Source organism: Metabacillus sp. 113a (assembly GCF_050107635.1).
In the GTDB taxonomy this organism is placed as follows: Bacteria; Bacillota; Bacilli; order Bacillales; family Bacillaceae; genus Metabacillus_B.
Window position 1 is genome coordinate 1 of record NZ_JBNILJ010000020.1, and the last position, 44,617, is coordinate 44,617.

General features: G+C 43.6%; 38 protein-coding genes and 1 riboswitch. Of the genes, 24 read left to right on the forward strand and 14 right to left on the reverse strand.

Annotated elements, in window-relative coordinates; genetic code table 11:
* Positions 1-587: 587 nt before the first annotated feature.
* From ACQCVE_RS18055 to ACQCVE_RS18075, 5 genes are all read left to right on the forward strand, one after another.
* Positions 588-1,052: a divergent PAP2 family protein gene (locus ACQCVE_RS18055; protein WP_426846997.1), complete on the forward strand. Its 465-nt coding sequence runs from the start codon at positions 588-590 to the stop codon at positions 1,050-1,052.
* A 128-nt stretch (positions 1,053-1,180) separates the two neighbouring features.
* Positions 1,181-1,510, forward strand: coding sequence for a DUF3889 domain-containing protein (locus ACQCVE_RS18060; RefSeq protein ID WP_426846996.1), 330 nt, complete (start codon positions 1,181-1,183; stop codon positions 1,508-1,510).
* Between the two features lie 60 nt (positions 1,511-1,570).
* Positions 1,571-2,239 carry a GNAT family N-acetyltransferase gene (locus ACQCVE_RS18065; RefSeq protein WP_426863577.1) on the forward strand — a complete coding sequence of 223 codons (669 nt, stop codon included), beginning with the start codon at positions 1,571-1,573 and terminating at the stop codon, positions 2,237-2,239.
* A 196-nt stretch (positions 2,240-2,435) separates the two neighbouring features.
* Positions 2,436-2,540: riboswitch (SAM riboswitch) on the forward strand.
* Positions 2,541-2,627: 87 nt separating this feature from the next.
* Complete coding sequence (locus tag ACQCVE_RS18070) at positions 2,628-3,971, forward strand: Na+/H+ antiporter NhaC family protein (RefSeq protein ID WP_426846994.1); 1,344 nt, start codon at positions 2,628-2,630, stop codon at positions 3,969-3,971.
* Between the two features lie 448 nt (positions 3,972-4,419).
* On the forward strand, positions 4,420-5,532 hold the full coding sequence (locus ACQCVE_RS18075) for an acyltransferase (protein WP_426846993.1): 1,113 nt from the start codon (positions 4,420-4,422) through the stop codon (positions 5,530-5,532).
* Between the two features lie 78 nt (positions 5,533-5,610).
* On the opposite strand, the gene ACQCVE_RS18080 is transcribed toward ACQCVE_RS18075, so the two are convergent.
* Genes ACQCVE_RS18080 through ACQCVE_RS18095 form a run of 4 tightly spaced genes read right to left on the reverse strand, consistent with a single transcriptional unit; the run spans position 5,611 to position 9,543 of the window.
* Entirely contained in the window at positions 5,611-5,880 is a 270-nt protein-coding gene (locus ACQCVE_RS18080) for a hypothetical protein (protein WP_426846992.1), read from the reverse strand.
* Entirely contained in the window at positions 5,852-6,967 is a 1,116-nt protein-coding gene (locus tag ACQCVE_RS18085) for a GerAB/ArcD/ProY family transporter (protein ID WP_426846991.1), read from the reverse strand. The genes ACQCVE_RS18080 and ACQCVE_RS18085 overlap by 29 nt, the downstream gene beginning before the upstream one ends.
* Before the next feature lie 12 nt (positions 6,968-6,979).
* Positions 6,980-8,155 (reverse strand): Ger(x)C family spore germination protein, encoded by a 1,176-nt coding sequence (locus ACQCVE_RS18090; protein WP_426863578.1) that lies wholly within the window; start codon positions 8,153-8,155, stop codon positions 6,980-6,982.
* Complete coding sequence (locus tag ACQCVE_RS18095) at positions 8,152-9,543, reverse strand: spore germination protein (RefSeq protein ID WP_426846989.1); 1,392 nt, start codon at positions 9,541-9,543, stop codon at positions 8,152-8,154. The genes ACQCVE_RS18090 and ACQCVE_RS18095 overlap by 4 nt, the downstream gene beginning before the upstream one ends.
* Before the next feature lie 535 nt (positions 9,544-10,078).
* Between ACQCVE_RS18095 and ACQCVE_RS18100 the strand changes: the two genes are divergently transcribed.
* The 4 genes from ACQCVE_RS18100 (at position 10,079) to abc-f (ending at position 14,145) form a co-directional block, all read left to right on the forward strand.
* Positions 10,079-10,747: a cobalamin B12-binding domain-containing protein gene (locus ACQCVE_RS18100; RefSeq protein ID WP_426863579.1), complete on the forward strand. Its 669-nt coding sequence runs from the start codon at positions 10,079-10,081 to the stop codon at positions 10,745-10,747.
* The gene (locus ACQCVE_RS18105; protein ID WP_426863580.1) at positions 10,725-11,831 is read left to right on the forward strand and encodes an ATP-binding protein; all 1,107 of its coding nucleotides are present in this window, start codon (positions 10,725-10,727) and stop codon (positions 11,829-11,831) included. Before ACQCVE_RS18100 ends, ACQCVE_RS18105 begins: the two co-directional genes overlap by 23 nt.
* Positions 11,832-11,988: 157 nt before the next feature.
* On the forward strand, positions 11,989-12,105 hold the full coding sequence (locus tag ACQCVE_RS18110; protein ID WP_426846986.1) for an RAxF-45 family protein: 117 nt from the start codon (positions 11,989-11,991) through the stop codon (positions 12,103-12,105).
* A gap of 216 nt (positions 12,106-12,321) precedes the next feature.
* Positions 12,322-14,145, forward strand: a complete 1,824-nt coding sequence (abc-f, locus tag ACQCVE_RS18115; protein WP_426863581.1) for a ribosomal protection-like ABC-F family protein — start codon at positions 12,322-12,324, stop codon at positions 14,143-14,145.
* Positions 14,146-14,188: 43 nt separating this feature from the next.
* Here abc-f and ACQCVE_RS18120 read toward each other — a convergent pair whose 3' ends face one another.
* The 3 genes from ACQCVE_RS18120 to ACQCVE_RS18130 form a co-directional block, all read right to left on the reverse strand.
* The gene (locus ACQCVE_RS18120; protein ID WP_426863582.1) at positions 14,189-14,884 is read right to left on the reverse strand and encodes an LrgB family protein; all 696 of its coding nucleotides are present in this window, start codon (positions 14,882-14,884) and stop codon (positions 14,189-14,191) included.
* Positions 14,874-15,248: a CidA/LrgA family protein gene (locus ACQCVE_RS18125; protein WP_426846983.1), complete on the reverse strand. Its 375-nt coding sequence runs from the start codon at positions 15,246-15,248 to the stop codon at positions 14,874-14,876. Before ACQCVE_RS18125 ends, ACQCVE_RS18120 begins: the two co-directional genes overlap by 11 nt.
* Before the next feature lie 566 nt (positions 15,249-15,814).
* Positions 15,815-16,714, reverse strand: a complete 900-nt coding sequence (locus ACQCVE_RS18130; RefSeq protein WP_426846982.1) for a LysR family transcriptional regulator — start codon at positions 16,712-16,714, stop codon at positions 15,815-15,817.
* Positions 16,715-17,192: 478 nt separating this feature from the next.
* On the opposite strand from ACQCVE_RS18130, the gene ACQCVE_RS18135 reads away from it, so the two are divergent.
* Positions 17,193-17,804: a flavin reductase family protein gene (locus tag ACQCVE_RS18135; protein ID WP_426847014.1), complete on the forward strand. Its 612-nt coding sequence runs from the start codon at positions 17,193-17,195 to the stop codon at positions 17,802-17,804.
* Between the two features lie 54 nt (positions 17,805-17,858).
* Here ACQCVE_RS18135 and ACQCVE_RS18140 read toward each other — a convergent pair whose 3' ends face one another.
* Positions 17,859-19,088 (reverse strand): M14 family metallopeptidase, encoded by a 1,230-nt coding sequence (locus tag ACQCVE_RS18140; RefSeq protein WP_426863583.1) that lies wholly within the window; start codon positions 19,086-19,088, stop codon positions 17,859-17,861.
* 150 nt (positions 19,089-19,238) lie between these two features.
* On the opposite strand from ACQCVE_RS18140, the gene ACQCVE_RS18145 reads away from it, so the two are divergent.
* Together ACQCVE_RS18145 and ACQCVE_RS18150 are read left to right on the forward strand one after the other, a co-directional pair.
* Complete coding sequence (locus ACQCVE_RS18145; RefSeq protein ID WP_426863584.1) at positions 19,239-20,732, forward strand: methyl-accepting chemotaxis protein; 1,494 nt, start codon at positions 19,239-19,241, stop codon at positions 20,730-20,732.
* An 83-nt stretch (positions 20,733-20,815) separates the two neighbouring features.
* On the forward strand, positions 20,816-21,394 hold the full coding sequence (locus ACQCVE_RS18150; protein ID WP_426846979.1) for an NAD(P)H-dependent oxidoreductase: 579 nt from the start codon (positions 20,816-20,818) through the stop codon (positions 21,392-21,394).
* 178 nt (positions 21,395-21,572) lie between these two features.
* Here ACQCVE_RS18150 and ACQCVE_RS18155 read toward each other — a convergent pair whose 3' ends face one another.
* Positions 21,573-23,333 carry a glycoside hydrolase family 66 protein gene (locus tag ACQCVE_RS18155; protein WP_426863585.1) on the reverse strand — a complete coding sequence of 587 codons (1,761 nt, stop codon included), beginning with the start codon at positions 23,331-23,333 and terminating at the stop codon, positions 21,573-21,575.
* A 69-nt stretch (positions 23,334-23,402) separates the two neighbouring features.
* The gene (locus tag ACQCVE_RS18160) at positions 23,403-25,946 is read right to left on the reverse strand and encodes a TIM-barrel domain-containing protein (RefSeq protein WP_426846977.1); all 2,544 of its coding nucleotides are present in this window, start codon (positions 25,944-25,946) and stop codon (positions 23,403-23,405) included.
* Positions 25,947-26,401: 455 nt separating this feature from the next.
* On the opposite strand from ACQCVE_RS18160, the gene ACQCVE_RS18165 reads away from it, so the two are divergent.
* Positions 26,402-27,232, forward strand: coding sequence for an aldo/keto reductase (locus ACQCVE_RS18165; protein WP_426846976.1), 831 nt, complete (start codon positions 26,402-26,404; stop codon positions 27,230-27,232).
* 46 nt (positions 27,233-27,278) lie between these two features.
* Here ACQCVE_RS18165 and ACQCVE_RS18170 read toward each other — a convergent pair whose 3' ends face one another.
* The gene (locus tag ACQCVE_RS18170) at positions 27,279-28,169 is read right to left on the reverse strand and encodes an RluA family pseudouridine synthase (RefSeq protein ID WP_426846975.1); all 891 of its coding nucleotides are present in this window, start codon (positions 28,167-28,169) and stop codon (positions 27,279-27,281) included.
* A gap of 149 nt (positions 28,170-28,318) precedes the next feature.
* Here ACQCVE_RS18170 and ACQCVE_RS18175 point away from each other — a divergent pair, with 149 nt between their 5' ends.
* Positions 28,319-28,708: a DUF5365 family protein gene (locus tag ACQCVE_RS18175; RefSeq protein WP_426846974.1), complete on the forward strand. Its 390-nt coding sequence runs from the start codon at positions 28,319-28,321 to the stop codon at positions 28,706-28,708.
* A 199-nt stretch (positions 28,709-28,907) separates the two neighbouring features.
* On the opposite strand, the gene ACQCVE_RS18180 is transcribed toward ACQCVE_RS18175, so the two are convergent.
* Together ACQCVE_RS18180 and ACQCVE_RS18185 are read right to left on the reverse strand one after the other, a co-directional pair.
* Positions 28,908-29,378 (reverse strand): thioredoxin family protein, encoded by a 471-nt coding sequence (locus ACQCVE_RS18180; protein ID WP_426846973.1) that lies wholly within the window; start codon positions 29,376-29,378, stop codon positions 28,908-28,910.
* A 1-nt stretch (position 29,379) separates the two neighbouring features.
* Positions 29,380-29,811, reverse strand: coding sequence for a disulfide oxidoreductase (locus ACQCVE_RS18185; RefSeq protein WP_426846972.1), 432 nt, complete (start codon positions 29,809-29,811; stop codon positions 29,380-29,382).
* Positions 29,812-29,971: 160 nt separating this feature from the next.
* Here ACQCVE_RS18185 and ACQCVE_RS18190 point away from each other — a divergent pair, with 160 nt between their 5' ends.
* Positions 29,972-30,973 carry a LacI family DNA-binding transcriptional regulator gene (locus ACQCVE_RS18190; RefSeq protein WP_426846971.1) on the forward strand — a complete coding sequence of 334 codons (1,002 nt, stop codon included), beginning with the start codon at positions 29,972-29,974 and terminating at the stop codon, positions 30,971-30,973.
* 12 nt (positions 30,974-30,985) lie between these two features.
* A complete protein-coding gene (locus ACQCVE_RS18195; protein ID WP_426863586.1) occupies positions 30,986-32,665 on the forward strand; it encodes a glycoside hydrolase family 13 protein in 1,680 nt (559 codons plus the stop codon).
* Between the two features lie 40 nt (positions 32,666-32,705).
* On the opposite strand, the gene ACQCVE_RS18200 is transcribed toward ACQCVE_RS18195, so the two are convergent.
* The gene (locus tag ACQCVE_RS18200; protein ID WP_426846969.1) at positions 32,706-33,299 is read right to left on the reverse strand and encodes a TetR/AcrR family transcriptional regulator; all 594 of its coding nucleotides are present in this window, start codon (positions 33,297-33,299) and stop codon (positions 32,706-32,708) included.
* Positions 33,300-33,439: 140 nt separating this feature from the next.
* Here ACQCVE_RS18200 and ACQCVE_RS18205 point away from each other — a divergent pair, with 140 nt between their 5' ends.
* From ACQCVE_RS18205 to ACQCVE_RS18240, 8 genes are all read left to right on the forward strand, one after another.
* Complete coding sequence (locus ACQCVE_RS18205) at positions 33,440-33,868, forward strand: CBS domain-containing protein (RefSeq protein ID WP_426846968.1); 429 nt, start codon at positions 33,440-33,442, stop codon at positions 33,866-33,868.
* An 89-nt stretch (positions 33,869-33,957) separates the two neighbouring features.
* Complete coding sequence (locus ACQCVE_RS18210) at positions 33,958-34,650, forward strand: HAD family hydrolase (protein WP_426846967.1); 693 nt, start codon at positions 33,958-33,960, stop codon at positions 34,648-34,650.
* A gap of 25 nt (positions 34,651-34,675) precedes the next feature.
* Positions 34,676-36,220: a GNAT family N-acetyltransferase gene (locus ACQCVE_RS18215; RefSeq protein ID WP_426846966.1), complete on the forward strand. Its 1,545-nt coding sequence runs from the start codon at positions 34,676-34,678 to the stop codon at positions 36,218-36,220.
* 361 nt (positions 36,221-36,581) lie between these two features.
* Positions 36,582-37,148, forward strand: coding sequence for a glycerol-3-phosphate responsive antiterminator (locus tag ACQCVE_RS18220; RefSeq protein WP_426846965.1), 567 nt, complete (start codon positions 36,582-36,584; stop codon positions 37,146-37,148).
* A 314-nt stretch (positions 37,149-37,462) separates the two neighbouring features.
* On the forward strand, positions 37,463-38,278 hold the full coding sequence (locus ACQCVE_RS18225) for an MIP/aquaporin family protein (protein WP_426863587.1): 816 nt from the start codon (positions 37,463-37,465) through the stop codon (positions 38,276-38,278).
* Positions 38,279-38,302: 24 nt separating this feature from the next.
* Positions 38,303-39,799, forward strand: a complete 1,497-nt coding sequence (gene glpK, locus ACQCVE_RS18230; protein ID WP_426863588.1) for a glycerol kinase GlpK — start codon at positions 38,303-38,305, stop codon at positions 39,797-39,799.
* A gap of 155 nt (positions 39,800-39,954) precedes the next feature.
* Positions 39,955-41,613 (forward strand): glycerol-3-phosphate dehydrogenase/oxidase, encoded by a 1,659-nt coding sequence (locus ACQCVE_RS18235; protein WP_426846962.1) that lies wholly within the window; start codon positions 39,955-39,957, stop codon positions 41,611-41,613.
* A gap of 325 nt (positions 41,614-41,938) precedes the next feature.
* Entirely contained in the window at positions 41,939-43,687 is a 1,749-nt protein-coding gene (locus ACQCVE_RS18240; protein ID WP_426863589.1) for a phospho-sugar mutase, read from the forward strand.
* Positions 43,688-44,617: the final 930 nt, after the last annotated feature.

Consider the following 44,617-nt stretch of genomic DNA (forward strand, 5'->3'; position numbering starts at 1 on the left):
CCACATTTAGGGTAAGATTAATCTGGGTCATATTCATCCTCCATTACATTTTTTCTTGGTCGAAAACATTGTAACATGAGGGTGATATGACCCTTTTTCTATTTACACAATTATATGGACTTTACCCGTATTCTGATTTTATTGTCCATACTTCCAGTTTTATTGTCCATACTTCCAGTTTTATTGTCCGTACTTTTCATATAAAGACTTTTCGACAAAATCCGAGCGTGTTTGTGCTGTACTGAGTTGAGAAATCCGCCCTTGGGTTGTCATATATAAGCATATATGGTCCGTATTTTGATTTTATTGTCCGTACTTGAGATTTAATGTCCGTATTCTGATTTTATTGTCCATACTTCCAGTTTTATTGTCCGTACTTTTCATATAAAGACTTTTCGACAAAATCTGAGCGTGTTTGAGCTGTACTGAGTGCAGAAATCCGCCCTTGGTTTCTCAAACATACTCATATATGGTCCGTATAATCCCAGCGTGATTTTATAAACTGCCAAAGTAGGGTATGTACCAACTGAAAACGTGTATAGTCCCGTTGGAACAGTCCAAAACTAATCTCACGAGAGGTGAAGGAATTGATAAGAAACCGAGGAATTTTGACAGCTTTAGCAGGAATAGGGATTGCACAGGGACTTAAGATTTTTGGTCATAAACGGCTGACAGGCAAGTGGGATTGGCGTCCTATGTTCCAGACAGGCGGCATGCCTAGTTCACACTCTGCAGGTGTGGCGTCATTGGCTACATATGTGGCTGCCAAAAATGGGAGTACATCGGTTGAAACAGCATTGGCCGTCGTATTCGGAATCATCGTTATGTATGATGCGCAGGGAATTCGCCGTCATACTGGAGAGATTGCCAAGCTTGTTAATGATATTGATGCGGATATCGAATTGCTCTCCGGACATTTCCCAGGTCTGGGCCATGTGAAACAGAAGGAAGAGCTGAATGAACTTTTGGGACATCAGCCGGAAGAGGTGGCCTATGGAGCACTTCTCGGGATTGTAATTGGACTGATTAGTGCAAAAACGGACTCTGATTAAAAATTGGCTAATTCAGTTAGATCAGACCTGGAAGGATCAAATTGAAATTGGATAAAAAAGGCGTGCCGGGTGCACGTCTTTTTTTTACGCCTTTGCGTAACCCTAAAAGAAAAAAGGATGTGTCTATTATGAAAAAATGGTTGTCTGTTTTGTTTGCCGCACTGATGCTGTCTGCCGGTGCTGAACCTCAGGAAGTTTATGCAAGGGAACATCAGCAGGAGCCTGCTTATGCTAAATGGTCGCGCATTGCCATTCAGGAGGCAAAAAAGAAATACCCGGACGCTAAGCTCCTGGATTATTTATATATAGGACGTGAAGATTCAGGAAGGACCGCCAAAGAGAAATTCAAACTATGGGTGCGCAGGGACAGCCGGGAGTTTGGATTATTCGTCACCGTGGAGTTCGAGAAAGACACACAGAAAGTAAAAGCGGTCACATTCACTGAATCCGACCGGTAAACACAGGTTTTCCCTCCTGCTGATCGCGGTATAAATAAGTAACTATGGGGGGGAAAGCAAATGTATAAAAAAGAATTTTACGTTTTTGATGATCAAGGTCCGAAGCCTGCTGTTATCCGCAACTATCATGAGTCTGACTTTGATGGATTGATCCGGATTCAGAGGGAGAGCTTTCCTCCTCCTTTTCCAAGCGAGCTCCTGTGGAGCAAAGAGCAGCTTCAAAGCCACATCCGCTTGTTTCAGGAAGGAGCTCTATGCATTGAAGTGGATGGAGTGCTCGCAGGATCCCTGACGAGCCTTTTAGTTGATTATGACGAGAAAGGTCCGGACCATACGTGGGATGATATGACGGACCGGGGTTATATCGGCAGCCATGTTTCAGAGGGCAGAACGCTGTATGTTGTGGATATAGGGGTAAGACCTCAATACCGGAAGGCAGGGCTTGGGAGCTGGCTTATGTTTTCTGCCTATGAATTGGTTGTACATAAAAAGCTTGATCGTTTGCTCGGAGGCGGAAGAATGCCGGGCTACTATAAAAAGTCAGATGAACTGAAACCTGAAGAGTATTTAGAGGGTGTTGTAAACGGGGAGTTAAAGGATCCGGTCCTTACCTTTTTGCTCAGGTGCGGCCGCACCCCTTTGAAGGTCATGGGGAACTATTTAGAGGATGAAGAATCATGCCATTATGCTGCATTGATGGAATGGAAGAATCCTTTTGCTGGAAAGTAAATAGCAATTATTGCTGTTTTCTATTCATCTTTTTTAACATATATCCTTGCTGTTGCTGCAGCAGGCTTGGTAAGGCTTTCATGAATGACAGCATGTAAATATTTTTTTAAGAAAATAAAATTATGGTTTGACATTTTTTTGTGCAGCCCTTAAGGTAGTAAAAGATTGTTTATGAAATGCCCATAAATTTACGAACTTCTTATCACGAGAGGCGGAGGGACTGGCCCTGCGATGCCTCGGCAGCGGACTTTTTTAAGAGTGCTGTGCCAAATCCAGCAAGCAAATGCTTGAAAGATGAGAAGAGTGTCCTGATTATTGTGTATTAAGGCCTCTTCTTAAGGATAAGAAGGGGTCTTTTTTATGAACAGAATTGATGCGAGGTGGGAAAATGAACGTGAATCGTGAAGTAAAAGCAAATCCGCTGGCGCTGCTGCCGCTGCTGATTTTTATCGCCCTTTTTATTACGGCAGGTGTGATCACCGGGGACTTTTATAAACTGCCGATGGTTGTATCCATTTTGGTCGCAGTAGCCGCAGCGCTGTTTATGAATAGAAAAGAAACGCTGAATTCGAAGGTTGAGCGCTTTGCAAAGGGTGCCGGCCATCCGGATATTATGATTATGGTCTTTATTTACATCCTGGCAGGTGCTTTTTCGGAATCGGCCAAAGCTATGGGAGCAGTTGAATCGACAGTAAACCTGGCTCTGACCTACTTTCCACAGAGCTTTCTTGTAGCAGGATTGTTCATTATTGCAGCGTTTGTTTCCCTTTCAATGGGAACATCAATGGGGACGATCGCAGCTCTTGGCCCTATAGCAGCAGGAATCAGCGGGGAAACTGAAATCCCTGTAGCACTTGCTGTGGCTGCCGTTATCGGAGGAGCAATGTTCGGAGATAATCTCTCCTTCATATCCGACACTACGATTGCGGCGGTCAGAACCCAGAAGACAGAAATGCTGGATAAGTTCAAAACGAATTTCTTTATTGTTTTGCCGGCAGCAGTCGTCACAGCGATCATTTTGATTGTGATCTCTGCAGGAATGGATTCCACAGTGGAAACGAAGGAATTCAATTTCATTAAAATGCTCCCATACCTTGGAGTATTGATTGGAGCTCTGGCAGGACTGAACGTTGTTGCCGTGCTTGGGGGGGGAATAGTATTGACCGCGATCATCGGACTCTCCGATGGCAGCTTCAATATCCTTTCTTTTTCCCAATCGCTAATGGACGGAGTATCAGGAATGGCTGAACTTATTATCCTCTCTGTTTTGATTGGCGGAATGGTTGAGCTGATCAAGCACAATGGAGGAATTCAGTTTATTCTAAATGCCATGACGAAAAATATCCGATCAAAAAGAGGCGCAGAACTTGGAATTGCCGGTCTGGTGGGTGCAACAAATCTATCAACGGCAAATAATACCATTTCTATCATTACTGCAGGCCCGCTTGCCAAAAACATTGCGGATCAGTACGGGATTGATAACAGAAAATCTGCAAGTATTCTCGATATCTTTTCGTGCAGCGTACAGGGGCTGATTCCTTATGGGGCTCAGATGCTTGCGGGGGCTCAGCTTGTTAAAGCCTCACCGCTCAGCATCATCCCGTACACGTTCTACCCGATGCTGACACTTGTTTGCGGACTTCTGGCTATTGCGTTTGGCTTTCCGAAGCTGAAGCCTAAATCAAATAAGCAGGATTCCGATGCAGCTGATGTAAGAGAAAATTACAGTTGATTTTTCAGGGGCGATACGAGGCAGGAGTATCGCCCATTTTTTTGACAAAAATCAATTTGTGATGCAAAATAGGCTCGGGGACGAGAGGGAAAGTCAGGATGGAGAGCCTATAGAAATTTTTCAGCCAGTCATGGGTACCTTGTTCCGGACGACAGGTTTCGACAAAATGCGTGATTTTTTGTAAATATCTGTTCCTATAAAAATTTTTGATGATTTTTATCGCTGGAACAATTAATGACTAACACATCATTTTTAGTTTTTAAAAAAAGCTGATGACTTTGTGCTCATGCTTAATCAGGGCTTGGTTGCGCTTACAGCCCCATCACTCCATCTTAAGACCTCTATGGGGTTCCCGTACGAAAGCATGCTTTTCAAATTTGTCTTACACACATAGACAGATATCGTTTAGAATGGGAAAGTACTAACTCAGTAAAGGAGCGATATGAGAATGTCAACTGAGGCTATTAAGAAAAGCGGCAAAGCTTATTTATTTGAAATCCATTTCCTTCGTGCCCTCGCTTGCCTGGGGGTGCTGGCAGTGCATGTATCTGCTACCTACTACGGCATGAATGGAGAAAAGTTTGATGCGTTTTCCCACTTTTTAAATCAGGTAGGACGATTTGGAACACCTATATTTGCAGTAATCAGCGGATTTTTGCTGTTTTTACAGGTGCGTAATAAAGGATTTCAATTTGGAAAATATATTAAGTCAAGATTTGCAAAGGTTATCATTCCGTTTATTTTATGGAGTGTAGCCTACCGCTATATGATGTATTTGTACACAGGCAAGGGCATTGCAGATCCAGCTACAGAAATCATTACGTTTTTGGAAGGCGAGTCCTTTTACCATCTCTATTTCATCTCTATTGTATTACAGTTTTATTTAATCTTTCCGCTGCTGGCAAAGCTTTTTAACTCTCAATCCTTGATAATTGTTTTTGCATTCGTATCTCTTATTATCAGTTATAACCTTTATGGAATACAGCCTCCGTTCGACGGGGCGCTTGGAGAGTTTATCGCAAGCAAAGCGTTTATGCCTGTCTGGATTTTCTACTTTGCTTTCGGAGGATTAATGGCCTATTACTGGGAAGGCATCCGCGATTTCGCAGTTAAAAGACCGATTACAATGCTGCTCGTTACAATTGCCGTTACTATTGGATGCGTCATTGAGTACAAAACAGTCGGCTACGTTTCAAACCGCAGATTAACCAATCTGGTAAACATCCCGCTGCTGTGTGTGTCCATTGTGGGCATGTACCCGCTGCTTTCAAAGTTTGCAGCAGTGCGGCAGCCGCTTGTACTCCTTGGGAAGTATTCAATGGGAATTTATTTGATTCATCCAATGATCCTGTATCTGCTTGCAAGACATCTGCCTGAACAGTACTGGAGCTTCGCTTATGTAGCACCAATGTTTATCGTTGTCACGGTCCTGTGTGCAGCAGCGATTAGACTTATTACGTTCCTGCCGCTTTCCACTTATCTTCTGCCTGTACCGAAGATTAAAAAATCAGGTTCCGGTAAGCACTCGAAAGCGCAAGATGGCGTAAAACAGCCAGCCTAAAAAAAGGATAAATCCTTAAGAAAAAGCTCAGTGCATTAAGCACTGGGCTTTTTCTCCGCTGTATTCGGCGGTCAATCTTCAAGATTTCTTTTTGTCCGACTTTACCGAGGTCACATAAAGATAGATGATAATGAGAATGAGGAAAATGGACATTGAGAAAAGATCGTTCATGGAGGACGTTTTCAACTCATGCGTAAACGTTTTCATGATCATGTTCCACGAATAGCCCTGATACAAATCAATACAGGCAATCCCGATAAAAAGGACGATTATGATCGTAAGTGAATAGGCTATCGTTTTCATTTCTGTTAATGCTCTTTTAAATTTCTTTATAATGGTCAACTGCATCACCTTTTTTCCTTTTTTTCAGCCAAAGAACGAAAAGCAGGACAGCTGGAATGATCATCTGAAAGGGAACGTGGAGAAAAAATGGAACAAAATTGAGACCTTCCTGGAAATGTTCATATTGAGTGTTGGCAACAGAGAGTGAGGCAAAGGTGATTCCGATTCCATAAATCAGGGCGGGAGGCACCGGGTTATTTGTGCCGGTTAACTCGACCGTACTTCTAAGTGCGGCATAGAAAAACATAAACACTTTCACAAAACCCACGATAATCATTAAAATGACAACGATGGAGTCTAGCCTCTGGATAAAGTCTGAAATGTTGATGAGAGAGACCGTGGCAAGAATCGGAAAGACAAAGTTTTTCGTCATTTCTGCTCCGAGGATGGAAACATGAAGCAGGGCAGTTGTGCACAGGACCAGTGTGGCCAAAAAAATTGAGGTCAGTGTTGTTTTGATCAGCTTCGCGCCTTCTTGAACAAGAGGATAAAACATCGTAAATACAATCATTTCCCCAAATGGGAAGGTCATGACTGTTGGAAACACCGTTTTTAAAAGAGGAAGCGGTCCATCCTGAAGTACGGGAAGCAGCTCGTTTACATCCACAATTCTGGAAATGACTTCAAAAGAGACAACAACTAAAAATGGGATTGTAATAGCAAAAAACAGGGGCTTTGAAACACCTGCAATCACTTGGACCCGTTTGATTGCAAAATACATGACTGCCAGCATCATAAAGCTGCTGATCACGATTAAAAACGTTTCATCATAGGCTGTAATGATAAGCAGCTCCCCAAAATCCCTCAGCACCCGGGTACAGATATAGAGAAAATAAAGAATGTAAAGGGAAGAAACGGCGATTCCAGCTTTTTTCCCGAGAAGCATGATCAGTATTCCGATAATTGTTTTTCGTCCTGAAAGCCTGGATAAATAAATATAGACAAGGAGATTCGGAATGCTGGCGGCAAACCCGATCAGCATGGCCAGCCATGCATCCTTCATAGCTTCTTTAGCGGGATCAAGAAGGATGGCACTGCCGATTTCAAATATAAAAATTAAATAAAACAGCTGCCTTGATGAAATTTTCCCCATAAGAATCCCTCTTTACATATGACTTTCGACTACTCCGCCCCTAAGCAATTCGGTTGACACCTGAACGCGAACTTCCGCATCTTCATACAGCTGTTTCCAACGGTCTTTAACCTCCTTCCATTTCTTCGGTTCACGCTGGGCAAACTTCATTCCGAAGCCGAAAATATCTGATTGTTTATCCTGAGATGCTTGAACTGCCCGAAAGATACCATCTTTAAGCTCGGCTGTCATCAGATTCTCCAGCTTTCTGATCATTTTTTCCGTGAGCTGTTTTTCCTTCATGCACCCCAGGGAATAAAGCTCGCTTCTTGTGAAGATTTTTATATCAATATAAATTTTTCCGGCCTTTTCTCTAACATTCAAATTTGATTTTGAATAGGGAAGCTCATACGATATATGTTCTCCATCGCAGGCTACATTAATAAATGTCCGGCGTGCCTGATTCTTAAGAATGAGCATCGCTTTTGTTTCTTCTGGACCAATCCAGTATTTCAGCTTTGAATCTTTTCCAAAAATAGCCGTATACCCGACGGCTGTAGAAAATGGTTCGCTTTGTTCAAGATTTTCCTGCTTTTTAAATACTTCTGGGTCTCCGCGGTTATAAATGCCTGGCATGACGGCATCCGAACCCTCAAAGCCGGTCATTTTCGCCCAGTCTACAATATTGACTTTCGTAACGGTTCCGTAGTTTTCAAGGTTGTTTTCCACTTTCCCTTGAGCGGATAAGGCAGGAACCTTCGTTAAAGGAGGAAGGGCGGATAGCACTTCAAGAGCGGTCTGGCCTTTGGCCGTAAAAAGCAGCAAGCTGCTCCGGATATCCGATCCGCGTTCCATATGTTCAATGATTTCATTTATTCCCCGTTTTGCGAGCTCTTCTCCTATGACGACGACAGACAAATGACTGTAAAAGGTTCTTCTGGATATTTTGGATACCGCCTCCTGAAAGGCTTCATTTACGGACGCTCCTTCACCGACCATGTTGATGACCGGGACAGCTTTTCCGCCGGGGGACATTCCCGCTCCGGTTGAAATTTCACTTGGGTCTACAAGCTGCAGGGTAACCTGGTATCCTTGATCTGCTGTATCTACCCCGATTCCGATAACAATCGAAAGATCGTTTAATTCCTGCTGGGTACCGCATGAGGCTAAAATGGGAAGCATGCAGAGAAGAATCATCCACTTTATCACGTTTTGCTGCCTCCCTTGCCGGCCTGCATTCCTTTTGACATATAAGGTGTTCCAAGCGTGGTTATCTGGTAAAGATGACCGGCAAACATAATAGCTGCCAGCATCAGTCCGTAATAGCCCAGGAAGTAAGTTACGAACATCAGGATGAATCGAACCATGCGTGCTGTGATGGCCAGGCTGTAATTTGGCAAAGTAAAGCTTGAAATGGCGGTAATTGAGACAACGATCACAACTGCTGTAGATACCAGTCCTGCCTGTACCGTTGTCTGTCCGATAACGAGCGCTCCTACAATAGAGATGGCTTGGCCAATTGCCCTTGGAAGCCTGACGCCTGCTTCGCGCAGAATTTCAAATGTTACTTCCATAATCAATACTTCAATCAGGGCCGGAAAAGGCACCCCTTCGCGCTGTGAGTACAAACTAATCAGTAAAGAAGTTGGAATAAGGGCCTGATGATGGGTAATCATTCCGATATATATGGAGGGTGCGAAAACAGACAGGAAAAAAGAAAGGTATCTAAGCAGTAAAATCAGCTTTCCTGCAGCGTTGGACTGATAGAGATCCTCTGGTGAGTAGAAATAGTGCTTAAAGCTTGTCGGGCACAATAAAACAAACGGTGTTCCGTCGATTAAAAGGGCGATTCTTCCGGCAATCAGACTGCTTACCACTTCATCCGGCCGTTCTGTATGATTTATTGTGGGGAAAAGAGTAACCTGGTGATCCTCAAGCACTCTTTCAATATAGCCGGATTCTAATACGAGCTTCGTTTCATTATCCTTCAATCGTTTTCTTATCAGCTTCAGTGTAGCCGGACTGGCTTTGCTTTCCAAATACATCAAATTGACCTTAGTAGCAGAAATTTCTCCGATTTTTAATTGCTCCAGTTTAAGGTCATGAGTTTTTAACCTTCGCCTGATCAGAGCTGTGTTGGTCCGGATTGTCTCATTGAAGCTCTCTTTAGGGCCGCGGATGACCATTTGAGAAGACGCTTCCTCTACCGGTCTGTGTTCTCCTCCAGATGTTTCGAGGTCGATAAATCCTTTGTAGCCATCAATAAGCAGGACGGTGTGACCCTCGAGTACAGCTTCCGCCGCCTCCATAGGGGAGGTTCCAATAGACAAATCGCTTGCCAGGACCCTTCGCGTAAGCTTTTTAAGGAAATCCTTTTTTAAAGGAATCTCGTTTGAATTCAGGATGGGCTGGAGAATTTTCTCTGTTACTTTCGTATCATCTGAAATCCCTTTTAAGCGGATAAGACAACCTTCGACTGCAGGCTGGGATGGAAGCAAAATAGGATGGAAGGACAAATCCTGCATGGGATGAAGGATCGCTGTTATAGCATGTTTATTTTCCTTAAGGCTCCCGTTGAATCCCTCTTTTAGATCCATTGCTTATCCCCCCCTGTGCTGCCGAAGCTTCGATTTATTGTTTGTGAAATCGTTAAATTTATGTAACAAAGCCGGAAAAAGGGGTTTTGTATTAAAAGAATGTGTTACGATTGTATTAGATAATATTACTGAACATAGAAGACATCATTATTTTTCACAAACTTAGAAGGTTTTATTGAATGCTCCCAGAAATATATATAATCTTCATTCTTCCTTCAGTTGATCGACTTTCATCATGCCATCTCCGCTTTAATTAAATAACCTCTAAAAAGCAATTCCGGCTGCTGACTCCATCCAAGGGAGATAGAGCCTTTGCTTAGCCGCTGCGAGCCTTTCCCGGACCTGGCGTCAAAAAAATTCATTCTTACGGTTTATAGTATTTTCTACTGGGTATATATTAAGTTAATTATTTTTCTCTAAAAACCATCCTATAATGATGACTGGGCATAACCATACCTTATTTGCCTAACTTATGTTAGGCTTTGTTTACTGGCATTTTTAAGCGTGAGAACTTAATAAAGGCAGGTGAGGAAAAATGAATATTCAAGTGGAAGAGCTAAGTAAGCTTCTGCTGGATGGAAAAGTAATGAAAGCCTGGACCTTTCTCCAATCTTCAGCCTCCGGCAAGAACACCATGGAGTTTTACGATATGATAAAAGAAGCGATGTACCACATCGGTGAGCTTTGGGAAGAAAATAGGATAACCGTTGCCGAAGAGCATGTAGCTTCCCACGTATGCAAAAACCTTCTTTCATATAAGTACTATCACTCTCTAAAGCAAACCTATCATGTCATTCCTTTGAAAAAGAAAAAAGCAATGTTCTTTTGTGTTGAAGGGGAAGAGCACGATTTGGGAGTGCATATAGTTTCAAACTATTTTCACGAAAACGGATGGGATACACAGTGTCTCGGCAGAAATCTAAAGCTTGAACATGCACTGCAATTTGCAGAGAAATTTAAGCCTGAAGTTATTGGGATTTCAGTGAATATCGTCTACAATCTGCCGCTCGTTAATAAATATATTGAAGTGTTGGAGGAATTGCCGTTCGGACCGGTTATCATGGTAGGTGGGAAGCTTGCAGCCAGCCACGATCTGGAGTTTCATTGTCCTCCCGGCACGATGATTATCCGCAGCCTTACAGAGATTGAGGATCTAATTAACTATACAGGGACTGTTCAACATGGAAATGCAATTAATGTCTAATAAATACGAGAAGGTACCTTTCTCTTATTTTATGGTAAATCGGCGGCTTAACATTCTCGCTGTTTCAAAGAGAACCCATAATGAATTTGATGAAGCCTTCAACTTCATTGATATAGTAGGAATTGGAAGCAAAAAGAAGGCGGCATCGTTTATCCTTGATACACCGTCTATTTCAAGGATTGAGCTTAACATGAAAACGAAAAGCAAACCGCTATGCCTGTTTGACATATACATTCAGTATGAAAACAAAGATACCATTCATATTTTTTGCGTCAATAAAGAAGAATCGCTGGAGCCTGTTTATCAGGCGATGAAAAACCTTGAACTGGATTTAATGAAAGCCAATCAGTCGCTGCTGGAGAAAAATGCCCAGCTTGAGAAGTCTCTTAAGGAAATGAAGGAGCTGGCTGTACAAAACCATCATGTACGGTCCTTTAAGGAGATTGCTGCCAGTATTTCAAGCGATATTTCCAGCCCGCTCACCAGCATAAAGGGATTCTTTAACCAGGTGAAACCGCATCTCATCGACCCGGGTGAAAAAACGCTGTCCTTTGAAGCGCTGAATCGGGCGAATGATGAACTGTATGAATACTTATTTGACGAGCGTCCTCCAATCATGGCGAAGAGGAAGGTATTGCTTTCCCAGCTGCTTGACGAAACGGCGATGATTGCGAAAAGGGAAGCCTTGAATTTTGGCTGTGAAGTTCATTATCAGGCCAATTTAAAAAACCCGGTGCTGTTTGTGGATAATCGGAAAATTACACAGGTTCTTCTAAACATTGTCAGGAATGCGATGGAATCATTTATGGGAACCGTCGGTTGTAAGGGGAAAATTGAAATTTTCACAACCCTGAAAAGGGAATCCATAGAAATCATCGTTGACGACAATGGCTGCGGTATTGAAGAAGAGATAATGGAAAAGCTATTCATTCCATTTTCAACTAACAAAACTTCAGGAAAAGGGCTTGGCCTGGCCGTCAGTATGGAGATTCTGAAAAATCACGAAGGAAAGATTGAAGTGACCAGCAAAAGCCGTTTAGGGACGAGAGTTAAGCTGGTCCTGCCTTATGTAGAGCTATATTAAACCCGGCACTCATGATGAGTGCTCTTTTTAATGATGTGAATCATAATCCTTCTTAGGAAGATGTGTGTGAAGACTAGTAAGAGAAAATAAAAAATTGTCAGTAAACAATTTTTCGGCTATACTATGAGTACAATTTGCCGAAGGAGGTGGAGAAGAGATGAAACGTTCTGCAATTGCACAGGCTGACCGACTGACATTCCTATATTTATGCCGTGCAATTTTTCATGCAGCAGCTGCCAACGGGACACGTCTGTCCTTTTTCGCAACTGCATAGCATGACAGAATGTTAAGAAGAATCTCTAATCTGCTTATAAAGTGCGCTATGGGAGAGCTTGTTAGCTCTCCTTTTTTGTGCTTTTTTGGCCGGGATGAGCAAATTCTGCTTATTCCGGCTTTTTTTGCATCGTTTGATTCGAGTGTAAAGCATAGCAGCGGGTGTGAGGAGACCACGATTAATCCATAAAAAAATAAATTTGGAGGTGTTTAGCCAATGATTATTTGTTCTGTACAAAATGTTTCAAAATCCTTTGGGTCGCATTTGCTGTTTGAAAACTTATCATTAGAAATTCACGATAATGACCGGGTAGGTTTGGTTGGCCGGAATGGAACCGGGAAAACAACCATATTTAACATCATTAAGGGCAAGGAGCTACCTGATGCAGGAGTTGTGTCTGTTAGAAAAGATACGAAAATAGGTTATCTTGCACAAATTCCAACGGCTGCAGCGGGAGAGACAGCAGAAGGAATCCTTAGGAGAGCTTTTGAGGATTTACGTTCAATACAAAGGAAAATGAATGATCTTGAAGCTGTAATGGCAGGAGCGGACCGTGCAGAATTGGAAAGGGTTCTAATCCGTTACGGCAGCCTGCAGGATCAATTTGAGCGTCTTGGAGGATATGAAATGGACTCAAAGCTAAGCAAGGTAGCTGACGGTCTGCAGATTTCAGGCCTGTTGGACCAGCCCTTCTGCTCTCTAAGCGGCGGTGAGAAAACGAAAGTCGGGTTAGGAATGATTTTACTTCAGGAGCCTGATTTGCTCCTTTTAGATGAACCTACGAACCATCTGGATATTCGGGCAGTGGAATGGCTGGAGCAATTTCTTGGGGAGTATAAAGGAACCGTCATCATGATTTCACATGACCGGCATTTTCTGGATGAAACCGCAACAAAAATTCTGGATTTAGACGATGGAGAAATAACCGTCTACCACAGCAACTACACTGGATTTACAGAAGAGAAGCAAAATCGGCTCCTTCTTGAATTCCAGGCTTACCAAGAACAGCAGAAGAAAATCAAGAAAATGAAGGAAGCCATTAAGCGTTTGAAAGAATGGGCAAACCAGGCAAACCCTCCTAATGAAGGACTTCATAAGCGGGCTCGAAATATAGAAAGAGCGATGGAGCGCATGGAAAAGCTGAAGAAGCCGGTGCTTGACCATAAAAAAATGGATCTTACCTTCAATGGAAGTGACAGGAGCGGCAAAAGAACTGTGGTAATCGATGGAGTGACGAAGCGCTTTGGAGATAAACTTTTGTTTAACAATACGAATCTGGAGGTGCTGTATAAGGATCGGCTGGCCATTGTGGGAGAAAATGGATCAGGAAAGTCAACGCTTATCCGTATGATTTTAAATCAGGAATATCCGGATTATGGATCTGCAAGGCTTGGCAGCAGTGTAAAGACAGGATATCTTGCCCAGCAAATGATCTCACAAAATAAAGAAAATGAAACCATTATCCAATGTTTCCGCAGCGGAATTTCAATAACAGAAGATGAGGCCCGGCATGTACTGGCAAAATTTTTATTTTACGGCGCGTCCGTATTTAAGAAAATGGAAACCACCAGTGGTGGAGAGAAAATGAGAATTCAGCTTGCTAAGCTGATGCACCAGGATATTAACCTTCTTATTCTTGATGAACCTACAAACCATTTGGACATTGAGTCAAGAGAGGTGCTGGAGGACGCGATTGAACATTTTGACGGGACGGTGCTCGCGGTGTCGCATGACCGGTACTTTTTAGAAAAGCTCTTTACCAAAACCGCCTGGATCTATAATCAGAAATTGCATAAATTCACAGGCGGTTATCGCTATGCCAGGAGCAAAATGGAGGATTTATTCCTCCAGACTGAACTCCAGAATGAGCGGAAGCCGTCTGCAGAAAGACCAAGAAGTGCCCATGAAATTGAAGTGGAATTAGAAGTGCTTGAGCAGGAAATTGCACTTCTGGAAGAAATACCGAAAGCTGCAGAAAAACTCCGGCAGCTTCAGAGCAAGCGGGAAAAACTGTATGAACAGCTTCTATTGGCAGAATAGCAGCTGCATAAAAAACGCTCAAAGCGGATGCTTTTAGCGTTTGCTATAAGATAAAACCAGCTAATAGCGGAATGAGTGAATATCCGAGAAAGATGGTAAGAAAGCCTGCGAGAATCATGGATAGGCTGGAAAAGGTTCCTTCCAATTCTCCATATTCCATTGCTTTCGATGTACCTACACCGTGAGCGGCCATCCCAAGCATCAACCCTTTTGCAACGGGCGTTTTAATGGACATCCACTTTATGATAGAAGGGCCAATCATTCCGCCGATAATTCCTGTGACAATGACGAATGCGGTGGTGAGGGCAGGAAGACCGCCAATTTCTCTTGAGACTTCGATTGCGATCGGGGTTGTAATGGATCGTGGAAGAATGCTTAAAATCCATTCTCCGTTTAAATGGACCCAAATGGCCAGAATAAAAGAAGTCACGATTGCTGCGACAGAGCCCGTTGCTACACTTAAAAAAATCTCAGCCATGTATTTTTTTAAAAGATGGGCATGCTTATAGATTGGCACGGCAAAAGCAACGGTAGCCGGGCCCAGCATATGTGTAAGGAGAACTGACAGGTCAGTATACTCGGATGCTGAGACCTCCAGCAACCGGATCAGGCCAATCAGAATAACCGGACTGATCAGCAAAGGGTGCAGCAAAGGAAATTTCACTTTTTTATAAAACCACTGGCTAAGTTTGTAGACGATGAATGTGATGAAAGTGGCAGCCATGATGTCAATCAGCATCTGCTATCGCCTCCCGTCTTTTATGAATCCTTTCAGCTGTAAGAGCAGTCGCACCCATTACAATAAAAGTGCTCACTAAAATAATGCCAAGCAATTGAATCCCAACCCAGCCGAATAATTCCCGGTAGTCGACGATTCCAACAGCAGAAGGGATAAAGAACAGCAGCAGCTCAGCTAAAAGCCACGCAGCTCCTTTCTCAACCCATTCAAGTCGAATGGCTTTGAAATAGAGGGCTGCAAGAAGAAAAGTCATGCCGATTATTCCAGAAGGAATGGGAAGAGTTAAAATGTGGTTTACGAAGACTCCGAGAAGATAAAAGCAATGGATGAAACCGATTTGCGTAATGACTCTGATCCACTTCAAAAGCGACCCTCCTTTTCAAAACATACAATCGTTTAAAAAAAAGCCTGAGTCAGACCCTTAGTAAAGATGACGCTTTCGTCTCTTTTTTCGCTGATTGTCTGCTATCTTTGCAGCGGTTAAGGCATTCATAACTCTCGGGAAGCTGGTATAGGGAGTTATGAATGATTGACTCTTTTATATTTCTTTAGGTGTGAGACCTGCGGTAAGCTCTGTATTTATTTGGAGTTCCAGTGCGGCTTGTGTAACTAGAGAGCCTGCCTGTTTATCAGGCCTTCGCGCGAAAGCACTGCGCTGTATGCAAAAGCGAGGATCATATCGCAAGCCTCAGGAGCGATTTCTTTCAGCTCTTCCACAATCCTTATATCTAACCGTTCGATGAAAGAAATCCTTTATTAACGCAACTAACCCGGTCTGATGGCCGGATGCAGCAACTATACTGGATTCTCTTTATTGTTTGCCTGCATTCTACAATAGCACGAAGGCAATAATTCGTGAAATATATAATTATTATCAAAAACATAACTTTTAGTTATGGATAGATCAGAAACCGGCTCTTTCCAGCTCCGTCAATCTCCGGTTCTTAAACGGTCCTTCATACCAAGGATAAATTCAATAAACGCATTGCCGGCAAATGTAGTATAAGAATCTCTTACAGTAATAATCGCAAGCCTCCACGGTATTGCAGGATTCCGGATTGGAATTTTCCGCAGACGGCTGCTCGTTATCCGGCTGCAGATGGACTGCGGAAGGATTGTGACCCCGAGCCCTGCAGCCGCCATTTCAGACATAAAATCCCACTGGGAGCTTTGGAATAGAATATTTGGTTCAAACCCCTCATTTATACAGTACTCTCTGACCTGTTCATATAAAGCGAAATCCTCACTGTAAAAAATAAAATCTTCACGGCTAAGCTGGGCCAGCCTTACTTCTCTGCTGGATGCAAGCGGGTGACTTTCGTTAACAAGAAGGACCATTTCTTCATCCACAATTGGAAAGACATCAAATCGCTCTTCGTCCACAGGCAGTACGGCTACGCCCATTTCAATTTCTCCTGCGAGAACACTCTCTACAACTTTTTTCGCTCCGAATTCTGTAATTTGAATGTTTATTTTCGGATAGGCGGTATGAAAAGAAGAGAGAACTTTCGGAAAAAAAAGGCTCCCGATAATAGGGGGGATGCCAATTTTAATCGTCCCTTTGCTAAGCCCCTTCACATCAATGACCGAAGACAGCAATTCTTTTTCAATGCTGATCATCCGCACGGCATGAGTGTATACCGAATGTCCTGCATCAGTCAGCTCAGGTCCTTTATGATTACGGATAATAAGAGGAACACCAAGTTCATCCTCCAGGGATTTTATCATTTTACTGAGAGCAGGCTGGGAGACATGCATTTTTTCAGCAGCTCTTGTGAAGTTTTTCTGCCTGACTGCTTCTACGAAGTATTTCAGCTGTCTTAATTCCATAAAGTCACCTCTGGTAAATGGATAAATTGAATCGATTAAAGCTTGCTGCTGAAGGAATAAAAGGATTTTCAGTCAAATTGTTTGAGTTCTGAGCAATCATCCGGTAAAGGGCCGGAATATATAAGCTTGGGCGGAAAACGATCATCCGTCCAGACATCTGCAGTATCTTCAATGGGATGGTTGGAAATCCGGAAACGCTATTGTTCTTATACTTTAGCCGTCTTTGTTTATGCTGTCAAAACAGATGGAAAGGTAATTCAATTATTCAATTATTCAATTATTCAACTAGTAACCAATATTTAGATTATTGCTTTTGAAAAACGGGTATCTGCCAACATAGGCAGACGGACCTGTATGACGAAAGAACCCAGCATGAATGGCTGGATGCTGGAAGGAGACGCTTTCTTCCGGGATGTATGGCAGCCTGAACAGATATAAGCCTGCACGGTGGCAGTTTATGATCGAGAGGATGGTATGGATGATTTCAATTTGTCCGAAGGATTTATCAGTATTGGAGAATTATAAACTGCTGACAGGCAGTGTAATCCCGAGACCAATAGCCTTTGTCACATCAATTTCCGATGATGATGTGGTAAATGGAGCTCCGTTTAGTTTTTTTAATGTAGCTTCTTCAAATCCCCCTCTGTTAACCATTGCTGTACAGCGGGGAGAGGGGAAAATGAAAGATACAGCAAGAAATATTATTAACGGAAAAGAATTTGTCATTCATGTAACAGACGAGGAAAATGTAAAAAGTATAAATGAAACATCTGCTCCGCTTCCGCCTGACCAAAGTGAAATTGACTTTAGCGGATTAACCCTTACTCAAAGCCAGCAGGTTCAAGTCCCGGGTATAGAGGAAGCAAAGGTCCGGTTTGAATGTGTGCTCGAAAACCATTTAGAGCTTGGAGGCCGGGATGGAGAACCTGCAGTGGACTTTATTATCGGGCGGGTCGTCCAGTATCATTTTAAGCAAAGTGTTTATAAAGAAGGGAAGATCATGGAAAGAGAACTTGGTGCAGTGAGCAGGCTCGCCGGCACAAAGTATGGAAAGATCGGCGATATTTTCTCTATGGAGAGGCCGAAATAAGAAAAGCAGGAGGCGGTAATTTCGCTTCCTGCTTTTCCTGTTTATATAAAAAGTTTACTGGATGGCTCCTTTATAGGTCAGAACACCTGTCATTGCCTGCTTAAAATCTGTTATTGCTTTTTCACGCCATTTCGTTTCGCGAGGATAGAATAGCTCTTTATATCTCGCCTGAATGATCAGTTCGCTAAGTTCATTGCTTGAACCATAGTGAAAAAGCTGATTTTCTTCAATCGTACGCTTTAAAGACTGAATGGAATCAACAGTTCCGTCTCCGAGAGTGCCAAATTCAAAAGTGGTGGAATAGAACGCTTTTTCCGGAGCTTTCGCTTTCGCCATTGCGGTGAAATATTCTGTCATATCTCCAGTAGATGCGTAGAACCCTTCAGTATCAGGGGTTAAGACCTGAGGATACTGGTAGGCAGCCTGCGCTTCTTCTTCTGTCAAAGTTTCTGCAGACGAGCTGAAGATGCTCATCTGATAGCGGGGGCCGTATCCAGTATGCAAATCAATGTGAATAATCTGCTTATATGGAGACATGAGCATCTGGTCGAATTCGCTTTTCATAAAAGCAGTCGACAGCTCATCCTTTGTTCCCCCGTAATAAACCCCTTTAGGATTAGTATACTGTCCGGTCAATAAAGCTCCTTCCACTTTGTCTGTTCCGGATACCGCGGCTGTTTTTGCCAGTGCGGCGGTGAAAGCAGCGTCATGTGCAACGATACTTCCAATTTTTTTATCAGGCTCAAAGAAGTTTTCCAGCTCTTTATAGGCCTTATTGCTGGTTAAATCGAAAGAATTCCAGTCCGGGATGAAGTTGCGGTTCAAATCAACATTGTTCTCATTGTAGCGGCGGAAGTTTTTCATCCCCCATGGATTAATGGAATGGACCATATAGACGCCAGTATCAGCAGGGTTGAGCTTTTGCAGAAAATCCTTAACAAACACATCCTGCATAGCCGAACCCGTATAGCCTTCAATTCCATGTGAGCCGCTGGTTAATACAATTAATGTATCCTTGGATTTCGCCGCTTCTGCTTTTATCAAATCAATTGATAGGTTCTCTGAACTGGATAGTCGAAAGGTTTCACCGGATACTTCCTTCCACTCTGAAAAAGCAGTTTCATATTCTCGAAAACGTTCTCTTGACTGCTCATAAGTGGTTGGGTAACTCGACGGACTTTTAAGCAGCGTTCCTTGTGCTTCAGCTAGCAGATGATTCGGAATGACTACACTGTAAAGAAACAAAACGGCGATCAAAGAGAAGAAAACCTTTCTAAGCTTCATAATTACCTCCAACTGAATGTTTTGTATTGTTTGTTATTTAGTTCAATAGTATTATAGTCTATATGCCTATAAAATGGAAAATAAAAAGTTAAAGTTTTTACAAAATTGCCGAAATAAAAGATATGGAGATAGGAAAGCAGGGATTTTTTAATGGAGAATACATTAGTAAAACAACGAAATTTACAGAACGTATCAATTACTTTGTACCGTTTGTTCTTAATTGCAGGGATTATTATTTTTGCGAACAGTTTTATCCAGAAAGTTCTTTATGGAATGCCAAAGGTTACCTTCATGAATGTTACATACAATTTTCTGTTTCTTCTGTTTTTATATCCTGCGCTTCATTATAAGTTCAGGAAAAATGATGAAACATTCAAGAGACTGTCCGTCTGGTGCATGGCTGTATTTGCCTTTCTGCTTCATACGGATTCATGGGTAAATGTTCCGTTCGTTTGGCTTCTTCCGCTTGGAATTGCTGCATTATTTGCAGATTACCGGCTGATGAAGAAGGTGTTTTTTGTTTCACTGCCGCTTGTTATCGCCGCACAATTTTCACATCTATACCTGGCTGATCCGCTCGATATTGAATCAGGGCTGGACAGAAGCATATTGACGGCGGTTTATTATGGCTTGCAATTTCTCTTTATCGGATTGCTTCTTTCAAACAGTACAAAGCGTTTTGACAGGATGCTATCTGAGAGCGAAGAATTAAAGGAACAAATGAGTCTGGTTCTTCAGAAAAACCAAACCGCATCATCAGAAATCGGAGGTCATGTCGAAGAACTGAATCTGAATATCTCGGATACGAGCGGAGGAGTCACCCAAATGAATGAAGCAATCCAATCCATTCATTCTGATTCTGTCCGTTTTCAGGAGGATATGATCCGGTCATCTGCTGAAATGCGCAATATGGAAAAGGAAATCCAGTCCTCTAAAGAATTTACGGATCAGATCTCGGATTATTCAAATCGAATCAATGGGTTGATCCAGATCAATAAGCAGCATTTAACGAATGCGATCGTCAGTATAAATGAGGTTAAGGAATCTTCGGGGAATTCCATGCACCATGTGCAGCTGTTAACAGAGAAGACTTCCGAGGTTGAAAAAGTTTTGAGCGCCATAAGAACGATTGCGGACCAGACCAATTTGCTGGCTCTCAACGCTGCCATTGAAGCAGCAAGAGCAGGGGAGCATGGAAAGGGCTTTGCGGTTGTAGCGGATGAAGTGAGGAAACTTGCTGAGCAGTCCTCACAATCCTCGCAAGTGATTCAAGATATATTGAAAGAAATTCTTGAAGCAAAGGAGCAGGTTTCCCGGTCGCTGCATAAAACCTCTGACATGATCAATGGAAGTGTTTCGGTCATATCCAGAACAACGGATGATTTTGATAAGATGGCAGCCATCCAATCAGAAAGTGAAGACCATTTAACGAAGGTTACAGAACGGTTCGATCATTTAGCCCGACGCAGCGGAGATGTCGGCCGCATCATCGGTGCTTTGCAGACTCAGCACGAGAACAATGAGGATAAAATTGCAGCTGCAGCTTCGGCTGTGGAGCAAATGAACGCCTCGATCCAGCAAGTTTCAGCTTTTGTGGAGCAGGTTGATATGAAAGCGAAGCGGCTTGTGAATGAAAAGCGATAAGAAAGAGAAAAATATCAGCAGGTATGTAAACTGGGAGTAACTGTTTCATTTCAGCAGTTATTCTTAAGGGGGAGTTCCTGCTAATGAAAGCCCTTATTATTTTTGCGCACCCAAAGCTTGACAGCTTTAACGGCGCAATTTTGGAAACAGTGATGGATCAGCTGAAAATGCTCCAGGCCGAAATTGTAGTCCGGGATTTATACCGGCTTAATTTTCAGCCAGTCCTTATGGAAGATAACTATTCTGAATTCTTCCAGACTAAGGTTTCTCCGGATATTGCAGAAGAACAATCCTATATACAATGGGCTGAGCAATTGATCTTCATTTTTCCTACATGGTGGGCGGGTATGCCTGCTATGCTGAAAGGCTACATCGATCGTGTTTTTACGAATGGATTTGCGTTCCGGATGCTTAAGGGTGGATCAGAAGGGTTGCTTAAAGGAAAAAATGGGCTGATTTTCCAGACGACCGGTCAGCCTGAGCAGAATTTAAAGCCGTCCCAGCTTGTGATGGCTATGGAGACGGCAATGGATTATGGCATTTTTCATCTTTGCGGAATTGAGATGGTATCTCACCGATTTATGTATGGAGTGACCTTCGCAGATCAGGCCACTAAGAAAAGAATGCTTCGGGAAGTAAGAGATATATTGCAGATTTTGTAATGAAAGTTTTAAAAAAGAACTGATGAGAGAACATATGGATAAAAACCCCCGGTACATACCGGGGGTTCTCCTCGTGAAAGCCATTTCGGTCACAAATAGAAGGACATATCACGCTTTTCAACGTGTACCCTTAATCTGCCCAAACGAAATTAAAAGAGAATACTCTTATCCCTGCTCCTTATTCATACTCCATTACAAGCATTGTCCAATATTTTAGTGAAGGAACACGGATTGTAACGTTTTGATCTTCTTGTGAAAAATGGACGGGAACCGGAGCTGCTTTTCGGGAGTCCGGTGATGCTGCCCATACTTTTTTTATGGGCGCCGATTCCTTAACTTTTACTTCAAAGCTGCCAATAGCCTCCGGCTCAGGCTGGGTGCCTTCCGTATCCCGCCATTCCATTGAGTCCGCTGCTGTAAAGTTAGTAAAATGGACCATACTGTGATTTCCGTTTGTTTTAGAGAATGCCCAGACTTTTCCTTTTTCCGGTTTCTTACTGATGGGTAGGCCGGATTCGATTTGAAGCGGTGATTCTTTAACTTTTTCCCCCCGCAGCAAATTTTGATAAGCGACCAGGAAGTCATAGTATGGAACGAGCTGTTCTTTCAGCTCATCTGATGCTTTTAGGTTTTTATTAGGAAAATACTCACTAGATAACATGTGCTCGCCTAATTCGAGATGTGCGCCGCCTGATGAAAAGATGACGCTGTTGGCAAGAAGGATCCCTGGCGGATTAAAGTTCCCTTGCTGTCTTTGGGAAAGGCTGTAATTCATATAAGCCGCAAGAACAGTGCTTTTTCCTCCAGAAATACTCGCATTGTAATCAATGATTTTCTTTAGATCGCCAAATTCCTTGTATTCATCCCAAACCTCGGTATACATAAAATCAACTGGTGCTGTTCCAATCTGTTCCTGCCCGTATTGATTGACCCCGTTCAGGACGAGTGATTTATCAGGCATTGTTTCTTTTGCATGATGCAGGAATTCATCAAATTGATCTTTAAGCTCTGCCGGATTGCCGCTGTGGTCAAAAACCTCTCCTCTTGGACCAAGCTGGTCAAGGTGCCAACCGTCGAATGGGAGGTGCTCATAGATCGCTTTTTGTTTAGACAAGATGTATTCCTGCCATTCGGGATTTCCTGAGTTCATGACATAAACATCACTTTTCCAGCTATCCGGTAAAGGATGGATGTCCTGGACAGCATGATCAGGGTCCTTATAGACTCTCCATTCATCTTTAACCCCTTCTGGTCCTGCATTCTCAAAAGCTCCATATAAAAGGTTATAAGCCATTGTTTGCATCCCGTATTGTTTAGCTTTATCTAATTGGTGCCGGAGTGTTGAGAAGGAAACGTGCCGGCCGGCAATATCTTCCCATTCAGAAGATGGTGTTCCATCTTCAAGTTTAAGAGGGGAATGATGCTTATAGTGCCAGTCATAAAATTGCAGTCCGTTGATATGGTACCGGTTCAGCTCTGTTAACACGTTATCGGATTTCTTGAGGGCGTCATGTGAAAAGTCTGATAAAAAGCCGTAGCGCGGAAACACCTTCCAGTCACTTGATACGTCCACCCCTATTGTATAACGTGTGCCATCAATTACCGTTTCCGCCAGGTACCCTTTATAATCTTTTTCTGGCGGGGTCCAGGTCCAGGAAGCATGCTCTTTCTTAAAAGTGACTTCCTGTGACGCGATCGGTTTATTTAGGTGGTAATAGCGGACATTTGCTGTCTTCTGCTCTGGTTCATGCGGAAGCCTAAGCGAAAAAGAAACACCTTCACCGGGTATATAGCGGGCTTTATTCACTTCAAATTGAGCGTAATGAGTCTGTTTACTGATCTGATTGGGCTCAGGCTTATATACTGAATATAGATAAAACAGGCCGAGTACACTCAGAATGAGAGTCGATACCGCGAGAATTCTTGTCTGTCTATTCATGATGGAATAGATCGCCTCCGTATATAAAAAGAGGCTGCCGGGATCATCCCGGCAGCCCCTTTAGTTTAATTAACGAATTTTAACGTCTCTTCTTTCTTTTGCAGGAATGTTCACATAAAGTGTATCTGTCTTCTCATCAAAGAAGTAAGAACGGCTTGTGTGAGTCATTTTGTCCATAGAGCTGACCCCTTTGTAGCGTTTTAGGCCGGCTGTTATTCTTCTTGGCTCTTTAGCATCATTTAGTTTAAGCGTATATTGCTCAATCTTCGTATCTTCGTAGTCCGCCTTCAATTTCTTCTGGCTGAAGACAACCTGATGCTTGCCTTTGCGCTCAACTGTAAACTTCGTTTCGTTTGACTCATCTTTCTTCTTATGATCAAGTGTGGCAGCATCATCTTCATAGAAGCTGTACTCTGCTTTGTCATCAAGATGAGTGTCAAGAACCAAGTTCTCAAGCGGTTTTTCGCCTGTATATTGCTGTACGTCGCGGGTCGGAGTGATGGTATCCTTTTTCACGAACATTGGCATATGATCAAGCTCTGCATTCACATGAATCGTACGTCCGCCTTTGTACTCTTTGCCGGAATCGAAGTCAACCCAAGTGTGGCCTTCTGGAAGGTAAACATTACGGGATGTCTGTCCTTCTTTTACAACAGGCGCAACCATCAGGTTATCACCAAACATAAATTGATCTGCGATGTTGTATGTGTTCTCATCTTCCTGGAATTGGTATACAAGCGGCTGCTGAACCGGTTTGCCTGTTTCAGTAGCATCCTGGAATGCATTGTAGATGTAAGGAAGAAGCTTGTAGCGCAATTCAATGTACTTTTTGCTGATTTCTTCAACTTCCGGTCCGAAAGCCCATGGCTCTTGACCTTGCTTCACAGTAGTTTTTCCATCACTATCATAGTGAATGCGGGAGAATGGATACAAAGCTCCGACTTGGATCCAGCGTGCATACATTTCTGCAGTCGGACGCTGAGCAAATCCGCCGATATCCGTTCCTACGTTTGCTACACCGGACATTCCAATGTTCATGTGGCTTGGAAGAGACATAGCAAGGTGTTCCCAAGTACTGACCGTGTCACCTGTCCAAAGTGCTGAGTAACGCTGCGTTCCTGCGTACATATCACGTGTCAAAACAAATGGGCGCTCATTTGGCTTGTGCATATCCCAAGCATTGTATGTAGCTTCCGCTTCGTCATGGCCGTAAAGGTTGTGGTACTCAGTATGAAGAATTTTGTTATCATCGTATCCGAAGTATGCATCGAGCGGCAGTGTATGGTGCATTTCTTCCGTGTCGATAAATACGGCAGGTTCGTTCATATCGTTCCATACTCCATCAATTCCTTCATCAAGAAGAGAGTCATGGTTTTTCGTCCACCAGTCGCGTACTTCTTGTTTAGAGAAGTCAGGGAAAACGGAATCTCCAGGCCAAACTGGTCCGACGAAGTTCGTTCCGTCAGCATTTTTAGCCCAATAATCGTTTTTGGTACCCTCTTGGTACGTTTTGTTGTTTTCATCTACTTTAACAGCAGGATCGTTGATTGCGATGGTATGGAAGCCTTCCATTCCTTCGACTTGCTTAAGTGCATCTTTGAATTCTTTGTTCCAAGTGAAAACACGGTATCCATCCATATAATCGATGTCAAAATGCATCGTATCGACTGGAATTCCTTTTTCACGGTATGTTTTCGCTACATTCACGATTTGCTCTGCTTCATACTCCCACTTACTTTGGTGAAGGCCCATGGACCATTCTGGTGGAAGCTCCTGTTTACCAGTAAGCTCAGTGTAGCGATCGAGAACGTCAGAAATTTCAGGACCGTTCATGAAGTAATAAGTCAAGTCTCCGCCATTTGCATAGAAGTAGTAGTAGTCATCAGATTCTGAAGCCATCTCATAGTAAGAACGATGAGTATTGTCAAACATAATTCCGTACGCTTTTTCATTTTTAAGACCAATGAAAAAAGGAATGGTTGTATAAAGGTATTTCGTATCTTTGTCATAGCCGTAAGCATCAGTATTCCACATTCCAAGACTCTCACCGCGCTGGTTCAAGTTTAGGCCGGCCTGTTCACCAAAGCCATAGAATGCTTCATCTTCGTCCGTCTTTTTGTAGACGTAAGGCTTTCCGTTTTCATAACCGGATGTGCTTCCGTTTTCCATGTAATCTTCATTGATCACGTTTCCTTTGTGATCCATGAATTTGACACCGAATGTATCTTTTTTAATATGAATGATAAGTTCTTTCGTTCTAAGCTCGTACACTTTGCCTTTGTCTTTCGCTGTGAATCTTGGAGTCTTCCAATCTTTCTTAGCGATTCCGCGGGAAGTATACTCTTCTTTTCCTTTTTCAAGAATGGATACCTTCGCAAGATCATCTGCAAACAGACGAATGAATGCGTCTTTGTCACCAAGGTCAAATTTAACCCCGTTGTCGAGCTTTTCAATCCCTTTAACTGATAGTTTTTCAAGCTTGTCTTTAGCCAGAGGAGTGTCAGCTTCCGGCTGAGTAACGGCTTGCGCACTTGGAGCAAGTGCTGTTGCTGCCATTCCCATTGCAAGGGAAGCGGAAATGACTCCTTTGATCATGCGTTGTGACTTTTTCATCTTCCACCTCGTTAAAAAGATTTTGCAAATCGTGAACATCGCTCACCTTTGCACAAGTCAAAATATAGTTGGAATCACACATTTCTGCAATCCAGTTTATGTAAGAGGTCTTGTGAAAAAACTAACAGGCTATTAGACCTGATATGACCGGTATTAAAGGACTTGCAAACGGTTTTCATCATCTATGGAACCAGTTCCGGAATTATCTGAAAATAAAGCGATATGTCTAGACAAGTTTACAGTGTTACAATACATGAATCAAAAGGCCTCTGTTGTGTAATAAAAGTAATATTTTTATTATTGGTATAGCTATAGATGTATCCATACGTAAATTTGGAGTAAAGGCCTGTTACATATCCATTATTCTAAATATTGATGCAAGCAACATTTTTGATATTTAAAAAGTGATGGAGGATAATATAAAAGAAATTGGTAAGAGAAAGGAGCTAATCATAATGGTTAAAAGTTTACAGGAAACTACAGCTCTCCATAATGGAGTGCAAATGCCATGGTTCGGTTTGGGCGTCTGGAAAGTAGAAGATGGAAACGAAGTGGTGAGCTCCGTAAAAGCCGCTATTAAAGCAGGCTACCGCAGCATTGATACGGCGGCTGCTTATAAGAATGAAGAGGGAGTAGGACAAGCGATTAAGGAGAGCGGTGTCCCTAGAGAAGAACTTTTCATTACAACTAAACTATGGAATGCAGATCAGGGCTATGAATCTGCACTTAAAGCATTTGATGACAGCATGAAAAAGCTTGGCCTGGAATACCTTGACCTATACTTGATACACTGGCCCGTTGAAGGAAAATATAAGGACTCCTGGAAAGCGATGGAGAAGCTTTACAAAGAGGGGAAAATTAAAGCAATCGGTGTCAGCAACTTCCAGGTCCACCATCTTGAAGATTTAATGAAGGATGCCGAAGTTGTGCCGATGGTAAACCAAGTGGAGTTTCATCCAAAGCTGACTCAGGAAAAAGTCCGTGCGTTCTGCAAAGAAAACGGCATTCAGGTGGAAGCTTGGTCTCCGCTCATGCAAGGCCAGCTATTCGAAGAGCCTGTACTTAAAGAAATAGCGGAGCAGCACGGTAAATCCGTGGCGCATGTTATTCTGCGCTGGGACATTCAAAGCGGAGTAGTCACTATTCCGAAATCCGTTAAAGAGCATCGCATTCAAGGAAATGCCGATATCTTTGACTTTGAACTAACCCAGGATCAAATGGAAAAAATTGATGCGCTGAATGAAGACAAGCGCGTTGGTCCGGACCCGGATAATTTTGATTTCTAAGCAAGGAAGAATAAAAGCGCCCGATTCACTCTGAATCGGGCGCTTTTTACATTTTCCATCTTCTCATATCCTTAGGAATTGGTGCATCAAGAGTGAGCAGTTCTTTCGTAATCGGATGGGAAAAGCTGATGTGTGCTGCATGGAGGGCTTGCCTGTTAATCAGGCTGGATGGCCTGCCATATAGCTTATCTCCAATAATAGGATGGCCAATATGGCTCAAATGAACCCGGATCTGATGAGTTCTTCCGGTTTCCAGACTAACTTTAAGAATTGAATCGGATCCATTGTGCTGAATGACTTCATAATGTGTTACAGCAGGCTGCCCTCCGGGGGAGACCCTTCGCCGCGAGGCGTGATGGCGATCCTTTCCTATCGGCACGGAAACAGTCCCTTTGGCAGGCCTTGGCAGCCCATGAACAGCTGCAAGATACGTTCGGGCGATAAGGTGATCCTGAAGCTCCCGGTCCATGATTCCCTGAGCAAGGGCATGCTTTGCAAAAAGGATAGCCCCGGAAGTATCCTCATCCAGGCGGTGTACATGCCGTATGGCAGTTCCAGCTCCCTCCATCATGAAGTGGAAAGCCAGTGCATTAGCCAGTGTCCCGGTTTCCCCTTCAAAATTAGGGTGTGTCTTCATATTGGGAGGCTTATTGACTGCAACAAGATGTTCATCTTCAAATAATATCTCAATTCCCATTAACTCCGGCACAGTACCGGACTCTTCCGGTTTAAAAACTTCCAGGCTGATCGCGTCACCTATGGCAACCACAGGATTCTCCACAGTGAGAATAGCTCCGTTCACCATAAGTCCGCTGTTCCTCCGGTAATGAGCGATTACGCCTTTTGTCGCACCTGCCTGTTTCAGCAGCCATTCGTTTACATGAAGGGGAGCAGAATTCTCTGCGTAATATTCCAGCCAAGTGCCTCTTCTTTTCATTCGTATCCCTCCAGATGTCCCATCTTCCTGTAAAAGTATACCGGACAAAACCACACCCCGGCAAACGAGGAAACACTTACCTGTCCGGCTATGGACCTGCCTGTGATATTCTAATGTTACGAATATTTCAGGTGCAAAGGATGGGGTCAATGAAAATCGTAGCAGCATCAACGAATGAACAAGAGCAGCATATCGAAGAACTGATTGAAGAAATGTACAATGAAGTCTTTCCGATTTATTTTACAGACGAAACCATCAGCAAACTTGAAAAAATGTCTGTTTTGAAACCCGCTGAGGAAAGCATGAATTACAACGGGACCCTGAAAGAAGCCTTTGAAATTATCTCAAGTCTCCAAACCTTAATCGCCGTTTTAAAAGAAGCGGAAGATATGAAAATGTACGAAGGCTTATACGAAAGAAACCGGGAAATACTAAGGAGCTACGGGTACGAACTGTCTCTCAATTTCAGCGATTTTTTAGCAGGAAGCGGCCAGGGCAGCCTGCTTTACACCCGGGCCGCTAATAGATACCTAATATGAAAAATGCTCTCCTCGTATGTGGGAGGGCTTAGTGATAGGGTTTGATCAGCGGCGGAAGCGGTTCATAATTTTTCTGCAGCTCCAACTGGTTTGGATCGGCTTGTATTCTTCTCACTACCGGTCCTGTGCCCGGCATAAAAACACACTCACTCCGGCTGAACTTACATAAAAAACAGTCCGACTGGCGGACTGTTTTTACTTATTTCCCTGACCACTCTTTTAAGATTGGTTCAAGCTGTTCTTTTGTTTTTTCACCTATGGAAGAATCGGCTTTTTCCCCGTCTTTGTAATGAACGAGGGTTGGAGTCGAGCTAATCCCGAAAGTATCCCAGTAATCACGAAATTCCAATAAGTTGAATTGATCAATTTCAATGCCCATATCCTTGGCCAGCGGCATAAGCTCTGGGGTAGTGCGCAGGCAATGAATACAGTTTGATGCATAAAAGTAGACGATAAAGTCTTCGCCGCTTTTTATTTTTGCTTCCAGTTCATCTGGCAGAATATTGTTTTGATAGTTCGGGTCGTCGAGCAGTTTTTCGGTTTCGGGCTCAAGAGTGGTTTTGCCGTAAGGGTTTCCTTTGGCAGTTTCTTGTTTTTGAAAATTCGTAAAAAAGGCTAATGCTCCAAATATAACAATGAAGATAGCAGCGAAAATTAAGACTTTTTTCAATTCAGCGACCTGCCTTTCTGATTCTTAATATCATGATGCATGAAATAATAATGATGGTAAAACCGGTTAAGGCAAGAAGAGGGATGGTGATAAAACCCAGCCAGTTGATGTATTCGCCTGTACATGGTACTCTGCCGCAGGATACGGCGCTGTCGCCAAGGAAAGCGACCTTTTGCATACCATAGTGGTAGAGTGAAATGGCGGCACCGATACTAGAGAGGGATAAGCTGTAGAGAGCAATGCCATCATTTTTTTTGGCGATCGCTATTCCGAGTATAATCACTTGCGGGTACATGAAGATACGCTGATACCAGCATAATTCACAAGGCTCATACCCGACTATTTCAGAAAAATACAGACTGCCTAAAGCAGAAACAAATGCAGCAGCCCAAGCTGTGAAAAACCAGTTTTCTAATGATTTATTATTCTGCATATTGGTCTCCCTGTGTGCAATAGTAACAAGAAAATTATAGTACAGCTTAGTGAGGCTTGTAAACACAGATCCTCACTATATATTGACAACGTTTTCACAATTGAACTACAATGAGGATATAACGTAAACGTTTACGTGAAGTAAAGGAAGTGCTTGCATTTTGAGGCCGACAATTAAAGACGTGGCGAAACAATCTGGATTTTCGGTAGCAACCGTTTCAAGAATCGTTAACGGACTGCCTGGATACTCGCCCGAGACTAGAAAAAAAGTGATGTCCGTTATTGAAGAGTTAGGATACAAGCCTAATGCAGTTGCCAGAAACCTGGTGAGCAGGAAGACGAATACAATTGGGGTTTTGCTTCCTCAGCTCTCCAGCCACTTTGCGGCTGGACTGCTCCAGGGGATTGAGGATGAAGCGCATAAAAGGCGCTACAGTGTGGTAATCTGCAATACCGATTCGAATGGAAAACGGACAATGGATTACTTGGAGCTTTTAAGGGAAAAGCAAGTGGAAGGCATTTTGTTTGCCAGTGAATTCTTAAAAGAGGAGTATGCTGAAAGTCTGCTTTCTTCAGGGATCCCCTGTGCGGTGATTTCAACGGATTCCCATGTTGATGAGATCCCCTTTATTAGAGTGAACGATGAGGAAGCGTCTTATTCCGCAGTGGCTTATTTGATCAGCAAAGGCCACCGGAATATTGGGATGATCAGCGGAACGAAAGCAGATCCCATTTCGGGCTATCCGAGAATCAACGGATTAAAAAGGGCATTCAGAGAAAAGGGGATTCCATTTGAAGAGGATCTGGTTGAGTACGGGGATTTTGGATTTCAGAGCGGGTATGCTGCAATGAAGCGTCTGGCAGCGAAAAGCCCCTATATAACTGCTGTTTTTGCCGCAAGCGATGAGATGGCTTTAGGGGTTTTATCATTTTGCTATGAAAAAGGGATTAAGGTGCCGGACCATTTGTCTGTGATAGGCTATGATGATACCGAGATCGCGACAATGTCCATCCCGCCGCTTACGACGGTCCATCAGCCCATTCAGGAAATGGGAAAAGAATCTGTTTTAATGCTGATGAGGATGATTGATGGAGAAAAATCGAAAAGCCAATTTATGCCCTTTCACATTACAGAAAGAGATTCGGTCAATAAACTGAACTAGGAGCTGGGATTAATGGAGAAAACATGGTGGAAAGAATCGGTTGTTTATCAAATTTACCCGCGGAGCTTTAAAGACAGCAATGGAGATGGCATTGGAGATATTCAGGGGATTATTTCGAAGCTTGATTATTTAAAGGAGCTCGGAATTGACGTGGTCTGGCTATCCCCTGTTTATGAGTCGCCAAACGATGACAATGGCTACGATATCAGCGACTATCGAAAGATTATGGATGAGTTTGGGACAATGGCGGACTGGGATGAGATGCTTGAAGAAATGCATGCACGCGGCATCAGACTCGTGATGGACCTCGTTGTCAATCACTCATCGGATGAGCACGCATGGTTTGCCGAATCCCGTAAATCAAAGGACAGCCAATACCGTGATTACTATATATGGCGCCCCGGAAAAGACGGGAAGGAGCCGAATAACTGGGAGGCAGCCTTCAGCGGTTCTGCCTGGCAGTACGATGAGGCGACAGATGAATATTTTCTGCATCTGTTTTCTAAAAAGCAGCCCGATCTTAATTGGGAGAATCCTGAACTGCGCAATGAAGTATATGACATGATGAAGTTCTGGCTGGATAAAGGCATTGATGGGTTCCGCATGGATGTGATCAACTTTATTTCCAAAGAAGAAGGGCTTCCGGATGCGGATAATCCTGAAGGAAAGCCTTTTGCTCCCGGCGGGAAACATTTCATGAACGGTCCGCGCATCCATGAGTTTTTGCAGGAAATGAATAGAGAAGTGTTATCCCATTATGATGTCATGACGGTTGGGGAAATGCCGGGTGTCAATCCTGAAGAGGGAATCTTATATACGGACTCCGAGCGGAAAGAGCTTAATATGGTCTTTCAATTTGAGCACATGGACCTTGACACCCAGACGGGGAAAAACAAATGGCATGTTAAACCGCTTGATTTAAAGGAACTGAAGCATTCATTATCGCGCTGGCAAAAGGGGATGGAGGGTAAGGGCTGGAACAGTCTTTACTGGAACAACCATGATCAGCCGAGAGTTGTTTCAAGATTTGGGGACGACGGGAAATATAGAGTGAAGTCGGCTAAAATGCTTGCTACGTGCCTTCACATGATGCAGGGAACCCCTTACATTTACCAGGGTGAAGAACTTGGAATGACCAATGTAAGGTTTGATTCCATCCAGCAGTATAAGGACATTGAGACATTGAATATGTACAAAGAGCGGGTAATTCAGAACAAAGAGGATTCCGCTGAAGTGATGAATTCCATTTACAGTAAAGGCCGCGACAATGCCCGGACTCCCGTACAGTGGAATGATTCCCAAAATGCAGGGTTTACAGAAGGAACACCATGGATAGAAGTGAATCCGAACTATAAAGAGATCAATGCCGAACAAGCGATGGAAGAGGAACACTCTATTTTCCATTACTATAAGAACTTAATTCGCTTGAGGAAAAATCATGAGGTCATTGTATACGGCAGCTACGAGCTGATCTTGGAGGAGGACCCGGAAATTTTCGCTTTTATTCGAGAATATCATGGTGAAAAACTCCTTGCGATTACAAATTTCTCGGGAAATAATCCTGTATTCAGGCTGCCGGAAGGGCTGCAAATGAACAATCCTGAAATCCTTCTCTCAAATGAAGAGGATTTAGAGGGCTCACATGAGGAATTTACTATGAAGCCATGGGAAGCAAGAGTATATATCGTATAGACAGCTAATTGCAACGGCGGCCTTCCTGCAGGTCGCCGTTTTATTTTTTTCCGCTTATGCCATAAAAGAACAGCTGGTTTAAATCAATGGCCAGGGTGTTTCTGCTCTGCGGATCTTTAAACAATTCGGGTTGTTTAAAAGCTTCATTTGAAAAGGCATTGATGTAAAACAGGATGCTGTCGAATGATAAATCTTCACGAATGACTCCTTCTGACTTCCCCTGATCAACAAACGCTTTGAAAAACGGGAGCGCTTCTTTCTCAGCAAAACGATTGTATAAATCCCTTATTTCTTTATTTTCACTCATAAGAAGGAATAAAAAATCTTCGTTCATCTCTCTTGAAAAATGGATCTTCAGCTTTATGAACTGCTCAATTTTTTCCTCGAAAGGCTTTTTGCTGTAAAACAATTCGCTGAATTCGGCCATTTGCGTTTCAAGCATAGAACGGATTACTTCCACCAGCAGCTTTTCTTTGCTGCCGAAATAATTATAAATCGTTACCTGGGACACATTCGCCTTTTTCGCAATCTGCTTTATGTTGACTTTTTGTACTCCTTGCTTCAAAAAAAGGTCTTTAGCTGCGTCAAGAATGTTTTCCATTTTTGACAACCTGCGCTTTTCAAATCCGTTCATTCCTTCACCTCAACTTTATAGTATGAAAAATTCTGTACTATTTCAATTCTTTGGTTTCAAAACTGCCGTATTTGAGATTTTTTACTATACACAAAAAGCCGTTCCTAAGCTCATACTAGAAGCGAAAGGGGAGGGTCATCATGAATTCAATTAACAGCATTATGTCCAAGAACGTAGCGAGTGTATCATCAAGCCAGTCTATTCAAGAGGCAGCTCAGCTGATGAGCCAGTATAATGTCGGCTCTATTCCAGTAGTAGACAACGGGCAGATGAAGGGAATCATCACAGACCGTGATATTACCCTAAGAACGACAGCAGAAGGCAGGGAATCCAGCACTAAGGTGTCAGATGTCATGACCTCTCAGGTGGTTTCCGGACGTCCTGATATGAGCTATGAAGAAGCATCCCAGCTCATGGCGCAGAATCAAATCCGGCGCTTGCCAATTGTAGAGAACAATCAAGTAGTCGGAATGGTTGCATTGGGTGACCTTTCTGTTAATCAGCTTTCCAATGAAGCAGCCGGAAGCGCCCTTTCTAACATTTCCGACCAGCACAACGAGCAGCGATAAAGCAAGTTGCAGAAAAGGGGCAGCCGGAAGCTGTCCCTTTTCTTTTTCCCTTAAAAGCATTCATAATAGGGGGAAAGGAGCTGATATTTTTGTTTAAAGCCATTGTATTTGATTTTGACGGATTGATTCTCGATACAGAAACTCTTCATTATGAGGTGCTGAAGGAAATGTTTGAAGAGCAGGGCTCCCATCTTCCACTCGAGCTTTGGCTGGAAGGAGTCGGCACTCAATCGGGTTTTCAACCTTTTACATACTTGGAAGAGCAATTGGGGGAAAAGGTGGATCACAGATCTTTGCAGACAGACAGGGAAAAAAGGTTCAGCGAAAGAATCAGCAGAGAATTAGCCAGGCCCGGTGTGGAGGATTATCTGGCTGCTGCGAAGGAGCTTGGCTTCAAAATTGGGCTTGCTTCAAGCTCTGATTACGAATGGGTAAGTACGCATCTAAGAAATATCGGTCTGTTTGATCATTTTGAATGCATAAAAACAAGTGATGACGTGGAAGAAGTCAAGCCAAATCCATCTCTATACATAAAGGCAGCCGAATGTCTTGGGGTTAAGCCGGAGGAATGTATTGCATTTGAAGATTCCGCCCACGGTTCCCTGGCTGCCAGGCGGGCGGGAATGGCATGTGTGATTGTTCCAAACAAAATAACAGGCGGCCTGGAATTCGGAGAGACAGACCATCGGCTTGAATCAATGGCAGAACTGGAATTTAAGCTTTTACTCGAAAAACTCGAGGAAGGAAAAAAGTTTAAAAAAGGCCACTCAGCGGGTAAATGATTTTAATGGTAAAGGAGCTGTCATGATGAGCGAAAAATTGGACTTATCCAAGTTTGAGAAAAAAATGATCATCCGCAACATTGAGCATAAAGACATTGAAGCGATTCTTGATATGCAGAAGACGTGCTTTCCGGGGATGGAGCCTTGGAAACGCGGGCATCTTGAAAGTCACCTGGAGCATTTTCCCGAAGGTCAATTTTGTGCAGAATTTGAGGGCCAGATTATCGGCTCCTGCTCAAGTCTGCTTGTTAACTTTGATGAATACGATGACCGGCATACATGGGATGATATAACGGACAATGGATACATTACAAATCATAATCCGGATGGGTACAATCTGTACGGAATAGAAGTAATGGTGCATCCGGATTTCAGAAGAATGAGCATTGGCTACAGGCTTTATGAGGCGAGGAAAGAGTTTGCCCGGCTTCAAAATTTAAAGAGCATCATTATTGGAGGGCGAATCCCTAATTTTCATAAGCATGCCGGGGAATTAACTCCAAGAGAATATGTAGAGGAAGTCATTCACCATCGCATCTATGATCCGGTGCTCTCTTTTCAGCTGATGAACGGATTTACACTTATGAGAATCAATCCGAGCTACCTTCCGGATGACCGGCAGTCCAACCAATATGCGACGTTAATGGAATGGAATAACGTCGATTACCAGCCGAATACAAAGCGGTATTACAAAACATCCTTCCCGGTAAGGATCTGCGTGGTTCAATACATGATGAAGCAAATTGAATCCTTTGAAGAATTCGCAAAGCAGTCCGAATATTATGTAGATGTAGCATCCGATGCGGATGCGGACTTTGCTGTGTTCCCCGAGCTTTTCACAACTCAGCTTATGTCTTTCGGCAGTGAAAAGACACCGAGTCAGGCGATCCGCAGGTTAACGGAATTTACCGAGGATTATATTTCTCTTTTCACGGACCTTGCTGTAAAGTACAACATCAACATAATCGGCGGTTCCCATGTAGTGGAAGAGGATGACGGAGATATTTATAACATTGCCTATTTGTTCAGAAGAGACGGGACGATTGAAAAGCAGTACAAAATCCACATCACTCCAAATGAACGCAAGTGGTGGGGAATCAGCGCAGGTGATCAGGTAAAGGTTTTTGACACGGATTGCGGCCGGATCGCGATTCAAATATGCTATGATATTGAGTTTCCTGAGCTTGCAAGAATTGCGACAGATATGGGCGCGAAAATTATCTTTACCCCGTTTTGCACAGAGGACCGCCAAGGCTATTTAAGGGTGCGCTACTGCGCGCAGGCGCGTGCCGTTGAAAACCAGGTTTATACGGTCATATCAGGTACGGTTGGGAACCTTCCGCAAACGGAAAACATGGACATCCAATATGCTCAATCCGCGATTTTTGCGCCATCTGATTTTGAGTATGCACGTGACGGCATTGTCGGGGAGTGCAATCCGAATATTGAAATGGTTGTAATCGGCGATGTTGACCTTGAAATATTGAGAAGGCAGCGTCAGTCTGGAACAGTACGGCAGCTGAAGGACCGGAGACGGGATTTGTATTCCCTTCAATATAAGAATCGGTAATAGTGGAAAACAGTCCGTTTGAATAGCGGGCTGTTTTTCTTTTGGCTATGATAAAGCATGGTGCTGGTTTAACCCTTGCAGGCTGGAGCGGAAGGTGTGAGAGGCAGGGGCACGAGGGGCTTACCGTAAGCGAATGCCACCCAGCTGCCATTACTATTTAACAGTGCCTTCTTTTAAAAGGAGAGTGCTGGAGACCTATACAGATTGGAAAATGAGGGTTTCATACACGATATAAAGGGCATGGACGCAAGCCTTTTCATTCCCAGGTGTGAGGACACACCCAAGGATCCATCAGCAAAATTTCCAGGTATGATAAACTATAATCAGTTAAGATAAGAAAATCTGGCAGGAGTGTACCGATATGGGGTTTGAAGGACAGGAAATTTTACCTGCATTGCGCAATATGAAACAGTTTGATCAATTTTTATCCAGCGATTACCATTACGGGGTGCTATTGGATACCCATTTAGGCCAGTTAAAGGGAATTATTAAAGCATCGGATCAGGCCGGCAAGAAGCTGCTCGTTCATGTCGATTTAATTCAGGGACTCAAGCATGACGTTTATGCAGCAGAATTTATTTCTCAGGAGATTAAACCCGCAGGTCTCATCTCTACCCGTTCCACTGTAATCGGTAAGGCAAAAGAGCGCAAAATGATTGCGATACAGAGGCTGTTTATGCTGGATACGAGTGCGCTGTCAAAAAGCCTGGAACTGATTAAAAAAAACAGGCCGGACTATATTGAGGTTCTTCCCGGAGTGGTTCCTAATCTAATCAAAGAAATCCGCAAGGAAACGGATATTCCAATTCTGGCAGGGGGCTTTGTAAAAACAAATGAAGAAGTACAGGCTGCGTTACTTGCAGGAGCTTCAGCAGTGACCAGCTCTGAAACGGCTCTTTGGCTGGGGATGCAAAACAGGACCTCATAGCATGAACCGCGTTGCGGTATTGGGAATTGCTTGTATCAGCTAATTTACGTGCAGTTCCACTTCAGCCGGCAGGTGTTTGAAAATCACAATTCATGAGTCTGAAAAAACGACAAAATTTACGAACAAGACTTGACACCGCTTTCAAAAAGTTTTACCATTGGGGACAAGTTAATGTATGTGATGGAGACGAGGAGATCCACAACTGTTCTTTACTTTATGTAAGGGGATAGTTGTGGATTTTTTTGGACTATAGCTGGACGAAGCTGATATGAAAACGCTCTCTATTATACGTGAATCTATTGAGGAGGGATGGCATGACAGCTTTTTGGGGTGAAGTGATTGGAACAATGATTCTCATTGTATTCGGGGCAGGCGTTTGTGCAGGAGTAAACCTGAAGGGCACATTTGCTGAAAATTCCGGATGGATTGTTATTACGATGGGCTGGGGGATGGGTGTTGCAATGGGGGCTTACGCTGTAGGAGAAATCAGCGGCGCCCATCTGAATCCTGCTCTTACGGTTGGCCTGGCGATAGCGGGTGACTTTTCGTGGGGCCTCGTCCCAATGTATATCCTGGCCCAGATGATTGGAGCTTTTATTGGAGCAGCGCTTATTTATTTACATTATCTGCCGCACTGGGAAAAAACGAAGGATCCCGGAACAAAGCTTGGGGTATTTTCTACTGGCCCGGCGATACCCAATCTGTTTGCCAACTTGCTGAGTGAGGTACTGGGGACTTTTATATTGGTTCTTGGCATTATGGCGATTGGAGCCAACCAGTTTACAGAAGGACTAAATCCGCTGATCGTAGGTTTTCTCATTCTTGCGATTGGTTTATCGTTGGGCGGCACGACCGGCTACGCCATCAACCCGGCACGCGATCTTGGTCCGAGAATTGCTCACGCGGTTTTGCCCATTTTCGGCAAAGGGCCTTCTAATTGGAGCTATGCCTGGATTCCGGTAGCAGGTCCGATAGCAGGCGGCGCACTTGGTGCTGTGTTTTACAATTTTGCATTTAAGGGAATTATCAATTCAGCGTTCTGGGTTGTAACCGCTTTAGTCATTTTGCTATTGGGCGGAGCCTATGCGTATTCGAAGCGGGCAGATAGTTCAGTCAGACAGCCAGTTTAATTCAGTTTAAGGGAGGAAACAAAGATGGAGAAAGAAAAATTCATTTTATCATTGGATCAGGGGACAACGAGCTCAAGAGCCATTTTATTTAACAAAAACGCAGAGATTGTCCATACAGCACAAAAAGAGTTCACTCAGCATTTTCCTAAGCCGGGCTGGGTTGAACACAGCGCAAATGAAATTTGGGGAACTGTTCTTGCCGTTATTGCCTCTGCTCTTTCAGAGTCCAATATTACAGCTGATCAAATAGCGGGGATTGGAATTACGAACCAGCGTGAAACGACAGTTGTATGGGATAAAAACACCGGCCAGCCGGTATATAACGCCATCGTATGGCAGTCCCGCCAGACAGTTCCGATTTGTGAGGAGCTGAAGGCGAAGGATCTTAACGAAACGTTCCGGGAAAAAACAGGGCTTCTCATTGATGCGTATTTTTCAGGGACAAAAGTGAAATGGATTCTGGACAATGTGGAAGGCGCGCGTGAAAAAGCTGAAAAAGGCGATCTTCTCTTTGGAACCATTGATACCTGGCTCATCTGGAAGCTTTCTGGCGGAAAGGCACATGTAACGGACTATTCCAATGCTTCAAGGACGCTAATGTACAATATATATGAACTGAAATGGGACGAAGAGCTTCTTGAAATTCTCGGAGTGCCGGCATCCATGCTGCCTGAGGTCCGCCCTTCCTCTGAAGTGTACGGTGAAACCATCGATTATCATTTCTTCGGAAATAAGATTCCGATTGCCGGAGCGGCGGGAGACCAGCAGGCGGCATTATTTGGTCAAGCGTGTTTTGAAAAGGGCATGGCGAAAAATACGTATGGAACCGGCTGCTTTATGCTCATGAACACCGGACAGGAAGCAATCAAATCAGAACATGGCCTGCTTACAACTCTTGCATGGGGGGTAAATGGAAAAGTAGAGTACGCCCTCGAAGGAAGCATCTTTGTAGCGGGGTCTGCTATCCAATGGCTGCGGGACGGATTGCGCATGTTCAAAGATGCTAAAGACAGTGAAGCCTATGCAACCCGGATTACATCTACTGAAGGTGTTTATATCGTCCCAGCCTTTGTCGGCCTCGGCACTCCATATTGGGACAGTGATGTAAGAGGGGCGGTCTTCGGTTTAACGCGCGGAACGGAAAAGGAGCATTTTGTCCGTGCTACCCTTGAATCGCTCGCTTATCAATCCAGAGACGTGCTGGAGGCCATGGAGGCAGACTCTGGAATTTCACTGAAAACGCTTCGGGTTGACGGGGGTGCCGTGAAAAATAATTTTCTTATGGAATTTCAAAGCAATTTGCTGGGAGTTCCGGTTGAGCGCCCGGTAATCAATGAAACGACCGCTTTAGGTTCCGCTTATCTTGCAGGGCTTGCCGTCGGCTTCTGGAAGGATCAATCCGAGATAACCGACAGATGGGCGATTGACCGTACATTTGAACCGGATATGGAGGATAAAGAAAGGGAAGAATTATACGAGGGCTGGAAAAAAGCGGTGAACGCTGCCAGGGCTTTCAAATAATTCGAACCTGTGCTATACTTAAGATAAGTTAATCACAGTTCGGTTGGAGATTAGGAGAGACCGCAGCGCTATAACAATGGAAGCATTGTTCTAGTTCGTTGCGGTCTCTTTTTTTGCGCGATTATCTTCTGCCAAAATACAGGGAGGCAAATCATATGAGTTTTTCTAGTCTAAATAGAGAGAACCAGCTTGAAAATATGTCTAACGAACAGTACGACCTGTTTGTAATCGGCGGAGGAATTACAGGGGCAGGCATCGCGCTTGATGCAGCCTCAAGAGGCATGAAAATCGGATTGGCAGAAATGCAGGATTTTGCAGCCGGTACATCAAGCAGATCTACGAAGCTTGTCCATGGAGGATTAAGATACTTAAAGCAATTCGAAGTGAAAATGGTAGCTGAGGTAGGAAAAGAACGGGCTATTGTTTATGAAAACGGACCTCATGTTACCACACCGGAGTGGATGCTGCTGCCGATGCATAAGGGCGGTACGTTCGGTAAATTTTCAACTGGAATTGGTCTTCGAGTCTACGATTTCCTTGCGGGTGTAAAGAAAAGCGAATGGCGCACGATGCTTACAGCGGATGAAGTGCTTGAAAGAGAGCCGCTTGTAAAGAAAAAAGATCTTCTTGGCGGAGGGCGCTATGTCGAGTACAAAACAGACGATGCCCGTCTGACCATTGAGGTTATGAAGGAAGCCGTTCGCTTTGGAGCGGAGCCTGTGAACTATGCGAAGGTGGATGGACTGCTGTATGAAAAAGGAAAGGCCGTCGGCGTAAAAATACTGGACATGCTGACCGGTAATTCCTACAATGTGTATGCAAAAAAGATCGTCAACGCCACTGGCCCATGGGTAGATGAGCTGCGTGAAAAAGATCACTCAAAAGAGGGCAAGCACCTGCAGCTTACAAAAGGGATCCATTTAGTATTTGATCAATCCCGCTTCCCGCTAAAACAGGCTGTTTACTTTGATACTCCCGACGGACGTATGGTTTTTGCCATTCCAAGGGAAGGAAAAACCTATGTAGGGACGACGGATACCGTATACAAAAGTGATATTGCAGCTCCAAGGATGACCGAAGCGGATCGACAATATGTCGTGGACTCAATCAACTACATGTTTCCAAGCCTTGAAATTGAGGCCCGCGATGTGGAATCCAGCTGGGCTGGCCTGCGTCCGCTCATCCATGAGGAAGGAAAGGATCCTTCCGAGATTTCCAGAAAAGATGAAGTCTGGACATCCAATTCAGGCCTGATCACGATTGCTGGAGGAAAATTGACAGGGTACCGAAAAATGGCCGAGCATATCGTGAACCTTGTTGCCAGCCGTCTTAAAGAAGAAACGGATCAGGACTTTGGCCATTGCAAAACGAAGAATATGCCGGTTTCCGGCGGGCACGTAGGAGGAGCATCAAGCTTCCTGCAGTTCAAGAAAGTGAAAACCGAAGAAGGAATGGCCCGCGGGCTGACCGAACAGGAAGCGGAGCGTCTTGCCCAGCGGTATGGATCAAACGTCGATCAAGTGCTTGAAATTCTGAATACAGTAAAGGATGAAGCAGCACGCCTAAGCATTCCTGCATATGTCCTTGCAGCAGCGGAATATTCTATTACCGATGAGCTGGCTGCCACACCGGCCGATTTCTTCGTTCGCCGTACAGGGGCTGTTTATTTTAATATTCAATGGGTACGGAAGTACAAGGAGCCTATTATTGATTATATGGGACGCCGTTTAGGCTGGACGGATGATCAAAAGAAAAGATATACAGAGCAGCTGGACGAACAGATTGATTTTGCGGCAGTGCCGCTGGCGGAATAAATGGAATGGAATCGCTCCGGAGAGACGGGGCGATTTTTTTTGGAAATCGGGTAAGGGTTAAGGAGAAATCAAAATCTTTCAATACGCGGAATCCAAACATAGTGGTAAAAACAGGCAGTCACAACCGATTCGACACCGTTAGATTTTGTTCGACATGCTTTTTGGAGAGTTTACTCGAACCCTTATAAACCCAGCCTCAAACCGGTGTTTTATGGTAAAATAGAAAAGCGCATTCTGTTCTTTTTCCTGAAGTTTTGCAGGAGAGAACAGGGGGCATGGAGAAACCGTATAAGAAGATAAAACTTCGCACTTCAGGAGGTAAATGATGAACTGGAATCAAAGCTATGAACGCTGGAAAAACCAAACAAATCTTGACCCTGAGTTACTGGATCTGCTTGTCAGTTTCAAGGATGATGAACAACAGCTGGAGGATCTCTTCTACAAGGATTTGGAATTTGGTACAGGCGGTATGCGCGGAGAAATTGGCCCGGGTACAAACCGTATGAACATCTACACAGTTCGAAAAGCTTCCGAAGGCTTAGCAAAATACATAGAATCGTTTGGCGCCGAAGCGAAGAAAAGAGGTGTGGCAATTGCTTATGATTCCCGCCACAAATCTCCGGAATTTGCTATGGAAGCTGCCAAAACGCTTGCAACGCATGGTATTCAGACCTATGTGTTTGATGAACTTCGTCCTACACCTGAACTAAGCTTCGCTGTCCGTGAGCTTCATGCATTTTCAGGGATTGTTTTAACAGCAAGCCATAACCCGCCTGAATATAACGGATACAAAGTGTACGGTGAGGATGGAGGCCAGCTTCCTCCGGAAGCGGCAGACAAGGTAATCGGCAAAGTAAACGAAGTTGAAGACGAGCTTTCCATTGAGGTAAAGGATGAAGCAAGCCTGAAGGAAGCGGGTTTAATTAAAATCATTGGTGAAGAAATCGATGAAAAATATACTCAAAAGCTGACGTCCATTTCTGTTAATCCTGAGCTATCCAAAGAGGTTGATGTAAAGGTTATTTTCACGCCGCTTCATGGAACCGCAAATAAGCCGGTGCGGCGCGGATTGGAAGCACTTGGCTATGAAAATGTAACAATCGTTAAGGAGCAGGAGCTTCCGGACCCTGACTTTTCTACCGTTAAATCTCCTAACCCTGAAGAGCATGCTGCGTTTGAACTGGCTATCCGTGATGGAGAAGCAGCAGGAGCGGATATCCTGATTGCAACCGACCCGGATGCGGACCGTCTCGGAATCGCTGTGAAGAATGAAGCAGACGAATACGTTGTTCTTACAGGAAACCAGACCGGCGCCATCCTTCTTCATTACTTGCTGTCAGAGAAAAAAGCAAAAGGCACTCTTCCAGATAACGGTATTGTTCTGAAAACGATTGTAACATCGGAAATCGGCCGCGAAATCGCAACTTCCTTTGATCTGGAAACCGTCGACACACTAACTGGTTTTAAATTTATCGGGGAAAAGATCCGCGAATATGAAGAGTCGGGTGAATATTCCTTCCAGTTTGGCTATGAAGAAAGCTACGGGTATCTGATTGGCGATTTTGCACGCGACAAAGATGCCATACAGGCCGCATTGCTTGCTGTGGAAGTTTGTGCTTTCTATAAAAAGAAAGGCATGACACTCTATCAGGGACTGCTTGAGATTTTTGCCCAGTACGGCTACTTTAAGGAAGGGCTGAAATCCCTAACCCTTAAAGGGAAGGAAGGGGCGGAACAAATTCAGGATATTCTTGCTTCCTTCCGTTCAAACCCTCCTGCTGAAATGGCCGGCAAACAGGTAACGATTGTAGAAGATTACAAAACAAGCGAAAGACAGTTGAACGTTACCGGTGAAAAAGAAGAAATCAATCTTCCGAAATCTAATGTTTTGAAGTACTTCCTGGAGGATGGTACTTGGTTCTGCCTGCGTCCGTCGGGTACCGAGCCAAAAATCAAATTCTATTTTGCTGTCAAAGGCACATCCCTTGATGACGCGGAGCAGCGCCTTGCGCACATCGAAAAGTCAGTGATGGAAACGGTAGAAGAAATTATCACAGACAAAGCAGGAAAATAATAGACATCCAAAAACGCCCGGATCTATATCCAGGCGTTTTTTCGTAATCTTTTTAACCTGACTGCCGTGCACCGGATTCTATTTCTGCACTTAGAACGGCGCGAACATGCTCGAATTATGCCGAAAAGTCTTTATATGAAAAGTACGGACAATAAAATCAGAATACGGACAATAAAACCCGAATACGGACAAAAAAACTGCAAGTACGGAGCTTATATAAATATGCGGGACAAAACTGGGTGGGATTTCTGCACTTAGAACGGCGCGAACATGCTCGAATTATGCCGAAAAGTCTTTATATGAAAAGTACGGACAATAAAATCAGAGTACGGACAATAAAATCAGAATACGGACAAAAAAACTGCAAGTACGGAGCTAATATGAATATGCGGGACAAAACTGGGTGGGATTTCTGCACTTAGAACGGCGCGAACATGCTCGAATTATGCCGAAAATTCTTTATATGAAAAGTACGGACAATAAGATCAGAGTACGGACAATAAAATCAGAATACGGACAAAAAAACTGCAAGTACGGAGCTAATATAAATATGCGGGACAAAACTAGGTGGGATTTCTGCACTTAGAACGGCACGAACATGCTCGAATTATGCCGAAAAGTCTTTATATGAAAAGTACGGACAATAAAATCAGAGTACGGACAATAAAATCAGAGTACGGACAATAAAATCAGAATACGGACAATAAAACCCGAATACGGACAATAAAATCAAAGCACCGACCCAATATCGTCAAGTTCAGAAAGCTATTGCAAGCGTCCCCCTGCGATTTAATCGCCGTACAGGTAAAGTCCATATAATTGTGTAAATAGAAAAAGGGTCATATCACCCTCATGTTACAATGTTTTCGACCAAGAAAAAATGTAATGGAGGATGAATATGACCCAGATTAATCTTACCCTAAATGTGGA

Excerpts from the sequence above, each read along its gene's own strand:
- ACQCVE_RS18060 (WP_426846996.1), top strand. The coding sequence starts at position 1,181 with ATGAAAAAATGGTTGTCTGTTTTGTTTGCCGCACTGATGCTGTCTGCC.
- ACQCVE_RS18065 (WP_426863577.1), top strand. The coding sequence starts at position 1,571 with ATGTATAAAAAAGAATTTTACGTTTTTGATGATCAAGGTCCGAAGCCT.
- ACQCVE_RS18070 (WP_426846994.1), top strand. The coding sequence starts at position 2,628 with ATGAACGTGAATCGTGAAGTAAAAGCAAATCCGCTGGCGCTGCTGCCG.
- ACQCVE_RS18075 (WP_426846993.1), top strand. The coding sequence starts at position 4,420 with ATGTCAACTGAGGCTATTAAGAAAAGCGGCAAAGCTTATTTATTTGAA.
- ACQCVE_RS18080 (WP_426846992.1), bottom strand. The coding sequence starts at position 5,880 with ATGCAGTTGACCATTATAAAGAAATTTAAAAGAGCATTAACAGAAATG.
- ACQCVE_RS18085 (WP_426846991.1), bottom strand. The coding sequence starts at position 6,967 with ATGGGGAAAATTTCATCAAGGCAGCTGTTTTATTTAATTTTTATATTT.
- ACQCVE_RS18095 (WP_426846989.1), bottom strand. The coding sequence starts at position 9,543 with ATGGATCTAAAAGAGGGATTCAACGGGAGCCTTAAGGAAAATAAACAT.
- ACQCVE_RS18100 (WP_426863579.1), top strand. The coding sequence starts at position 10,079 with ATGAATATTCAAGTGGAAGAGCTAAGTAAGCTTCTGCTGGATGGAAAA.
- ACQCVE_RS18105 (WP_426863580.1), top strand. The coding sequence starts at position 10,725 with ATGGAAATGCAATTAATGTCTAATAAATACGAGAAGGTACCTTTCTCT.
- ACQCVE_RS18110 (WP_426846986.1), top strand. The coding sequence starts at position 11,989 with ATGAAACGTTCTGCAATTGCACAGGCTGACCGACTGACATTCCTATAT.
- abc-f (WP_426863581.1), top strand. The coding sequence starts at position 12,322 with ATGATTATTTGTTCTGTACAAAATGTTTCAAAATCCTTTGGGTCGCAT.
- ACQCVE_RS18120 (WP_426863582.1), bottom strand. The coding sequence starts at position 14,884 with ATGCTGATTGACATCATGGCTGCCACTTTCATCACATTCATCGTCTAC.
- ACQCVE_RS18130 (WP_426846982.1), bottom strand. The coding sequence starts at position 16,714 with ATGGAATTAAGACAGCTGAAATACTTCGTAGAAGCAGTCAGGCAGAAA.
- ACQCVE_RS18135 (WP_426847014.1), top strand. The coding sequence starts at position 17,193 with ATGATTTCAATTTGTCCGAAGGATTTATCAGTATTGGAGAATTATAAA.
- ACQCVE_RS18140 (WP_426863583.1), bottom strand. The coding sequence starts at position 19,088 with ATGAAGCTTAGAAAGGTTTTCTTCTCTTTGATCGCCGTTTTGTTTCTT.
- ACQCVE_RS18145 (WP_426863584.1), top strand. The coding sequence starts at position 19,239 with ATGGAGAATACATTAGTAAAACAACGAAATTTACAGAACGTATCAATT.
- ACQCVE_RS18150 (WP_426846979.1), top strand. The coding sequence starts at position 20,816 with ATGAAAGCCCTTATTATTTTTGCGCACCCAAAGCTTGACAGCTTTAAC.
- ACQCVE_RS18155 (WP_426863585.1), bottom strand. The coding sequence starts at position 23,333 with ATGAATAGACAGACAAGAATTCTCGCGGTATCGACTCTCATTCTGAGT.
- ACQCVE_RS18160 (WP_426846977.1), bottom strand. The coding sequence starts at position 25,946 with ATGAAAAAGTCACAACGCATGATCAAAGGAGTCATTTCCGCTTCCCTT.
- ACQCVE_RS18165 (WP_426846976.1), top strand. The coding sequence starts at position 26,402 with ATGGTTAAAAGTTTACAGGAAACTACAGCTCTCCATAATGGAGTGCAA.
- ACQCVE_RS18170 (WP_426846975.1), bottom strand. The coding sequence starts at position 28,169 with ATGAAAAGAAGAGGCACTTGGCTGGAATATTACGCAGAGAATTCTGCT.
- ACQCVE_RS18175 (WP_426846974.1), top strand. The coding sequence starts at position 28,319 with ATGAAAATCGTAGCAGCATCAACGAATGAACAAGAGCAGCATATCGAA.
- ACQCVE_RS18185 (WP_426846972.1), bottom strand. The coding sequence starts at position 29,811 with ATGCAGAATAATAAATCATTAGAAAACTGGTTTTTCACAGCTTGGGCT.
- ACQCVE_RS18195 (WP_426863586.1), top strand. The coding sequence starts at position 30,986 with ATGGAGAAAACATGGTGGAAAGAATCGGTTGTTTATCAAATTTACCCG.
- ACQCVE_RS18200 (WP_426846969.1), bottom strand. The coding sequence starts at position 33,299 with ATGAACGGATTTGAAAAGCGCAGGTTGTCAAAAATGGAAAACATTCTT.
- ACQCVE_RS18205 (WP_426846968.1), top strand. The coding sequence starts at position 33,440 with ATGAATTCAATTAACAGCATTATGTCCAAGAACGTAGCGAGTGTATCA.
- ACQCVE_RS18215 (WP_426846966.1), top strand. The coding sequence starts at position 34,676 with ATGAGCGAAAAATTGGACTTATCCAAGTTTGAGAAAAAAATGATCATC.
- ACQCVE_RS18220 (WP_426846965.1), top strand. The coding sequence starts at position 36,582 with ATGGGGTTTGAAGGACAGGAAATTTTACCTGCATTGCGCAATATGAAA.
- ACQCVE_RS18225 (WP_426863587.1), top strand. The coding sequence starts at position 37,463 with ATGACAGCTTTTTGGGGTGAAGTGATTGGAACAATGATTCTCATTGTA.
- glpK (WP_426863588.1), top strand. The coding sequence starts at position 38,303 with ATGGAGAAAGAAAAATTCATTTTATCATTGGATCAGGGGACAACGAGC.
- ACQCVE_RS18235 (WP_426846962.1), top strand. The coding sequence starts at position 39,955 with ATGAGTTTTTCTAGTCTAAATAGAGAGAACCAGCTTGAAAATATGTCT.
- ACQCVE_RS18240 (WP_426863589.1), top strand. The coding sequence starts at position 41,939 with ATGAACTGGAATCAAAGCTATGAACGCTGGAAAAACCAAACAAATCTT.